The sequence below is a fragment of the Streptomyces sp. NBC_01017 genome (genome assembly GCF_045162795.1).
GTDB lineage: Bacteria > Actinomycetota > Actinomycetes > Streptomycetales > Streptomycetaceae > Streptomyces > Streptomyces machairae.
The window spans coordinates 10,472,249-10,528,730 of record NZ_CP108683.1 but is presented as its reverse complement, the minus strand read 5'-3'; the positions used below and the strand labels follow the sequence as shown (position 1 = coordinate 10,528,730).

52 protein-coding genes and 12 pseudogenes (1 of these 64 only partly in view) are annotated in these 56,482 nt (G+C 67.1%); 29 read left to right on the top strand and 35 right to left on the bottom strand.

Annotated features, from left to right (window positions below):
- Nucleotides 1-1,041: 1,041 nt before the first annotated feature.
- The 5 genes and pseudogenes from OG331_RS48205 to OG331_RS48185 form a co-directional block, all read right to left on the bottom strand.
- Complete coding sequence (locus tag OG331_RS48205) at nucleotides 1,042-1,161, bottom strand: hypothetical protein (RefSeq protein ID WP_406210831.1); 120 nt, start codon at nucleotides 1,159-1,161, stop codon at nucleotides 1,042-1,044.
- A gap of 94 nt (nucleotides 1,162-1,255) precedes the next feature.
- A pseudogene (locus OG331_RS48200) lies at nucleotides 1,256-1,720 on the bottom strand (IS3 family transposase); the annotation flags it as partial.
- Nucleotides 1,666-1,887 (bottom strand): hypothetical protein, encoded by a 222-nt coding sequence (locus OG331_RS48195; protein WP_406210907.1) that lies wholly within the window; start codon nucleotides 1,885-1,887, stop codon nucleotides 1,666-1,668. The pseudogene OG331_RS48200 and the gene OG331_RS48195, both read right to left, overlap by 55 nt.
- Nucleotides 1,875-2,075 (bottom strand): hypothetical protein, encoded by a 201-nt coding sequence (locus OG331_RS48190; RefSeq protein WP_406210909.1) that lies wholly within the window; start codon nucleotides 2,073-2,075, stop codon nucleotides 1,875-1,877. Before OG331_RS48190 ends, OG331_RS48195 begins: the two co-directional genes overlap by 13 nt.
- A gap of 37 nt (nucleotides 2,076-2,112) precedes the next feature.
- Nucleotides 2,113-2,363 (bottom strand): annotated as a pseudogene (locus tag OG331_RS48185) (reverse transcriptase N-terminal domain-containing protein); the annotation flags it as partial.
- Here OG331_RS48185 and OG331_RS48180 point away from each other — a divergent pair.
- From OG331_RS48180 to OG331_RS48155, 6 genes and pseudogenes are all read left to right on the top strand, one after another.
- On the top strand, nucleotides 2,311-3,108 hold the full coding sequence (locus tag OG331_RS48180; RefSeq protein WP_406191666.1) for a transposase family protein: 798 nt from the start codon (nucleotides 2,311-2,313) through the stop codon (nucleotides 3,106-3,108). The pseudogene OG331_RS48185 and the gene OG331_RS48180 sit on opposite strands and share 53 nt — an antisense overlap.
- Nucleotides 3,109-3,294: 186 nt before the next feature.
- Complete coding sequence (locus OG331_RS48175; RefSeq protein ID WP_406191668.1) at nucleotides 3,295-3,591, top strand: hypothetical protein; 297 nt, start codon at nucleotides 3,295-3,297, stop codon at nucleotides 3,589-3,591.
- 196 nt (nucleotides 3,592-3,787) lie between these two features.
- A complete protein-coding gene (locus OG331_RS48170; protein ID WP_406191670.1) occupies nucleotides 3,788-4,357 on the top strand; it encodes a transposase in 570 nt (189 codons plus the stop codon).
- 64 nt (nucleotides 4,358-4,421) lie between these two features.
- Nucleotides 4,422-4,895, top strand: a complete 474-nt coding sequence (locus OG331_RS48165) for a transposase (protein WP_406191672.1) — start codon at nucleotides 4,422-4,424, stop codon at nucleotides 4,893-4,895.
- Nucleotides 4,882-5,169, top strand: coding sequence for a transposase (locus tag OG331_RS48160; RefSeq protein ID WP_406191674.1), 288 nt, complete (start codon nucleotides 4,882-4,884; stop codon nucleotides 5,167-5,169). Before OG331_RS48165 ends, OG331_RS48160 begins: the two co-directional genes overlap by 14 nt.
- 20 nt (nucleotides 5,170-5,189) lie before the next feature.
- Nucleotides 5,190-5,363 (top strand): annotated as a pseudogene (locus OG331_RS48155) (transposase family protein); the annotation flags it as partial.
- 63 nt (nucleotides 5,364-5,426) lie between these two features.
- Here the strand turns inward: OG331_RS48155 and OG331_RS48150 are convergent.
- From OG331_RS48150 to OG331_RS48140, 3 genes and pseudogenes are all read right to left on the bottom strand, one after another.
- Nucleotides 5,427-5,895, bottom strand: a pseudogene (locus OG331_RS48150) (hypothetical protein).
- A 63-nt stretch (nucleotides 5,896-5,958) separates the two neighbouring features.
- Complete coding sequence (locus tag OG331_RS48145) at nucleotides 5,959-6,408, bottom strand: PIN domain-containing protein (RefSeq protein WP_406191676.1); 450 nt, start codon at nucleotides 6,406-6,408, stop codon at nucleotides 5,959-5,961.
- Nucleotides 6,405-6,650 (bottom strand): type II toxin-antitoxin system Phd/YefM family antitoxin, encoded by a 246-nt coding sequence (locus OG331_RS48140; protein WP_406191678.1) that lies wholly within the window; start codon nucleotides 6,648-6,650, stop codon nucleotides 6,405-6,407. Before OG331_RS48140 ends, OG331_RS48145 begins: the two co-directional genes overlap by 4 nt.
- Before the next feature lie 140 nt (nucleotides 6,651-6,790).
- Here OG331_RS48140 and OG331_RS48135 point away from each other — a divergent pair.
- Nucleotides 6,791-7,236: pseudogene (locus OG331_RS48135) on the top strand (transposase); the annotation flags it as partial.
- An 11-nt stretch (nucleotides 7,237-7,247) separates the two neighbouring features.
- Here the strand turns inward: OG331_RS48135 and OG331_RS48130 are convergent.
- The 5 genes and pseudogenes from OG331_RS48130 to OG331_RS48110 form a co-directional block, all read right to left on the bottom strand.
- Nucleotides 7,248-7,706: a hypothetical protein gene (locus tag OG331_RS48130; protein WP_406191680.1), complete on the bottom strand. Its 459-nt coding sequence runs from the start codon at nucleotides 7,704-7,706 to the stop codon at nucleotides 7,248-7,250.
- 86 nt (nucleotides 7,707-7,792) lie between these two features.
- Nucleotides 7,793-8,941, bottom strand: coding sequence for an IS1634 family transposase (locus OG331_RS48125; protein ID WP_406191682.1), 1,149 nt, complete (start codon nucleotides 8,939-8,941; stop codon nucleotides 7,793-7,795).
- A 786-nt stretch (nucleotides 8,942-9,727) separates the two neighbouring features.
- Nucleotides 9,728-9,799: pseudogene (locus tag OG331_RS48120) on the bottom strand (SEC-C metal-binding domain-containing protein); the annotation flags it as partial.
- A gap of 112 nt (nucleotides 9,800-9,911) precedes the next feature.
- Nucleotides 9,912-10,289, bottom strand: a complete 378-nt coding sequence (locus tag OG331_RS48115) for a PIN domain-containing protein (RefSeq protein ID WP_406191684.1) — start codon at nucleotides 10,287-10,289, stop codon at nucleotides 9,912-9,914.
- Nucleotides 10,286-10,549 carry a hypothetical protein gene (locus tag OG331_RS48110; RefSeq protein WP_406191686.1) on the bottom strand — a complete coding sequence of 88 codons (264 nt, stop codon included), beginning with the start codon at nucleotides 10,547-10,549 and terminating at the stop codon, nucleotides 10,286-10,288. The genes OG331_RS48115 and OG331_RS48110 overlap by 4 nt, the downstream gene beginning before the upstream one ends.
- 205 nt (nucleotides 10,550-10,754) lie before the next feature.
- Here OG331_RS48110 and OG331_RS48105 point away from each other — a divergent pair, with 205 nt between their 5' ends.
- Nucleotides 10,755-11,360, top strand: a complete 606-nt coding sequence (locus OG331_RS48105; protein ID WP_406191688.1) for a dihydrofolate reductase family protein — start codon at nucleotides 10,755-10,757, stop codon at nucleotides 11,358-11,360.
- A 387-nt stretch (nucleotides 11,361-11,747) separates the two neighbouring features.
- Nucleotides 11,748-12,284 carry a dihydrofolate reductase family protein gene (locus tag OG331_RS48100; protein ID WP_406191690.1) on the top strand — a complete coding sequence of 179 codons (537 nt, stop codon included), beginning with the start codon at nucleotides 11,748-11,750 and terminating at the stop codon, nucleotides 12,282-12,284.
- 1,190 nt (nucleotides 12,285-13,474) lie between these two features.
- Here OG331_RS48100 and OG331_RS48095 read toward each other — a convergent pair.
- From OG331_RS48095 to OG331_RS48075, 5 genes are all read right to left on the bottom strand, one after another.
- Nucleotides 13,475-14,464, bottom strand: coding sequence for a tyrosine-type recombinase/integrase (locus tag OG331_RS48095; RefSeq protein ID WP_406191204.1), 990 nt, complete (start codon nucleotides 14,462-14,464; stop codon nucleotides 13,475-13,477).
- Nucleotides 14,461-15,390 carry a tyrosine-type recombinase/integrase gene (locus tag OG331_RS48090; RefSeq protein WP_406190751.1) on the bottom strand — a complete coding sequence of 310 codons (930 nt, stop codon included), beginning with the start codon at nucleotides 15,388-15,390 and terminating at the stop codon, nucleotides 14,461-14,463. The genes OG331_RS48095 and OG331_RS48090 overlap by 4 nt, the downstream gene beginning before the upstream one ends.
- The gene (locus tag OG331_RS48085; protein WP_406191692.1) at nucleotides 15,387-16,538 is read right to left on the bottom strand and encodes a site-specific integrase; all 1,152 of its coding nucleotides are present in this window, start codon (nucleotides 16,536-16,538) and stop codon (nucleotides 15,387-15,389) included. The genes OG331_RS48090 and OG331_RS48085 overlap by 4 nt, the downstream gene beginning before the upstream one ends.
- A 798-nt stretch (nucleotides 16,539-17,336) precedes the next feature.
- Nucleotides 17,337-18,617, bottom strand: coding sequence for a hypothetical protein (locus tag OG331_RS48080; RefSeq protein ID WP_406191694.1), 1,281 nt, complete (start codon nucleotides 18,615-18,617; stop codon nucleotides 17,337-17,339).
- Between the two features lie 259 nt (nucleotides 18,618-18,876).
- Nucleotides 18,877-19,185 carry a hypothetical protein gene (locus OG331_RS48075; protein ID WP_406191696.1) on the bottom strand — a complete coding sequence of 103 codons (309 nt, stop codon included), beginning with the start codon at nucleotides 19,183-19,185 and terminating at the stop codon, nucleotides 18,877-18,879.
- Nucleotides 19,186-19,290: 105 nt separating this feature from the next.
- Here OG331_RS48075 and OG331_RS48070 point away from each other — a divergent pair, with 105 nt between their 5' ends.
- From OG331_RS48070 to OG331_RS48055, 4 genes are all read left to right on the top strand, one after another.
- Complete coding sequence (locus OG331_RS48070; protein WP_406191698.1) at nucleotides 19,291-19,938, top strand: transposase; 648 nt, start codon at nucleotides 19,291-19,293, stop codon at nucleotides 19,936-19,938.
- A gap of 132 nt (nucleotides 19,939-20,070) precedes the next feature.
- The gene (locus tag OG331_RS48065) at nucleotides 20,071-20,586 is read left to right on the top strand and encodes a transposase (RefSeq protein ID WP_406191700.1); all 516 of its coding nucleotides are present in this window, start codon (nucleotides 20,071-20,073) and stop codon (nucleotides 20,584-20,586) included.
- Between the two features lie 64 nt (nucleotides 20,587-20,650).
- Nucleotides 20,651-21,088, top strand: coding sequence for a hypothetical protein (locus OG331_RS48060; protein ID WP_406191702.1), 438 nt, complete (start codon nucleotides 20,651-20,653; stop codon nucleotides 21,086-21,088).
- An 18-nt stretch (nucleotides 21,089-21,106) separates the two neighbouring features.
- Nucleotides 21,107-21,346 (top strand): hypothetical protein, encoded by a 240-nt coding sequence (locus OG331_RS48055; protein WP_406191704.1) that lies wholly within the window; start codon nucleotides 21,107-21,109, stop codon nucleotides 21,344-21,346.
- Between the two features lie 179 nt (nucleotides 21,347-21,525).
- On the opposite strand, the gene OG331_RS48050 is transcribed toward OG331_RS48055, so the two are convergent.
- From OG331_RS48050 to OG331_RS48040, 3 genes and pseudogenes are all read right to left on the bottom strand, one after another.
- The gene (locus OG331_RS48050; protein ID WP_406191706.1) at nucleotides 21,526-24,288 is read right to left on the bottom strand and encodes a hypothetical protein; all 2,763 of its coding nucleotides are present in this window, start codon (nucleotides 24,286-24,288) and stop codon (nucleotides 21,526-21,528) included.
- A gap of 306 nt (nucleotides 24,289-24,594) precedes the next feature.
- Entirely contained in the window at nucleotides 24,595-25,026 is a 432-nt protein-coding gene (locus OG331_RS48045; RefSeq protein ID WP_406191708.1) for a hypothetical protein, read from the bottom strand.
- Between the two features lie 24 nt (nucleotides 25,027-25,050).
- A pseudogene (locus OG331_RS48040) lies at nucleotides 25,051-25,149 on the bottom strand (RCC1-like domain-containing protein); the annotation flags it as partial.
- Nucleotides 25,150-25,265: 116 nt separating this feature from the next.
- Between OG331_RS48040 and OG331_RS48035 the strand changes: the two are divergent.
- Nucleotides 25,266-25,604, top strand: coding sequence for a VOC family protein (locus tag OG331_RS48035; RefSeq protein ID WP_406191710.1), 339 nt, complete (start codon nucleotides 25,266-25,268; stop codon nucleotides 25,602-25,604).
- A 561-nt stretch (nucleotides 25,605-26,165) separates the two neighbouring features.
- Here the strand turns inward: OG331_RS48035 and OG331_RS48030 are convergent.
- Nucleotides 26,166-26,494 (bottom strand): annotated as a pseudogene (locus OG331_RS48030) (transposase family protein); the annotation flags it as partial.
- Between the two features lie 955 nt (nucleotides 26,495-27,449).
- Entirely contained in the window at nucleotides 27,450-27,770 is a 321-nt protein-coding gene (locus tag OG331_RS48025) for a hypothetical protein (RefSeq protein ID WP_406209484.1), read from the bottom strand.
- Nucleotides 27,771-28,947: 1,177 nt separating this feature from the next.
- Between OG331_RS48025 and OG331_RS48020 the strand changes: the two genes are divergently transcribed.
- The 5 genes from OG331_RS48020 to OG331_RS48000 all read left to right on the top strand — a co-directional run bounded on the left by OG331_RS48020 (nucleotide 28,948) and on the right by OG331_RS48000 (nucleotide 32,138).
- Entirely contained in the window at nucleotides 28,948-29,112 is a 165-nt protein-coding gene (locus tag OG331_RS48020; protein ID WP_406191714.1) for a hypothetical protein, read from the top strand.
- 188 nt (nucleotides 29,113-29,300) lie between these two features.
- The gene (locus OG331_RS48015) at nucleotides 29,301-29,612 is read left to right on the top strand and encodes a hypothetical protein (RefSeq protein ID WP_406191716.1); all 312 of its coding nucleotides are present in this window, start codon (nucleotides 29,301-29,303) and stop codon (nucleotides 29,610-29,612) included.
- A gap of 648 nt (nucleotides 29,613-30,260) precedes the next feature.
- Entirely contained in the window at nucleotides 30,261-31,112 is an 852-nt protein-coding gene (locus OG331_RS48010) for a transposase (RefSeq protein ID WP_406191718.1), read from the top strand.
- A 306-nt stretch (nucleotides 31,113-31,418) separates the two neighbouring features.
- A complete protein-coding gene (locus OG331_RS48005) occupies nucleotides 31,419-31,595 on the top strand; it encodes a hypothetical protein (RefSeq protein WP_406191720.1) in 177 nt (58 codons plus the stop codon).
- Nucleotides 31,596-31,709: 114 nt separating this feature from the next.
- On the top strand, nucleotides 31,710-32,138 hold the full coding sequence (locus OG331_RS48000) for a hypothetical protein (protein ID WP_406191722.1): 429 nt from the start codon (nucleotides 31,710-31,712) through the stop codon (nucleotides 32,136-32,138).
- Between the two features lie 465 nt (nucleotides 32,139-32,603).
- Here the strand turns inward: OG331_RS48000 and OG331_RS47995 are convergent, their stop codons facing one another.
- From OG331_RS47995 to OG331_RS47980, 4 genes are all read right to left on the bottom strand, one after another.
- Nucleotides 32,604-33,008: an ATP-binding protein gene (locus OG331_RS47995; protein WP_406209703.1), complete on the bottom strand. Its 405-nt coding sequence runs from the start codon at nucleotides 33,006-33,008 to the stop codon at nucleotides 32,604-32,606.
- Nucleotides 33,009-33,757: 749 nt separating this feature from the next.
- On the bottom strand, nucleotides 33,758-34,810 hold the full coding sequence (locus OG331_RS47990) for a fibronectin type III domain-containing protein (RefSeq protein ID WP_406191724.1): 1,053 nt from the start codon (nucleotides 34,808-34,810) through the stop codon (nucleotides 33,758-33,760).
- 614 nt (nucleotides 34,811-35,424) lie between these two features.
- A complete protein-coding gene (locus OG331_RS47985; RefSeq protein WP_406191726.1) occupies nucleotides 35,425-35,640 on the bottom strand; it encodes a hypothetical protein in 216 nt (71 codons plus the stop codon).
- A 123-nt stretch (nucleotides 35,641-35,763) separates the two neighbouring features.
- Entirely contained in the window at nucleotides 35,764-35,964 is a 201-nt protein-coding gene (locus OG331_RS47980) for a hypothetical protein (RefSeq protein ID WP_406191728.1), read from the bottom strand.
- Between the two features lie 408 nt (nucleotides 35,965-36,372).
- Between OG331_RS47980 and OG331_RS47975 the strand changes: the two genes are divergently transcribed.
- The 4 genes and pseudogenes from OG331_RS47975 (at nucleotide 36,373) to OG331_RS47960 (ending at nucleotide 45,880) form a co-directional block, all read left to right on the top strand.
- The gene (locus OG331_RS47975; protein ID WP_406191730.1) at nucleotides 36,373-38,763 is read left to right on the top strand and encodes an Ig-like domain repeat protein; all 2,391 of its coding nucleotides are present in this window, start codon (nucleotides 36,373-36,375) and stop codon (nucleotides 38,761-38,763) included.
- A gap of 1,223 nt (nucleotides 38,764-39,986) precedes the next feature.
- Nucleotides 39,987-42,389 (top strand): glycine-rich protein, encoded by a 2,403-nt coding sequence (locus OG331_RS47970; protein ID WP_406191732.1) that lies wholly within the window; start codon nucleotides 39,987-39,989, stop codon nucleotides 42,387-42,389.
- 628 nt (nucleotides 42,390-43,017) lie between these two features.
- Nucleotides 43,018-43,218: pseudogene (locus OG331_RS47965) on the top strand (transposase); the annotation flags it as partial.
- 253 nt (nucleotides 43,219-43,471) lie between these two features.
- Nucleotides 43,472-45,880: a putative Ig domain-containing protein gene (locus OG331_RS47960; RefSeq protein WP_406191734.1), complete on the top strand. Its 2,409-nt coding sequence runs from the start codon at nucleotides 43,472-43,474 to the stop codon at nucleotides 45,878-45,880.
- 201 nt (nucleotides 45,881-46,081) lie between these two features.
- Here OG331_RS47960 and OG331_RS47955 read toward each other — a convergent pair whose 3' ends face one another.
- Nucleotides 46,082-46,321 (bottom strand): hypothetical protein, encoded by a 240-nt coding sequence (locus OG331_RS47955; RefSeq protein ID WP_406191736.1) that lies wholly within the window; start codon nucleotides 46,319-46,321, stop codon nucleotides 46,082-46,084.
- 376 nt (nucleotides 46,322-46,697) lie between these two features.
- Between OG331_RS47955 and OG331_RS47950 the strand changes: the two genes are divergently transcribed.
- Nucleotides 46,698-47,561, top strand: coding sequence for a transposase (locus tag OG331_RS47950; RefSeq protein WP_406191738.1), 864 nt, complete (start codon nucleotides 46,698-46,700; stop codon nucleotides 47,559-47,561).
- Nucleotides 47,533-47,670, top strand: a complete 138-nt coding sequence (locus tag OG331_RS47945; RefSeq protein WP_406191740.1) for a hypothetical protein — start codon at nucleotides 47,533-47,535, stop codon at nucleotides 47,668-47,670. The genes OG331_RS47950 and OG331_RS47945 overlap by 29 nt, the downstream gene beginning before the upstream one ends.
- 24 nt (nucleotides 47,671-47,694) lie before the next feature.
- On the opposite strand, the gene OG331_RS47940 is transcribed toward OG331_RS47945, so the two are convergent.
- A complete protein-coding gene (locus tag OG331_RS47940; protein WP_406191742.1) occupies nucleotides 47,695-48,351 on the bottom strand; it encodes a hypothetical protein in 657 nt (218 codons plus the stop codon).
- On the opposite strand from OG331_RS47940, the gene OG331_RS47935 reads away from it, so the two are divergent.
- On the top strand, nucleotides 48,350-48,499 hold the full coding sequence (locus OG331_RS47935) for a hypothetical protein (protein WP_406191744.1): 150 nt from the start codon (nucleotides 48,350-48,352) through the stop codon (nucleotides 48,497-48,499). The genes OG331_RS47940 and OG331_RS47935 overlap by 2 nt on opposite strands.
- A 432-nt stretch (nucleotides 48,500-48,931) precedes the next feature.
- Entirely contained in the window at nucleotides 48,932-51,481 is a 2,550-nt protein-coding gene (locus OG331_RS47930) for a hypothetical protein (protein WP_406191746.1), read from the top strand.
- A 103-nt stretch (nucleotides 51,482-51,584) separates the two neighbouring features.
- Here the strand turns inward: OG331_RS47930 and OG331_RS47925 are convergent, their stop codons facing one another.
- The 5 genes and pseudogenes from OG331_RS47925 to OG331_RS47905 form a co-directional block, all read right to left on the bottom strand.
- On the bottom strand, nucleotides 51,585-51,722 hold the full coding sequence (locus OG331_RS47925) for a hypothetical protein (RefSeq protein WP_406191748.1): 138 nt from the start codon (nucleotides 51,720-51,722) through the stop codon (nucleotides 51,585-51,587).
- 425 nt (nucleotides 51,723-52,147) lie between these two features.
- Nucleotides 52,148-52,303: pseudogene (locus tag OG331_RS47920) on the bottom strand (hypothetical protein); the annotation flags it as partial.
- A gap of 136 nt (nucleotides 52,304-52,439) precedes the next feature.
- Nucleotides 52,440-52,910: a hypothetical protein gene (locus OG331_RS47915; protein ID WP_406191750.1), complete on the bottom strand. Its 471-nt coding sequence runs from the start codon at nucleotides 52,908-52,910 to the stop codon at nucleotides 52,440-52,442.
- A gap of 268 nt (nucleotides 52,911-53,178) precedes the next feature.
- Nucleotides 53,179-53,325 (bottom strand): hypothetical protein, encoded by a 147-nt coding sequence (locus OG331_RS47910; protein ID WP_406191752.1) that lies wholly within the window; start codon nucleotides 53,323-53,325, stop codon nucleotides 53,179-53,181.
- Between the two features lie 49 nt (nucleotides 53,326-53,374).
- Nucleotides 53,375-53,999: pseudogene (locus tag OG331_RS47905) on the bottom strand (Mu transposase domain-containing protein); the annotation flags it as partial.
- A gap of 132 nt (nucleotides 54,000-54,131) precedes the next feature.
- Here OG331_RS47905 and OG331_RS47900 point away from each other — a divergent pair.
- Nucleotides 54,132-54,218, top strand: a pseudogene (locus tag OG331_RS47900) (IS6 family transposase); the annotation flags it as partial.
- A gap of 20 nt (nucleotides 54,219-54,238) precedes the next feature.
- On the opposite strand, the gene OG331_RS47895 reads toward OG331_RS47900, so the two are convergent.
- Nucleotides 54,239-55,483, bottom strand: a complete 1,245-nt coding sequence (locus tag OG331_RS47895; protein WP_406191754.1) for an IS256 family transposase — start codon at nucleotides 55,481-55,483, stop codon at nucleotides 54,239-54,241.
- A gap of 566 nt (nucleotides 55,484-56,049) precedes the next feature.
- On the opposite strand from OG331_RS47895, the gene OG331_RS47890 reads away from it, so the two are divergent.
- A protein-coding gene (locus OG331_RS47890; protein WP_406191756.1) for a helix-turn-helix domain-containing protein crosses the window boundary here: on the top strand, nucleotides 56,050-56,482 show its 5' portion. It continues 1,049 nt past the right edge of the window; the window shows 433 of its 1,482 coding nt (coding positions 1-433); it begins with the start codon at nucleotides 56,050-56,052; its stop codon lies beyond the right edge, outside the window.

Genomic DNA, 56,482 nt, shown 5'->3' with positions numbered 1-56,482 from the left:
CGCGGTGATCGCTGCTACACCACTCGGCGGGACACCATTCTCCCCGCAGTCGGATCCTCGCCCGAGACACAGACCGCCTCCTTCTCCGGCATCGCTGAGTCGTCCACAACGACACAGCCCGGCTCCGGGGGAAGCTCAAACAGGCGGAAGCGGAAGCGTTTGGTTGCTGCTCGACTCACCGCTCGCTCTCCGGCCGCCGGGTCCCATCGTGGGTGCGTCCGCTGTACTCGCCGGTCTGCGGGTAGTCACGCGCACACGCCCGGACACGCGCCAAGACCGTCCGGTTCCTCACCGACCGAGTGGCGGCCGCCTCGCCAGCGCTCCGGAAGTGTCACGTAACGAACCAACGCGCACTTCTGGTTCGTTACGTGACAAATTCTCAGCCAGGGCGGCGGCGTAGTCTGTTCCCCATAGTCGTCATGTAACGAGCCGGGGGCCAGGTATGGCTCAGTGCGAGATCTGCGGAACCGAGCTGGTCCAAGGGCGCGGCCGGGCACGGCGGACGTGCTCAGGTGCGTGCAGGCAGGCGGCGCACCGGCGGCGACAGGCTGAAGAGCTCGCCCAACTGCGACGAACGGCGGCCGCGCAATCCGCACCGACGGATGCCCCGGCGCCTTCGCCGGACGATGGCCCGGCCGGATTGATCCGTGACACCGGCGCCGAACTTTTCGCCGCCGTCGACGCCGCTGCCCGGCGCGCGGCACGGCAATGGGAGGACGCCGGCAGTTCCCCCCGGACGAACGCCGAGGCCGTACGGTTCCTTGCCGACCGAGTCGCGGCCGCCATCCTCGCAAGCACGGCCTCCCCGGCCCGCGAGGAAAGACACGCGAAGAGGCAGCCGTAGACCTGGCAATGTGTTGGATGCGGGTCGTCACCAGCACACCGGAGCGCCATATCACCGGCAGCTCCTGATAACTGCAATCACAGTTATGGGGTGTGCCCGCGTTGTTGTAGTGGCTGTGCGGGCCCGTGTCTGGCTGAGTCTTCACCAGTGTGACCAGTGCAGATGGTTGTCAAGCCCCGGGTTTTATGGAGAGTGAGTCAGCTGGTTTTCTGGAGTGACGCAGGGGGTTTGACCGCGAGGTAGTGGGCGGCCTCGTGTTCGGCGGGGGTGACGTGGCCGAGCTCGCCGTGGAGGCGGCGCTGGTTGAACCAGTCGATGTATTCGGCGACCGCAATCTCGATGTCGTTGATGCCGGTCCACGGCCCCTTTGTTGCGGATCAGCTCGGCCTTGAACAGGCTGTTGAACGCCTCGGCCAGGGCGTTGCTGTACGAGTCACCCTTGGAGCCGGCCGAGGCCACGGCGGCCTCGTGTTCGAGACGTTCGGTGTAGCGCAGGGCTCGGTATTGGACTCCGCGGTCCGAGTGGTGCGTGAGGCCGGTGAGGTCGGCGCCGGTGTGCCGGCGCCGCCAGATCGCCATCTCCAGTGCGTCGAGGGCCAGGTCCGTATAGAGGGAAGTGGCGACCTGCCAACCGACGACCATGCGGGAGAAGACATCGATGGCGAAGGCCGCGTAGACCCAGCCGGAGAAGGTTGTGATGTAGGTGATGTCCGCGACCCACAGCTGGTTCGGGGCGGTCGCGGTGAACTGCCACTCGACCAGGTCCGCGGGCCGGTCGGTCTCGGGTGCGGGGCGGGTGGTGCGCGGGCTCTTGGCCCGGATCACCCCGCGCAGACCGGCCGCGTGCATGAGGCGCTCGACTGTGCAGCGGGCCACCTCGTGCCCCTCGTGCAGGAGGGCGGCGTGGAGTACTTCCAGCCGGTCTTCTTCTCGAAGGCCGTGAGGTCTTTCACCTGCCGGCCGGACGGCTTGACCCTGCGGACGATCAGCCGCATCCCCTTGATCCAGCCATCCCGGCGGTTCAGCCCGCTCAACTCGGCCACGAAGAGCCCTCCTGGAGGCTTCCGTTCTGCTTGAGCGAGGTCTCCCAGGCCCTCTCGGGCAGGCGGGCGATGGCCTTCTCGTCCTCGTCGGTGATGGTCCAGCCTGTGGTGAAGCAGACCGTGCGCCGCATGTTGTTCAGATCCCGCAGGTGTTCGTGCAGGCCATGGGTGGCGCCCGCGCCGTCCACCCGCACCAGGATCGTCGCCTTCGACCGGGGACCTGGGCGAGCGCCTCGCCACACTGGCCAGTTCGGCCTTTCCTGGGGCCGTCAGCACGACCCGGCCGTCGATGCCCGCCGTCCGGCGGCCAGCGTTGATCTCCGTGACCCGTCGCACGCTGACCAGCGGTTGCTGCGGCTGCGGAGCATCAGCTTCTGCAAGTTGCGAACCTTCTTCAGGTCCCCTGCCTGCGTCGCCGCGAGGATGCGCTGGCGCAGACGCCGTACGTTCTCCTCAGCAGTCCCGTATTCTGCCACGCTCGATTTTCCGCACGAACTCGTCGAGCATGTCGCCTGGCTGCTTTATGAACACCGCCAGGAGATCAACTCGCCCTGGCGCAAACTGGGTTGCTTCAAACAGGCCCTACTTGCACTCGCCCATCTACGCAAGAACGAGACGTATGCTCAGGTCGGAGCCGGGTTCGGGGTCTCGGAGGCGACGGCCTGGCGGTACGTGGAGGAGGCCGTGGAGGTCCTGGCCGCGTGGGCTCCCGGCCTGCACGAGGTCCTCGTCGGCTTGGGCGAGGGCGACTTCGTCATCGTCGATGGCACCCTGATCCCGACCGACCGCGTCCGTGCGGATGAGCCGTACTACTCGCAAAAACACCGCAAGAACGGCATTAACGTGCAGGTCGTCGCCGCATCGAACGGCACCCCGCTGTGGTTCTCACGAGCAACACCCGGCCGCACTCACGACCTGACCTCCGCCCGTGCCCACGGCATCGTCCAAGCCTGCTTGACCCGGAAGATCCTCGTCCTGGCCGACCACGCCCACCAAGGCGCCGGCGCCACGGTACGCACCCCCTACTACCACCACCGCGAACAGCCCGAGCACTACCAGCAGTTCAACCGCGACCACGCCCGCCTGCGAGCACCCGGCGAACGCGCCTTCGCCCAGCTCAAATCCTGGCAGGTCCTCCGGCGAGCACGATGTTCCACCAACCGCATCAGCCGGATCGTAAGGGCCATCCACACCCTCCTGACCTGCGGACACTCAGGATGAAAGAGGTTCACTCAACCGAACACGCAGAAGCCCTGCCCTCCAGGCCTGCCTTCAGGGAAACAGGACTTGTGTCGTGAACCGGCCTTCCGGTCAGCCCAGAGGCAGCCGAAGCTCACGATACTCGTGACGTACCGAGCATCTCGGCACCCATCGCCGGGAGAGTCCCTCCGGAACAGAAGGAAAGCCATGGAAAACACAAACACAAACCAAGAAGCAATAGTCGTTTACGAAGACGTGAACCCCCTTGAAGGTACCAATAAAGGCTGGTCCGGATCCCTCTACGCACATTACGACTACTCCACTGCCGTGTATTTCCAGAATGGAACTCCTGCGGAGGTCAAGGATCAGGGGCAAAGATTTGATATTTGGGTTCCTGAGGTTTCGCGAGATATATGGCAACGTAATGGGGTCAATTATGTGGGCCAAGCGCCCCTGGATAACGGTCAACCTGACCCCTACATTGCCGTGTTCACCCTGCTCTAATCGTCTGTGAACCTATTTCATCGTGCCTCTATTGATCTTAAGGCTGCTCTTGGCGATCTGTCAGGGCGGGCATAAGGGAGGTATGGGGACTTCGAATGGAGCGCGTTGGGGGCAGGCTGAGCGGGAGGCGGGCGGATGCAGGCTGCCGACCTGTTTGAACAGGGTGTGAGGCAGGTGCAGGTGGCCCGGCTGCTGGGTGTCCCGGCAGGCGGTCGGCCGCCGCGTGACCGTCACCAGCAGGCCCGAGCCGACACTGCCCGCGCAGCGAGTCCCGGCCGAGGAAGTGGTCCTGGGGGTGGACACCCACAAGGACATCCACGTCGCCGCTGTCATCACCACCCTGGGCGCTTCGCTTGCCCACCAGGAGTTCCCGGCCACCGCCGTCGGCTATCGCCAACTGCTGGCCTGGGCAAGGTCGTTCGGTGTCCTGCACCGGGCGGGCGTCGAATGCACCGGATCCTACGGAACCGCGCTGACCCGGTCCCTGTGCAGGGAAGGCATCGATGTCGTCGAAGTCAACCAGCCCGACCGTGCCACCCGACGCAAGCACGGCAAGACAGATGCCGTCGACGCGGACGCAGCCGCCCGCGCGGTGCTGTCCGGACGCGCCACCACCGTGCCGAAGACCGCGGACGGCCCCGCAGCGGACATGCGGGTCCTGCGACTGGCCAAGGAATCAGCCATCAAGGCCACGTACCCCGGCGCTCAAGGCCGTTGTCCTGACCATCGGCCCGGACCTGCGCGAACTATTCACAGATCTGAGTAACCGTGCGCTGGTCGCCACCTGCGCGGACCTCGATGCCGATGACCGAGGCGAGGCCGTCTTTGCAATGCGCCTGCTCGCCCGCAGAATCCAGCACCTGTCCGACGAGGTCAAAGAGCTCAACCGGCGCACCACCAGGGCCGTCCGCTCCTGCCGGCCCCAGATGCTGGACCTGGTCGGTGTCGGGCCCGACAGTGCCGCGGCCCTCCTCATCGCCACAGGTGACGACCCTGACCGGATCACTGACGAGGCATCCTTCGCCGCCCTGTGCGGCGTCAGCCCGGTCGAGCAATCCTCGGGCAAGACACACCGACGGCGCCTGAACCGCGGAGGCAACCGCCAAGCGAACGCCGCGCTCTACCGCATCGTGATGACCCGCATACGCTGGGACGAACGCACACAGGCCTACCTGCAGCGACGCACCGCAGAGGGCATGTCCAAGCGCGAGATCATCCGGTGCCTCAAGCGATACGTCGCCCGCGAGCTCTACCGCCACATCCAGCCCCCAGCCAACTCTGTCCTCCCGCTTGACGAAACATAGGGGCTTCTACTCCAGCCACACGAGCGCCGAGGTGCGGGAGTGGGCCGGGGGGCAGGAGCGCCGGCTGCGGATCGTCCAGCTGCCGCCGTACCCCCCCGAACTGAACCCGGTGGAGCTCCTGTGGAAGCTCGTCAAAGATCTCCTCGCGAACCGTGCATTCCGTTCGATTCGTGAGCTGGCGGAGGCCGCCGAAGCAGCGCTCAGCAAGATCAAGAAGGCGCCGCATCTCCTGCGTGGATTCCTTGCCGGAACTGGGCTGGCATTGCTGGAGTGACCGTCAAGCGCTGAAATAAAGATCAGTACCAGCAGTTCAACCGCGACCACGCCCGCCTCCGAGCACCGGGAGAACGCGCCTTCGCTCAATTGAAGTCCTGGCGGATCCTCCGCAAAGCACGCTGTTCAACCCGCCGCATCAGCCGCACCGTCCAAGCCATCCACACACTCCTGACCTGCGACTACTCAGGATGAAAGAGGCTCAGTCACGTTGTCGGTGAGGTCTTCCGAGGGCGTGACGGGGCCGGGGGCTGTTGTTCAGGCCGTGGCAGGCAAACCGGCGCTGCCGGTGATCTGGTTTCCGGATCGTGAATCCGATGGTCATCTCGAAGTAGTGGTGTCCGGCGGTCATGAGGTGCCGGTGGGGTCGGAAATGGGTGAGATCCCCGTGAACGCCGACAGGGACCGCTGCACCGGTCCGACAGCCGGGAAGCCTTTCATCGCGCGTTCATGCTGCCTCGTGCGCTGGTGTGGGTTCTCCGCCCGGTTGATCCATCCCTTGTGGGAGCGGTGCTCGACCGAGGGCATCACCTCACGGTGCGCAGCCCCGCAGGTGACCGAACTTCGGGCACCGGCGCCGGACCGTCTCGTAGGAGACGATCACACCGCGCTCCAGCATCGGCTCCGCGACCTCACGGAGGTCGAAGCGGAAGTACAGCCACACGCAGGGCGAGTTGACCTCGACCGGGTAGCGGTGATTGCGGTACGACGGCGCGACCGACGACACGACGCCCCCTCCCCACACGGACAGCCCGAAGATCATCCCCCACCCGGCAACGCGGCGGAGCCCTCACAGGTCTTCGGGCAACAGCCGGAACGTCGCGTGCCCGGTGAGCGGCTGGATGATGCGAAAGTCCTTGTCCGTCGTGAACAGGGCATCAGTGCGGTAGGCCTTGGCCAGGGCGACGTTCATCGCGTCGGCGAGGCCGATGCTCTTGCCGCGGCGTGCGTCGGTGTAGCCGTCGGCGACCGCGATCGCAGTCGACAGGTGCGGGGCGATGTCCGCGACGGTGAACCGGTTCAAGGCGCGCTGCGTCTCGATGAACCGCGCGATCCCCAGCGCCGCCTCGGGGCTCGACCGGCTCGTGACCAGATAGTCCAGTTCTGCAAGCACGAGCGGCGAGATGACCAGGTGGGCCATCTGCTCGAAGGCGGCCTTGTGCTCGGTGTGCCCTGTCTCGCGCGGCGCGAGAAGCCGGATCAGGGCATTGGTGTCAGCGATAGTGACAGGGATGGTCACTGGCCCATGCCCCGCAGGATCTCGTCCATGTCCTGGTTGCTCATTGGGTCGCCCAGGTCGAACTCGGGTAGGTCGATGGGGCCGATGGGGGTCGTCGGGTGCGGGGGCACGTCCTCGTGATCGATCGGTACGAGGCGGGCGACGGGGCGGCCGTTCTTGGTCACGGTGATCAGCTTGCCGTTCTCGGCCTGGGCAAGCAGTGCTGAGGACTGCTGGTTGAATTCGCGCGCCGTGGCCTCCATGTAATACATGGTACTACGTTGGTCGCGTGCTTGTGGGGCTGGGGCGCGACGACCCCTACCACATGCGTGCCGCGGATCATGTCGTGGAGTCATGTCGCCAAACGGCTCGGTCGCGTTGTCGGGTGGGGCGTGGGATGAAAGCCGCGAACACGCTGACCGCGCTGGAATCGATCCGCGCCGCCCGCCCGGACGGCGCCCCGATCAACGTGATCCTGGACAACCTGTCCGCCCACCAGGGCGCCGACATCCGCCGCTGGGCAAAGAAGAACAAGACCGAACTGTGCTTCACCCCGACTACGCGTCCTGGGCGAACCCCATCGAAGCTCACTTCGGACCGCTGCGGCAGTTCACCATCGCCAACTTGCACTATCCCGACCACACCGTGCAGACCCGGGCCCCGCACGCCTACCTGCGCCGGCGCAACGCTGACACCCGCCACCCGGGCGTCCTGGCCGCCGCGCGCAAAGAACGTGCCCCCTGGGACCTGACTTCCGCAGTTGGTAGGCATGCGGATGCGGCCGATATGGGGTCTGAGCTGCGGGAACATGCGGAACGTGGCCGGGTGTGCGTGTGCCCACGCGGCTAGGTTGTGGCTGGTCAGGCGGGGTCTGCGGCGGTGATCCGGGGCGGTGGTTTGATGCCGCAGCCGCGGTAGATCGTGGCCTGCTCGCTGGTGAGCGGGGTGGTCTGGGTCAGCTGTCCGGCGTCGCCGGTGAGGGTGATCTCGTGGACGCGGCCCAATTCGGTGCTGATCCGGTTCCAGGTCTGGCCGGTGCGGCGTTCGGCGACGCGGATCAGCAGCAGGGCGAGCCAGCACAGCAGTACGTGCGCGCGGATGCGATGTTCCAGGCGGTGGAAGACCGGCCGCAGTTCCAGCACCGTCTTCAGGTCGCGAAATCCGCGCTCCGCTTCCAGGAGCGCCTTGTAGCCGACCGCGATCTCCTCGGCGGTCAGGTGCGGGTCGGAACTGGTCAGCAAGTACTTGCCGTCCAGCCGCTCCTCGGCCTTGACCTTGGCGCGGTCGATCGCCAGGCGTCCGCTCTTCGATGTCCTCAACCACCGCTTCAAGGTGGGGTGTTCGATCAGAGCGCATTCGGCGCGCACGTGCGTGGCCTCCGCGCGCTCGCGGGCCTTCGCAGTGGTCAGGCGCTTGGCGTCGCGTTCGCGCTGGGTGCGGATGCGCTCCAGTTCGGCCTCGATACGGGTGATCGCCTCCTCGCGGTGGTGGCGGTCGCGTTCCTCCTGAGCGGGGTTGTGGCAGATGACGAAGCGTCGGCCAGGGGCCTGGTCAGCTTGACCTCCTTGACCCGCAGGTTGTCGCGGACGCTCTGGTAGCGGCCCTGGCGGGCGAGGGCGGCCTCGGCGAGGTCATTGCCGTCGCGCATGCGCATCCCGGCGATGAAGTGGCCGCCGGCGCGGGTGAGGTAGGCCAGGTTGTCCGCGCTGGAGAAGCCGCGGTCCACCACGGTGATCACCCGTCCCAGCTTCCAGTCGCGCATGTCGTCCTTGACCTGCGGAAGGATCGCCTGATCACTGGTGCCACCGGGCCAGCACCAGCAGCGAACCGGCACGCCCTCCTTGGTGACGGCCAGTCCGATGGTGATCTGCGGCAGGTCGTCGCGGTGGTCCTTGCTCTTGCCGTAAGTGCGAAACGGGTTCTCGCCCGCGTCGGGCTCGTCGCGTTCGAAGTAGGTGTTGGTGGTGTCGAAGAACAGCAGGTCGACTTCGAGGTTGAGGAGGTTGGCGACCGCGAAGAACACCGCTTCTTGGACCTCGGCCTGGGCGTCGGCTTCCACCAGCAGGTCCATCGCCCGGTATGCCTGGTCCTCGTCCATCGCCTGCAGGCCCGGTATCGCCGTGTCGCGGCCGGCCCACTCGGCGGCCGAGAGCTTCGAGGCCGGGGCGATGGCGCGGTTGGCGACCAGGGCGAACAGCACGCGCTCGACGTCGGTGCGGAATCGGCGCGCGCCCAGGATCTTCGTGAGCGCGGCGTCGATGTCCAACTGCCGCCACAGGCCCTGCAGTAGCCAGACCGCTCCCAGAGGACGCGAGCCGGTCACCTGCAGGCCGCCGCCGGCCACCGGTGCCGCCGCGTCACCGCCCTCGCCGAGGTAACGGTTGATCGAAGTGACCAGGCGGCGCAGACCGTCGGTGTCGAGCTGGTCCTCGCGGCCGAAGTTGTGCAGCACCTCGGCCTGAGTACTGCCGCCCACGCGGTGGTTGTGCGCGAGCTGCACGTAGCGGACCGCCGTCCCGTCCTTCTTCTTCCGCTGGGTGGTCCGCAAGTACATGCCCACAGCATGAACGATCACCCCAGGAGGATTCAACCCTCACTTCAGAAAACGTGTGCCCACGCGTTTTCCTGACTCAACGCCACGGGCAACACCGTGACCTGCACCGACACCGCCCGGCAGACCTTACGTGCCCACGAACTGCGGAACTCAGGTGGGAGTGGCGGGTGACTACGTCCTCGTCACTGCGGCAGGTCGGGGAGAACTCAGTCGGTGCCTGCTCCGGGCGGTGACCGGCGAGGCGTAGGCCCTGCGCTCCGGTTCGCCGCGATGATCGAGGGTCCGTCTCGGCCGTGGTCACGAGCGCGTATCCAGCTCGATCTGCTCCGTCCCCGAAAGCACACCATGATCAACAAGTCCTGAAATAGCCTTCCGGGCGCCGCCGCCTCGCCAACTACGTGGCCAGAACGCGAGGCGGCGGCGCAGTGGCGGGGTGCCAGAGCGGCCAGTGGCCCGGATCCCCGCCGGAGCGTTCCGCCGTCGCTTTCGGCAAGGCAACGGCAGATTCACCGCCATCAGCCTAATCACCGGGCGGTGTCACTTTCCGGCAGACCCGCCAGAGAATTCCATCGTCTGGCCGCCGCCTCGCGCACCGGAAGAAAGGGCATTGTCACGTTGTCGGTAGCGCACTTGGTTGATGCTGCGTCAGGGCATGCTCAGGGCGGCGGGAGGGCGCCGTTGTCCAGGCCGTGGCGGGCATGCTGATGTTGCCGGTGATCCGGTTCCAGATGGTGAAACGGACGCTCAGTTCGAAGCGGCAGCGGCCGGCGGTGCCTTCTGATTTGGTCAGGTCCGGGCAAGGTTGCCGCAGCATTTTTTGTGCTTGCGGGAAGAGCCGCACCGGCAGGGGCTGTTGCGGGGCCGGGGGGGCCATGGGTGGGCCTGGCCCCCGGGCGGCGAGGCCGGCGGCGTGTCGGGCCCGGGTGTCCCCGTCCCGCGGGGAGGGGTCCTCGTCGTGGGTGGATTTCGGTTACGGGCTCATGGGGTTCAGTGGGCTGACCCCGGTGCCCGCATACAGGTCGGTGTCCAAGGACAGCAGGGTGGCGTCCTCCCCTGCCTGCCGGGCGACGATCACTGAGGATGCCGGATGCATCACCCGCCAGTCCGCCTGCCGCCATGCGCCGGCCACCAGAGCGTGGGCACTGGTGAAGTCGGCGGCCGTGGTGAAGCGGCGCCCCAGGATGTGCTGTCCGGTGCCTGGTCGTTCACGCTCGGCGACGGCTGCGGACAGGGTGGGGATCACGATCTCGGCGTAGCCGTAGCCGGCTTCGACGTACAGACCGTTGAGGAATTCGTCCCCTTCGGCGAGCGCCAGGACGCAGGTGTGGTCGAACAGGACGCGGATCACGCGGCGTGGTGCTCCCGTCCGAGATCCTGCAGGAAGGATCGGGCCCGGGCCCGCACGTCGTCAGAGACTGACACGCCGGTCATCTGCCGGACCTCTTCCAGTGCCTGCCGCACGCGCTGTTCCTTCTCCTCCTCGGTCAGCTCACGTGTCACCAGCTCCGCCAAGAGCTCGTTCATGGTGGTGCCGCGCTCGCTGGCCAGGATCCGCAGGCGGTCACGGACGTCCCTGGTGGTCTTGATACTGGTGTCCTGCTCACCCATAAAGCCACTCTACCGCGAGTAGAACACCAGCAGGGAGTCCCTGGCGATGTTGTGGCTGAGCGTTTCAGTCGGCCCCTGAGCGTGGTACTTGGCGGCTGAGCGTGATGGTTGGCCCAGGCCGTTTTCTCGTTACTCCGCAGCGCGGCCGATGAGTTTGTTGCTCCCGCCCGGTCCAAGCTCGTGACACCTAGGAAAGGACACCGCCATGTCGGAGCTTCTCGTCGACTTCATCACCTCCCTCGACGGCCACGCATCGGGAGAGGGATGGCCCGGGTTCTGGGGCCTCGAGGGCCCGGAGTACCTCGCATGGCTCGGCGAGCAGCCCAAGGCCACCTACCTGATGGGAGCGAACACCTACCGCCTGATGTCGGGCTTCGCCGCAGGCGAGGTCCCCAATGGCCAGGACGAGTTCAGGCCCGAAGAAGAGGCGTCCGTCGACGAGCTCACGCAGGCGTCCAAGGTGGTGTTCTCCTCCTCACTCGAGGAGCCACTGACGTGGGCCAACTCCACGCTCGTCCGCGACGACGCCGTCGAGGCGGTCCGCGCCATGAAGTCGAACGGCTCGGGGCTCCTCAGCACGATCGGCAGCCTCAGCCTGTGCCGGTCCCTGCTACGAGCCGGACTCGTCGACCGCTTCCGGGTCGTGATGTTCCCGGTGATCACCGGGGCCACCGGCGAAGAACGCATCTACGACGGCTATCCGGACGTTGCCCTCGAGATGATCGAGCACCGCACCTTCGACGGCCGCATCCAGCTGGTCGAGTACAAGCCCCGCGTGCTCGAGCACCCACCGCTCGGCGTCCCTGCCTGACGCCGCCCCGTCCGCCGGTCTGGACGGCCGCCAGGCCGGCACCGACGAGCGCGGAGCAGCGGTGTCCGCTCGCCGCGAGTGCTGTGGCACGCAGCACGAAGTCCTTCGCGCGGGCGCGTTCCCGCTCCGTCGCACCCCAGTCGAACTCCGCCAGGTCGAACCCGACGGCACCGCGCCCCATCACGTTCTGGTCCTGCAGGGTCAACAGCGCCGCGAAGCGGACGTCCCAGTCCTCGGAGGCGAGATCGGACACGGCCGGCATCAGCACGTCGATGAACACCGCGGCGGTAGCCATTGGACAGGTCCAGGTCGTGGCTACCGCCGGAGAAGATGTCGCTCACCGACCTATGATGCGATCCCGGCCCTCCACCTGCTTGGAGAAGACGCATGACGGATGCGAGCACCGGCAAAGTGGTCGTGAACAGGGTGATGTCCCTCGATGGGTTCATCGCCGGTCCCGGCCACACGATGGACTGGATCTTCGAGCACATGACGTCGGCGACGTTCCCGGAGGTCATGGCGGCCACGGGCGCCATGCTCATCGGCCGGGGCACGTACGAGGTCGGCAAGCGCATGTCCGACGAGAACACCGGCTACGACGGCGGGCCGCAGTTCGTCCTCACTCACCGCCCGCCCGACGAGCCGGACCCCAACGTCACCTTCCTCACCTGCGACATCGAGGAAGCCGTGGCCACGGCACGCCGCGCCGCCGGCGACAAGAACCTGGAGATCCTCGGCGCCGACGTGGCCGCCCAGTGCCTGCAGCACGGCCTCGTCGACGAGATCCTGGTGTACGTGCTGCCGGTGCTGCTCGGCGACGGCGTCCGCTTCGCCCCGCCGGGCCTCGACCGGATCGACCTGGAACCGTTCAGCAACGTCCAGTCGGGCGGGGTCACCATGCTGCGCTTCCACGTGCGCAAGTAGGCACGGCCGCAACTACTGGCCTGCTGTCATGGCCCCCATCCCGTGGGGCAAGTTCCCCAGTCTCCTGAACATCAACTGGCCAGACGGTGGCTGCAGTTCATGGCGAACACCGGTCGGGCTTCCCACACGATCGACGCGTACGGGCGGGCGGGCGGTCAAGGACCACCTGCGGTTCTGTGCAGTTGAAGGCACAGATCCCGTACTGGCCGGTGCGGACACGGTTGCCGCCTGGATCGAGGACATGCTCGACCGTCCCCGCCAGCGACCAGCGAAGACGCCGCTGCATCCGGAGACGGGACCCCGGAGTCGCCCGCCGAGCGGTCGCCTCAGGTGAGGGGCGTGCTGAAGGTCCGGCGTCTCGGCCATTCGCACCGCGCGCCATAGGTCCGGCAACCGGCACCGGCAGAGCGGGGCCGCGGGGCCCATCCGGTCGCTCGACTCGACCAGGTACTCGGCGTTGGAAATCTTCGTGACGAGCTGCGGCACCGTGCAGGTGCACGGGGCGGCCGTCGACGAAGTCAGCCCGGAAAGCCATCCGTCGGCTTGTGCTTGGTTTTCTTTACGGTGTCCTCGAAGAGCGTCTGGCGGCCCTGGTGGGAAGAGCAGGAGAAGCCCGTCCAGCAGCAGGACGGCGTTGCCGCGGACTTTGCACGGCATGGGGTCGAAGAGGACGGCGCGGAGGGCTTGGCGGTCTGTACACCGTCAGCATTGAAGGTCAACTTTGCAGGCCGCTACCGGACTGCGCGTCCGGCCAGCCGTCAGCAGCGAGTCGGCTCGGCCGAGCCATGACGGTCTGCGCTGCCGGGGTCGGCCAGCGGCTGCGGTGCCGCAGCATTTGGACGGGGATATCAGGGAAGCTCTGTGCGGCGCAGAGCTTCGCCGGATGCCAGGCCGGCTTTCACACTGACCACCGGCAGCAGGGCAAGTCCGAGGCCTGCTTCCACGCAGGCAACCGTCATGTCTTCACTCGGCGGGAGGCCGCGCGGAACAGGACCTGCCTCGGCGGGCACCTCACCGCGCGGCCGACCAACCGGCTGGCTCATGCTCCACCGCAGACTGGCCCGCGACTACGAGTTACTCCGAGCTCGGAGTAATTCGTACTATTCCGCGCTTCGAGTTATCCCGAGCTGACACCGACCGTGCAGGTCAGCGGAGTTGCGAGGTGCTGGTGCTCGGCATAACGGGCGCGGTCAGAGGCTGTCGAGGAAGGCGAGGACGGGGTCGGGGGCGGTGTAGCGGCCCGGCTTGCTGTCGGGTGGTGTGGTGCGGGCGAGGGCTCGTTCCTTGAGCGTCATGTCGGCGTGGAGGTAGATCATCGAGGTTTCCTGCGACTCGTGGCCGAGCCAGAGGGCGATCACGGAGGTGTCGGCCCCTGCGTGCAGCAGGGACATCGCCGCGGTGTGCCGAAGGGTGTGGGGCGTGACGTTCTTGGTGCGGAGAGACGCGCAGGCCACGGACGCGGCGGCGGTGTGCTTGGCGACGAGGCGGGCGACGGCATCCGGGCTGAGCCGGCCACCGCGGTGGGTGCAGAACAGCGGGTCGGTGGGGTCTCCGCCGCGTTCGGCGAGCCAGCCGCGCAGGACGGTGACCGTGTGGCGAGTGAGCGGGGTGGCGCGGTCCTTGCGGCCCTTGCCGTGGCAAAGGACGCGCGGGCCGCGTCCCAGGTAGATGTCCTGGAGTTGGACGCCGGTGAGTTCGCAAACGCGCAGACCGGTCTGGACGGCCAGGTGCAAAAGGGTGTGGTCGCGGCGCCCCCACCAGGTGCTGAGGTCGGGTGCGGCCGGCAGGGCCTCGATCTCGTCCCGGGTGAGGTAGCAGACGTCGCGTCGCTCGGTGCGTTTGGAGGGGATGGCCAGCACCTGCTGGATCAGGGCGGAGTACTCAGGGGACCGGAAGGCCGCGTATCGGAACAGCGAGTGGATCGCGGCCGGTCGCGCGTTGCGGGTGGTGGTGCCGTTGCCCCGCGTGTTCTCCAGGTGTGTGAGGAACGCGCCGATCAGGGCGGCGTCGAGGTCGGCGAGGTCGAGGTCGGTGGGCTGTTTGCCGGTCTGCTGGCTCGCATAGCGAAACAGCAGACGGATGGTGTCGCGGTAGGCGACGACGGTGTGGCCGCTTGCCTGGCGCTGGTGGGCGAGCCGGTCGGTGAAGAAGCCCTGGACGAGGGGTGCCGGTGAGCTCATGGGAGATCTCCGAGGAAGGCGTCGAGCCGGCCTGCGGCCAGGGCGAGCAGTTCGGGGGCCGCCTGGAGATACCAGTAGGTCGAGACCGGATCGACATGGCCCAAGTAGGTGGACAGCAGTGGAAGTTGTGCCTGGACGTCCGTGCCGGTGCGGTACCAGTTGAGCATTGTGGCGATGCAGAAGGTGTGCCGCAGGTCGTGGATGCGGGGCTTCCGGCCGCCCGCCGCTGGACGGATGCCGGCAGCGTCGCGGAGCCGGGCGAAGGTCTCGGGGACGTGATGGGCGTCCAGGCGATCCCCGCGGGTGTTGACGAAGAACGCCGGGGTCGACACCACGGGCTGGAGCAGGTCGCGCCGCTGGTCGTGGACGTGCAGCGCCTGCATCGTGCTGGGGTGCACGGGGACCTCGCGGGCCTTGCCGAGTTTCCCCGCCCGGATAGTGAGCACCCCGGCGTCCCAGTCGACGTCGGAGCGGTCGAGTCCGCAGGCTTCACCGACGCGCATGCCAGTGGCGGCCAGCAGACCGATCAGGGTGGCGTAGTTGAGCGCCCGCAGCGGATGGCGGAGCCCGGTGGCGGCCGCCATCAGTGCGACGATCTCGTCCGGGGCGAACAGGTGCGGGGCGATGCGGCGATAGCGCAGGGGCATCAGATCCGGGTGCGGAATCTCGGTGGCCGGGTCGAGGGCCTGCAGATGCCGGGCGAAGATCCGTGCCACGGTGAGTCGCTTGTTCCAGGAAGCCGGGTTCACGCCGGGCGCGGTCCGCGTAGCCCAGGCCACCGCCAGGTCGGTGGTGATGGTGATGGCGCCGACGCCTTCGAGGTAGCTGATGAAGTCCATCAGCATCCTGCCGTGGCCCTCCAGCGTGAACCCCAGGTTCCGCCGCATGGTCAGGTAGTCCCCCGCGTGCTCGCGCAGACTGGTCATGACGCCTCCCCGGGCCAGGGCCGGGCCAATTCCCGCAGCCGTACTCGGTCGACCTTGGCGTAGATCGCCGTGGACAACTGGGACCGGTGCCGCAGGACTTGGCCGACTTCGGGCAGGGGTGCTCCGGCGGCCAGCAAGTCACTGGCCACCGTGTGCCGCAGCCGATGGGCGCCCAGCCGCGGCAGGCCGGTCCGCTTGCAGCCACGGGCGACGAGGGCACGGATGCCGCTGGCGGTGACGGACTGGCGAGGGGCACGCCCGGAGAGAAACAGGCGGCTGGTGGAAGAGTCGGAGGGACGGCCGTGCATCAGGTAGTCAGCCAGGGCCTCGCCGACGTCGGCCGGCAGCGGGAGGCGGTCGGTGAGCCCGCCCTTGCCGCGGATGGTCAGTTCACCGGACCGCCAGTCGACATCGTTGATCTCGATCGCGGCGGCCTCGCAGGCACGCAGCCCGAGCCGCGACAGGACGGTCAGGACCGCGAAGTCGCGCCGCCCGGCAGGGGTGCTCCGGTCGCATCCGGACAAAAGCGTGTTCACCTCGTCGGCTGTCAGGCGGCCCGGCAACGTGGCGAGTCTCCGGTTCGCCACCGTGGGCACCGCCCCCGCCAGCGGCCTGGCATCGGCGGTGCTGCGGCACGCAGCCCCCTCCAGGACGAACCGGGTGACGTGCTCGGCGGTCAGACCGGCCAGGCCCTGCGCCAGCGGCAACGGCACCGTGGACAAGAACGCCCGTACCGGCGGCAGATAGCGGCGGACCGAAACCTCAACCACCCCACGCTCGTCCCGCAGGTACTGCCGGTACTCGCTCAGCAACACCCCCACCTCGCTGTCGTCGACGGGCACCAGGGCCTCCGGCACTGCCCCGACCGAGCGCAGATGGGCGAGGAGAGGAACGAGAGCACGCGAGCTCGTTCGCTTCCGGTAGTCCCGCCGACGAACGGCGAGGAACTCCGCGATCACCGGCCCTGCCAAGGCTTCCGGCTCCACGCCCCGGGCACCCATCCACCGGCTCAAGTGGGCCGTGAGTTGCATCAGCTCACAGGAAGACTTGGGGGTGTAGCCCTGGTGCAGCACCGCGGCACACAAGCCGACCGCGTACGGAGCCAGCGGCCCCGTCACCACTACTCGCGACGGATCACGCTCATACATGACCGCCCTCCAGACTGGGCTCCCAACCAGTCAGGCAGTCCAAGCCGCAGAACGCGACCCCTGCATTATTCCGACCGCCCCGTACCCGTTCACCGCCTCAGCCTGCGCGGTTCGTGTCAGGTCGGGATAACGCGAAGCGCGGAATAGTACGAAACCCTGTCCGTCCGCTCCGAAGCCATGATCCACATCGCCATGACCGACCTCATGGCCCGCCGTCCCACCAGCGGGAACGTCATCTCCCGGCGCGACCCGACACCGCAGAGCAAACAGCAGATTCCGGGATGGAACAACGGGAGAAAACGGCCTCTCAGCTTCTCGGCCACCCGGCGCACGGTGTCCACCGATGCGGCCGGCCGAACTCCCAGCACACCCCGCGGCAAAAGGCCCAGCCGTTCCAGCGTGTTGGCCGATCGCCGCGCAGAAACGGGCCCCGGCCACCACCGCGCAGGCCGCCGCCCGGACCAGCGCGAGCAGCGGATACCGGCGCCCACGCCGATCCCTCGGATCCCACTCCTGCGGCCCGTCACCCACACCGGTGACGACGCACGACAGCACCGCGGCAGGCATGGAAGAGTCACAACGCATCGAAGCTCCGTTGATAGCAAGCGACTTGAGAAATCGCTCACCTCAACGGAGCTTCGGTCGCCCTGGTAACGCCTGGCCTGACCAGCGCCTTCACAAGATCACATCGACCTTGCACGAGCCCTGAGCCGCAGGCTGTCGAGGAAGGTGCCGTTGGGCAGCGTCTGGCGAAGGTCGACGCCGTCCGACGATCCATATCAGCCAGACCCATGGAAATCACTGGACGGATGGGCTGAATTGGAATGTGAATCCTTCAAGTCCGCACTTCACGGCTGTCTCCAGGAAGTACTCCCACTCCAGATCATCCATTTCGCATCCACTGATGAGCACAGGATCGCCGTTCACCAACTGCCCCTCCCGGTAGCCGGTGAGATAACTCATGTATCGGCCCATTGCCGGGTAGGCAACGGAGGGGTCGAGCAAGATCATCCCGTCGGCAGAGATGAACGAAGTCTCTTGGCCCGAGCCGAGACTGGCGAGGGTCTCACGGTTGGCGGAGCTGATGAGGTCGCGGAACTCCTGCATCTGCCAACTGGACCTGAAGTAGAGGACCTCCTGCTGCCATGACTCCCCGCCTTCCGGGATCACCACCTTGCCGGACACCTCGGGCGGAGGTGAGACGGTAGGGCTGGTCTCGATGGGGGTGGCCGCATACGAGGAAAAAGCGCTTTCCGAATCGCTGAGGGAGGGCACGGAAGGCAGCTTCCTGTCCGGTCTGCGGCCGAAGACCTCTTGCAAAGGCCCGTCCATGCTCCGCAATGTTTCCCTCTCGCTCTGGTCCAGAAGGTACCAGCCGTCCTCAAACGCCACAAAGGAAGCAGGGTCCGACTGGAACGCCCCAAGTTTGCCTTTGCCCATCAGCTTCACCAGGTGCCGGAATGCCTTGCTCTCGATGTAGTGGCGCAGAAGTGCTGTGATCCCAGCATCGCCACCACCAGCGGTCTCATACTTTTCCTGAGCCCTGTGTGAGACGCCAGCCCAGCGGACATAATTTGGCTTGCGGCTCTCAAGAATGCTCTTACTCCTCGACGGCAGGCGGTCGTAGGATCGAAGGAATTCCGTCTTATCGGACCGAAATGACAGATCAAGAATCTGATCGGCTTTCGCCATTGCTCCGGCGTAAATGGCCGCGTCTTTTTCCTCTTCCTTTGTATATGGCTGAAGGGAATGATCTGCCTTTGCATCCGGGGCGCTTCCGCGACAGCAAATCAGGTAGACCTCACTGCCGTACTCCATGAGGCGCGAGAGCAGGCCACCACAGCGGTGGACCCCATCACTGCACAAGCCGTCCTTGCCCTCACAGAGGCTGATGCGATCCCCTGGAACCCACTCTCCCCCCAAGGTCTGGATTAGCGTCCCTGACGACGCCGCCCCCTTGATCCTTGCGAATTCCTTCTTGGTAAGCGGCGTTAGTGCCCTATTTTCAATTTCCTTGGGGCCGACAAGCGATGTTTTCACGCTGTTCATCCCCACTACTGTCATCAGCGTCACCGACATGAGAGATGCCGCCACTCCTGACGTAAGTCCGAAGTCTGCAAAACAGGTGAGCTTCATTCCTGCAGGGACAAAGGTCTGTGGATATTCCTGGGACCTGGAGTGCGCTACGAAATATAGTGCCATGCCCAAGCCAACCTCTCGTATCGAATAATGTATATTCAGCAGGATCGTCTGTGAACGCCGGTGAGACGGGGGCCTTCTGCGCCATGCATCAGGCAGTAAGGCCGACCCCAGGGGGCAGCATTGCCGCTGGCCCCAGTCATCCGCTCAGTCGTACGCCCACCACACCACGTCGGCTGGGAACCTCCTTCCGGCGCGGGCGGCCGACAACAACCTCCAGGGCACACCTGCGAGACCGGGGTCCGGGCGGACCGCTGCGGCCACAATGCAGGGTGGACTCGATCGCGCCCATCTGCGCCATGACCGTGCGGATGTAGGGGTCGTCGGGCTTCTTCTTCTGGTGCGGCAGAAGAATCCCGTCGCTCCCCGACGGGTTCGTGCCCCCGTAGGAGCGCATCGGCTTGATCTCCAGGCCTGCGTCCCCGGGCTGCCACTGGACGCTACTCATCGTCTCGACCCCAGCCCCGCCCCAGCTTGACCAGCTCGTCGTAGCGCTGCCGGGTCACACTGCCGGCCATCCCGGTCATCCGGACACCACCCCCACGAGCCCCGGGTGCGACACCCGTATGCGTCCGCCGGGTCAAGCCCTCCGCCCGGCACACTCAGCGCCCTCGAGGTCCGCACCGGCTTCAAGTACGCGATCGTCGCCACCAACATCCGCCACATGTGGGGCATCGCCGGCTCCCGCCAGCCCCAGTTCCTCGACGCACTCGCGCGTTCCCACGCCACGGTCGAAGACCGCGTCAGAGCCGGCAAGGCGATGGGCCTGCGGAACCTTCCCAGCAAGAAGTGGCAGGTCAACGCCGCATGGATGCCGGCAGCGAACCTCGGCCACGACCTGAACTGCTGGGTCCGCCTCCCGGCCCTGCACGGCGTCGAGGACCTGGCGCTCGCCGAGCCCGACACCATGCGCCACCGCCTCTACAGCATCCCGGCCCGTCTCGTCCGACACGTCCGACGCCGCCAGCTCCGCTTGGACGCACCTGGCCCCTGGGCCGACGCGTTCGCCCTGGAGCCTGGCATCGCCTCACCCGGCTTCCGGCCCTCAGCCGACGGTCACCACCCCGACAAGCCAAGGAAGGAGAGCCGGTCCGGCCCGTGGAACCCGGCGCAGCCGCAGCGTCACGCGACGGCCCGCCTCACCGGCACCGAGGACAAACCGGGCACCCGGCCAAGACACTCACCACCGACCGGACACTGAAGGATCGAGGTTAACCCTGGCTATTCAGCGGAATTGGGTGATCTGACGCCCCGGTAGCAGGAAAGGTGCCTTGACCTGCGAGGATGCGAGTGTCTAGTCCGTATCCGATGCAAGAGTCAGGGCACCTTTCTGGTGAGCGAGCGTACAGGGTGGGACCGTCGGCTGCGCGTGCGGGCCGACGGCAAAGGGCTGGTCGGGCACGCCGGGGTGGTGCTGCTGCGCAGGTGCGCGGACCAGGTGGGGCTGACCGGGGCGCTCGCGGCCGTGCTGCCAGTGGGTGTCGGGCACGGCTGGCGGGAGCGTGCGGCGGTCGTCGTCCAGCTTGCGGTGGCCATCGCGCTCGGCGCGGTGAACCTGAGCGAGGCCGAGCAACTTGCCCTGCACCACCGCAACTTGTTCGGTCCGGCCGCATCGGACTCCACCACCCGCCGCACCCTGGCCGCCCTGGACGAGTCGGCACTGACGCGGATGGCGAAGGCCCGGCGGACGGTGCGCCGGCACGTGTGGTCTTTGCTGCACCTGCGGCCTGGAGGATTCCCCTGGCTGAGCGTGGCCGGGCGGCGGCTGAAGGGCTGGATCGTGGTAGACATGGACGCCACAGTCATCACCGCGGCCTCGAAGAAGGAACGAGCGGCAGCCACCTTCTAGCCAGGCCAAACTCCTCATCCGGGCCGATGGCGCCGGCGCCACCCACGGGCTACTGGAGCATCTCGTGGCGCTCAACACCGCGCGGCGCACGGTGCGCTTCTCAGTCGGCTGGAAGATCACCGATGAAGACGAGGCCGCGATCGCGAAGCTGCCCGAGACAGCCTGGGAGACCTCCCTGAAACAGGACGGCTCCCTCCAGGCCGCCTACTTCGTGGCCGAGCTGACCGGCCTGAACACCCGGGAGGGCTGGCCCGACGGCACCCGGCTGATCGTCCGGCGGGTCAAGCCGTCGGGCCGGCAGATCAAGAAACTTACCGACTTCGAGCGCAAGACCGGCTGGCGCTACAGCATCACCGCGACGAACATCGGCCGGATGTGGGGCATCGCCGGCTCCCACCAGCCTCAATTCCTCGACGTCCTCCACCGTGATCACGCTGAAGTGGAGGACCGGGTGCGGACGAACAAGGCGATGGGCCTGCACAATCTCCCATCCAAGTCCTGAGATGTGAACCGCGGCTGGATGCTCGCCGCGAACCTGGCCGCCGACCTCGACGCCTGGCTGAGGCTCCTGGGCCTGCACGACGTCGACGACCTGGCCGACGCCGAGATCGACACCATGCGCTTTCGCCTCTACCACCTGCCCGCCCGCCTCACGAAACACGCCCGCTGCCGCTGGCTCCGCATCGACTCCACCTGGCCCTGGGCCAAGGCGTTCACCGCCTGCCGGCAGCGACTCACTGGACATCCGGCCCTCACCTGACGGACCGGCTCCGTCCCGACGAAGACCAGAACGGAGGAGACCCCCACCACCCCGGGCCCGTGGAACCCGGCGCAGCCGCAGCGTCACGCGACGGCCCACCCCCGACCGGCAGGGGACACTTCAGGCGAACCGCCGAGCCACTCAGCGACCAAACCCCGCTGACGGATCGAGGTTAAAGATCAGTACTCCCTCACGAAATTGACCGGGACGTCATTGTGACCGAAGAGGATCATGTACTCGCGGAACGCCTCTTCATACTCTTCCGCAAGACCGCAGACCTGCAGCCTGTACCCGGACACACACTCGTCCTTGATCTTAAAGATGAGAATCTGCGTCCATCCCCTGTCCCAGGCGAGATCCTCCTGCTGCTGCTGACTGTAGAATTGCGCGCTCGACGTTCCCCAGAGGATGAGCGTCTGGCCGGTGAAGTAGGCATAAACGAAATCAGCGCCCGCTGCTGCGCCGGTACCGTCCACCGCGCTCAAAGGCGCCTTGGCCAGCATGGTCTCGTTGTGCAGGGTCAAACCGTCCCCGTCATGCAACAGCCGGGGGACTTCCGCACCGCCTGCTTCCAGTTCCTCCAGGTAGTCTTCTTGCCCGGGGTACAGCCATGCCAGGCGGTCGGCAACCTCTGCGTACGCCTCCTGTCCGATCAGGCGCTCCAGGTTCTTTGCGTTTACGTCATAGTCGTCAAGGCCCTTCGCGAGAACAGGAACCATCTCCTCCTCGTCGTCCAACCAAAGCAAGATGCAGCCGGCTGTGCCGACCTGTGGCTCCTTGTAATCAGTCTCGAAAAATCGGAAGACCCGCGTCTGAGGGCCGTAGCCGAAGACGAAAACCGGGTCCCCATCCACGTCGGTCAGAAACTCGGCAGCCGGCATTCCAGCCACCCACGCATCCCATTCATCGGCAGGAACCAGCTGAGGCCAGCCCGAATCGAACGGACCCATGTGCCCGTTCTTTATGTCACCGTCTAGAGCCAGCATAAAAAATGTTCCCTCGGGTTCGCTTGTAACTCCAATCTTTCGGTTCAGCGCAATAGAGTTCCAGGTGTAAACGGTCATCCTGTACCTCTGCTCTCCTGAGCCAAAGTCAGCTATTGCCTCATGGGTGTCCTGGTTGTACGAGCCCCACGGAAGACTCCACATCCAATCTTCATGCTCCTTCGTACGGCGAGGCTCCCAGGAGCCGAATGAATCTCCCTGCGAGGTAACCGATACGAGAAGGATCTCTCCGTCCGCCGTCTTCAGCTTGTAAGACTCCGTCTGACGGGACGAACAATTCTTCTCCGGCATTTTTATGACGCTCATCGTGCAGTAGACGCCATTGTCGAGGAAGGAGATAACGCCTGCAACTTCGTCGAACTTTGCCTCGGCGACACCTGCGGTGATGTCCTTCCATTTCTGCTCCGTCATCAGTTCGGAGTGCGCTGCGGGATCGATGATCATCTTTTTTCGGCCAGGACCCAATTTCGAACCGGGCGCGTAGGTGAAGCATCCTGGGGTATTTATCTTGATTTCCCCCATTCGCGCTGCCGCCGCCGCAAGAAATTCCTCATGCTCGTTGCGCTTGACGATGTACACCAGACCGCCGGCGCGCAGGACCAGGGTGCCGTATTTATGAAGCTTTCCCTTCATTTCGGGCAGGCTTGACTTCCACATTGTGAATGGGTCAACGCCCGGCTTCATCGGCAGGAAGTACCTCCGGTCCGTGAGGGATACAACAAAGACTCCATCGGATGCAAGAATCTTGTGGTATTTCCCCTCGGCTCCAAACTCCGGCTCGGCCGGCCATGTACCCTGCCACAGGTACCGCTGTTCTTTACCGCCTTCAGTGGTGACAGTGACGACCGAGTCTTTGAACACGCCCTCGGGGAGATCATTCAGCCATGTCTTCCATTTCTCCACGCTGAAGAGGCCGAGCTCCGGGTCTTCCGGCCGCACCGGCACGCTCCGGCCATCGGTGTCGACCCGGTACCACCCCCCTGGTCGTTTCGCGTCGAAACGAGCGGGGGCCAGCTTGAGAATTTTCTGGATCTTTTCCGGACTGACCCGGTAGCTTCCGTTGCCGGCGCGGAGCAGACCATTAGAGATTTGGGCCTCGGGCAGCTTCATCAGGGCCCTGAAGTCCTGGTCGACCTTATACCGGTCGGCCAGACGGCGCGTCGCGCATATGTACAGCCGGCCGTCTTCCCGTGCCGCCAGGAAGAATCCTCCGGGAGAAGCCATGCCAAGGGCCTGCTCGGTCCACAGGCCTTTGAAAGTCTTCGCGGGGTGGAAAAAAGCGGTAGGGAGCGCGTAAAGGTCCGCGCTCTCGCCGCCGGGCTGGACCAGCCAGACCCCCTGCAGCTCCGGGTCGATCTCTATGCGGACTGGAATGGCACGTTCCAGCCGGTGTGCCAGCTTCCTCCTTTTCCTGGCTTCCATTCTGGCTATCGCATCTGCCTCTTCCCTCGAAAGCCCCGGCCTGTTCGCCTCCGCCTTCGACTTCGATATCAGGTACTGCTGCTTTGCCGTTGCGTAGGCGGTTTCCATATTTTCCATGGCATCCGGCCACTGTTTCTTGAACTCCGCGCAGATTTGGCGCATTGAATCTTCGCGTCCTCCACCCAGCCAGTAGGCAACCTCACCCTGCAGGCCCGCCGCCACCCAATTGTCCACCGGACCCGAGGCGTAGACATGAAGAGCCGTCCCGAAGAGGGCACCAGCACTTTCCTCGGGAGAAGCATGTGCTTTTCCGGACTTGTTCTCCACGGTGATATGAAAGGTCTTTCCCGGTGCCTTGTAGACGCTCAAGGCCTTGCTCATGGAGTGATTCGTCCACACCACACCATCGATGACCATCTCCGGTGGGCTGTAGGGGCGTTCCGGCTTGGTCAGAGGCTGTGAAGCTTCCATCTCTGCAACTTCCTCGTCGGTGACAGGCGTATGGCCGAGTTTCACGTTCACTCCCCCGAGCGGCCAAGAAAAGAGACGAAAGGGAGACAGTCCGTGCCAACCACGTGTTCCTGCTGCCCACATGGTCCGTCGCCAGGGTTTGGCGGGGAAGCCGGGACATGACACATCCCGTGCACCGGGGGACGCCGCGGACGGCAGTGGTGTGTCGACAGCGGCTACGCCGGCTCTTCGTTCCACGAGATCATTCACGCCGTGATCACTGGAGAGCCGGTGATCACGAAAGCATCAAGTCCGCAGCCAACGGCTGATCTTGGTTGTTGAGGCTCAGTGGCCGGCGGCGGGGGCGGGTGGTTAGGGAGCGGGTGCTTCGCATTGGGTGGTGGTGTAGCCGAGGGGGGTGCATTGGTCGGTGCCGGGTCCGCCGTTGACGGCGTTGATGCCGGTGCCGGCGCGGATGGTGTCGTTGCCGTTGCCGCCTTGGATGCTGTCGGTTCCGGTGCCGGTGGTGATGGTGTCGTTCCCGGCGCCGGACTGGACGCTGTTGGTGCCGTTCCCGGCGTTTCCTCCGCCGCCGTTGCCGGTGTCGTTGGCACCGGTGCCGAGGAACACGTCGTCGGCGGAGGTGCCGGTGAAGGTGTTCTGCGGGCCGGCGCTCTGACAGGTGTAACCGGCTCCGGTCCGGGGCGGGAGATTCTCGCAAGTGTAGGGATAGACGATGATCATCAGGCTGTGATCCTCGCCGCCTGTGGCAATCGCGGTGATCGTCCCGCCGTTCGAAACCACCGGCACGAGTGTCTGGCCGTTGCTGCTGGCGCCCCAGGCGCGGACGGTGCCGTCGTCCAGCGGCGCCAGACTGTGGTCGCGGCCGGCAGCGACGGCGGTCGCCCTTCTGAAAGCCCAAGGGATGAATGAAATGAAGGAGAACGGGGTTTAAGGCTAGGTGCTGTGACCGCGTAGGTTCACCGGGTTGCCAGGCAGTAGCTGAAGGCGTCGGTCGTCCCTTCTGCCCTACGGTGAAGTCCATGGAGCTGACGGCGAAGATGATCACGATTGACTGCGCAGAACCCCGGGAGCTCGCCGACTGGTGGGCGGTGGTCCTGGGGGTGGAAGTTGCCCAGGACTTCGGCGGGTTCGTCATCCTCGCGGCCCGGCCCCTCGTCCTGGGGTTCCAGCGTGTGCCCGAGGAGAAGCTGGGCAAGAACCGTGTCCATGTTGACTTCTCCTCTGCGGACCGTGGGGGCGAGGTGAACCGGCTTGTGGGGATGGGGGCGAGGGTCGTCGGCGAGCACACTGCGCCGGAGGGTCTTGCGTGGACCACGTTGCAGGACCCTGCGGGCAACGAGTTCTGCGTCTCGGGCTGACCCTTCCCGGACAGGTCGGCGCCTTGCGCGACCGCAGGCCGCGGTGGCTGTTCCTTGCCGGAGTCGAGAAGGCCCCGCCCGGTCTTTGACTCACGCTGTCCTGGCGAGGGGGCGCCCGCTGCGGACCTGGTCGAGCGGGACTTCACCGCACCCGCCCCGAACCGGCTGTGAGTCACCGACCTCACGATGACTGCGACCGGTGAGGGGGCCCCTGTGGCTGTCCGCGATCCGGGACGCGTTCATCACGTCGGGGGGCGGCCGGGGAGACCTCCGCACGGACGCCGACCCGGGCCGGGGCCTGGCGGAGTCCAGGTCATTCCCTCACGAAATTGACCGGGACGTCATCGTGACCGGAGACGACCATGTACGTGCTGAACGCCTCTTCATACTCTTGCGCAAGACCGTGGACCGAATGATTCGTTCTGCGAGATATACGATACGAGAAGGACCTCTCCCTCCGCCGCCGCCAGCTTGAGAGACCCCGTATGGCGGGATGAACAATTCTTCGCCTCCACCACCGGCGTGACCTGGCCGACCGTCCACCGCGAACTCGACCGACTCCACCTCGGCACCTTCACCGGCCCCACCGGCCTGTTCCAGCAGGTCACCACCCTCACCAAGCCCCAGACCGGCCTCCTGGCCAAGCTCGTATCGCCACGCCGTCGCCTCCGACACCCCGAACCCGGCCCCACCCGAGCGAAGGTCTCGTTCTTCCGCACGTGGGCCAGGACCAGCAAGGCCTGCTTGAAGCAACCCAGCTTCCGCCAGGGAGAGTTCCGTTCATGCCCAGGCGACATGCTCGACCAGCTCGTACGGGACGTCGAGCATGGAAGGATGCGGAACCAACCAACAGAGCCCCTCGTAGCCGGTGTGATGAGGGAAATCACCACGCCGGCTACGAGGGGCTCTGCCACGTCACCACCGCCGCTGACCAGCCCATTTCACCCTGCAGCACAGGATGAAGGAGGTTCAGTGAAGTAAGTGCGGGCCGCCTACCCGATCCTTTGCGAGGGCATTTGCAGCCGGAATACATTCCATTCCGGACTACATGGATGGCCCAGGCGCCGGGTCAGAGAGCGACGGCTGGTGTGGCCGATTCCTGGGCCGCTATTACAGGCCGAAGATGAAAAGCAGGCCTCGGACGATGACATCGACTGTGTCAATGATCCACTGACCCATGACAGTTCCTTCTTTCTTTGAACGGTGCGCCAGGGCACCGGTGCATTGGCTACCGGACAGCTAATCCGGGTGGCCTGGTGGCCTCCGGATCTGACCGGCTGTCAGTATTTTCGGAAGACTGCCGGTGATCACGTAATGGGCAACCCGTCCATGAATGAGACGTGGTGTAGGCACAGCGTCGAGATCGGGGAGGGGCTGTTGTTGCGTCAACTATGGTTGGGTAGTGCCGGGTTGGACTTTTTGAGGCCTTCCTCCGGGACCTTCGTCCCAGAAAACTGCGATGGCTGGTCGTGCCGCCGCTCGTCATGGCCGGGCAGTTGGACCGGCTCATCTCCCTGCCGCGCCACCCCAACGAAGCTCAGCGCAGCCAGGGAACGCCACGACAGCGCCCAGGCTGCCCGGACAGCTGACGGCGATCCGGGACCACGCGAGGGCCACTGATGGCGCCCACGGACATGGAGACGTACCGGGAGGGCCGTCGGCAGGCCACGGACGCGGCGGATGCGATCCCGGGCGGCCCTGGCCTGTCTCGGTCTCCCCGAGCGCGTGCGGGGCGGCGTGCGCCCGATGGTGACCCACAGCGGCAGCGCCGTACGTGCATCTGGGCATGGTCCGGGCGGACGTGGCCGAGCGGATGGCGCAGTCAATGCGCCGCCCCGAGCCGGCCTAACTCCGCGGGAGCCGCTGAGGGGTTTGTGGGGAGCGGGTTTTGTGTGCGGTGAGCAGGGCGAGGAGGCTTGTGGCGGCTGCGGCGGCGGGGGGTGTTGCCATGAGGTAGGCGTGGGTGGCGGGGAGGCTGCCGCTGAGGGTGAGCAGGCACAGGGTGGTCAGTTGGATGAGGGCGCAGGAACTGATGATGAAGGCCCGCACGGCGCACGGGTGGGCGTCGTCGTCGGCCGCTCGGTCCCAGATACCCGAGCGGGTGCGCTGGTTGTGTCCGGTGCCGGCGCAGCGGGGGTGGGGGGGGTGTCCTGAGTCAGTTTCCACGGGGGCCTTTGTGGATGTCGGGGGAACGTGCCGTGCAGGGAGGGTCGCGTGAAGGAGTGTGGTGGCGGCAGGGCAGGACAACGGGCCGGTTCGGTGGCCCGCCCGCCTGCCTGCCTGGGGGGTGCCGGACTTGGGGACTGCGTTTTCGGTGCTCGGGCATAGCACCGCGGACGTTTCGGTGGGAGTGGTGGCGTGTCGTCGCTGGCGGTGGAGGTCGTGGATGCCGTCGGTCGTGGGGCTGCGGAACAGCGCCCGCTGCTCGAGCCGCGCGCCGTCGCGAGGACGGGCTGAGGGAGGAAGCCGACCGTATTCAGGCCGAGTTGGCCGTGGCCGAGCGGGAACAGCCGGTGTGGGCCATCGCCCGCCCGCAGGTCGGCAAGGCACCGGCCCCCGTGGACGAGCCCGGACCCACGCCCGGGCCGAGGGGACAACGCCGGCCACGGGGCAGGCCGGGGAGACACCGTCAGCGCCGACCACGGCGAAGTCGCAGGTGTCGGTGTGGCGTGAGGGGCTCGCCCGGTCGGCGCTGTCGGTGGACCACCAGCGCATTCCGCGGACCGGGCCCGGCTTCGTCAGGGGCCGCTGACCTGCCAGGAGAATGGCTGTCTTGTTCGGCCTGGACATGGTGCCGACGCGGGCGGAGGTACTGCGGTCGACAGCGAAACGCCTGGTCGCGCGCGGCCGGCCGGGCCCGCGCCGGTTTCACGCTCGCTGAGGGGCGGCTGGTCCGGGCGGTCGATGTCAGCAACTGACTGCGGCGGATGCGAATACCAGCGGCGACCGGCTGTTCTGCCCCACATACGGCCGGGGCAGAGGTTCGGCTCAGATGATCCCCGGGCGGCCCTATTCCCTTCGTCACTGCTCCGCAGCCGGGCCGGACGTCGTGGACGGCCGAGCTGGACGTGGCCCCGGCTGCGGCCCCGGGACGACGAGATCACGGTCACCGCAGTCCAGGTCCGGGAGGTGTTCCAGCGGCTGTATGTGGCCGGCAAGTGGCAGGGCGGCGCCCCGCCCGTCCTGATCGTCGTCGATGCCGGCTATGACGTGACCAACTGGCATGAAGAACAAGCATCGCGCACGTGAGCACTCCGTCGGAAAACAGGACAGACTGAATCCCGTCACGACCGTCACAAGCAGCAGAGCTCATAAACGCCAAGCCAAGGCGGTGGAACACTCCATGATCGTCGCGATCTACCACATGCTCGACCGCAGCCGGCCCGATCGCGATCTGGGCGCCGACTACTTCACCCGCCCCGATTTGCCCGACCGCCGAGCCGCCTACCACCTCGCGGGGCTCCGCGACCTCGGCTATCAGAGCACCGCCGAACCTCCCGCAGCCTGACGATCAACTGCGGAAGGTTCACCTCAGAGGCTGCGAGCCCCTAAACCGCTCCTGTGGCCTCCTGAACACCGCGGCCGGGGCAGATGTCGCTCCACGGCCAAACGCGGTGTGCACGAAAGGGAAGGAGACTGTATACAGCAGACCTGTCCTTTTGGCCCAACTCAAGACGACGGCCGGCCGGAATACTCATGGAACTCGGGGAGCCGAGGCGTCGAAGGAATCACTACGAAGAGGACGACAGCATGCCGCTGGTAAATGTGACGATTGTTCGCGAGGGAGAACCGGTGACGGCGGTGGCTTCCTGGACGGGAGTAATGCCCGACGATAGTGCCGATACCTTGGTGCTTTTGGACGGACCGATGCCTGATGTGATGAGTGACCCGAACGCAACTTTCGATATTTGGGTGCTGGGGACGGGACTTGAGGGTTCCCCGCAGCGAATCGGCCATCGCTGCACGGGCTGGTGGGAGGGCGGCGGCGGATATCTTCGGTTTGAGTGATGGATCCAATCGTAAAACAGGGCTTTTGCGGGCTCATGAAGCGGGACGGCCTCGGTCGCATTGTGTGAAACTGAGGTTCTCAGCGAATTGATCTCGCCGTCGCCGGTGCATGAGGGCGGCTGCAGATAGGCGTGAAGCCCCTGGTGGGACAGGTCTCTCTTACAAGACCGTCTGTACCGGGGGCTTCACGCTGGTCACCCATGTTGCCCTGCTCGACGTTCCGCGCCATGCCATAGAGATGCCGGCGAAACTGTCGGCCAATCATCGGTGTCGGATCGGCACTGCCAAGGGCTCGCGGACCCTGGGACCCTTCCGGCAAGCGCCGTCATCTGGGCGGGTGGGGTCGAGCTGCGCCGCGAGAAAAGCCGACGCCGTGCGCAGCACGTCATTCGCCTGCCTGAGCCGGGCATTCTCCGTGCGGAGGTCGGCCGACTCCGCACGCTCGGCGGTAGTCAGCCGGTCATTCGCAGGCCACCGGTTACTGTTACCTGCACGGCCGCACCGTCCAGGCCATCCACACGCTCCTCACCTGGCCCTGGTCGGAGGCGAAACGCCTGGTCGCGCGCGGCCGGCCGGGCCCGCGCCGGTTTCACGCTCGCTGAGGTGCGGCTGGTCCGGGCGGTCGATGTCGGCAACTGACTGCGGCGGATGCGAATACCAGCGGCGACCGGCTGTTCTGCCCCACATACGGCCGGGCAGGGTTCGGCTCAGATGATCCCCGGGCGGCCCTATTCCTTCGTCGCTGCTCCGCAGCCGGGCCGGACGTCGTGGACGGCCGAGCTGGACGTGGCCCGGCCCCGGCTGCGGCCCCGGGACGACGAGATCACGGTCACCGCGGTCCAGGTCCGGGGGGTGTTCCAGCGGCTGTATGTGGCCGGCAAGTGGCAGGGCGGCGCCCCGCCCGTCCTGATCGTCGTCGATGCCGGCTGTGACCTGAGCCGCCTGGCTTTCCTGCTCGCTGACCTGCCCGTTGAGCTGCCCGTTGAGCTGCTGGGCCGGATGCGCTCGGAGCGCGTCGTGTACTTCCCGCCCCTGCCGCAGCCGGCGGGCAAACGCGGGTGCACGCCCAAGCGCGGGGCGGAGTTCACGTTCGAGGATCCGGCCACCCAGCCAGTTCCGTCCGTCACCACGCTGACTGACACCACGCACTACGGCAAGGCCGACGCCACCGCGGTGTTGACCGCCTGCACCCACTGCTGGTCCGGCGCTCGGCCTGGGCCAACTACCCTGAAGGACAGCTGCCGGTCATCGAAAACACCGTCGTCCGTCTTCAGGTCGACCATCTACGGGGCGAGCGCAATCCCCGGCCGGTTTGGCTGTGGTGGTCAGTCACCGGCGCCACCGCCTGGGATGTGGACCGGCTCTGGCAGGCGTTTCCTGCGCAGGTTCGGCCTTGAACACACCTTCAGGGTGTCCAAGCAGACGCTGGGCTGGACGACTCCCGAACTCCGCGAGCCGGCCGCCGCCGATCACTGGACCTGGCTGGTCAGTACCTCGTGATCGCCGCCCACACCCAACTCCGCCTTGCCCGGCCCCTCGCAGAAGACCTCCGCAGAACCTGGGAACGGCCCGCGCGCCAAGGACGCCTCACACCCCCACGCGTCCGTCGAGGATTTCGCCGCCTCCACGGAAAAGACCCCTCAGCCGGCCGGCGCACCGAGAACGAGCACCGCAGGACCTGGTCGGCCAACGGGCGTGAAGAACAAGCATCGCGCACATGAACACCCCCCGCCGGAAAACAGGACAAACTGAATCCCATCACGACCGTCGCAAGCAGCAGAGCCGCATAAACGCCAAGGCAGAGCGGTGGAACACTCCATCATCGTCGCGATCAACCGCATGCTCGACCGCAGCCGGCCCGATCCCGATCTGGGCGCCGACTACTTCACCCGACCCGATTCCCCCGACCGCCGAGTGGCCCGCCACCTCGCCGGGCTCCGCGACCTCGGCTATCAGAGCACCGCCGAACCTCCCGCAGCCTGACGATCAACTGCGGAAGGTTTTTCACCTCAGAGACTGCGAGCCCCTAAACCGCTCCAGTGACCTCCTGAACACCGCGGCCGGGGCAGATGTCGCTCCACGGACTGCAAACACGGTGTGCACGAAAGGGAAAAAGACTGTACACAGCAGACCTGTCCTTTTGGCCCAACTCAAGACGACGGCCGGCCGGAATACTCATGGAACTCGGGGAGCCGGGGAGCCGGGGCGCCGAAGGAATCGCTGGAAGAGGACGGCAGTATGCCTGTTATAAATGTGAGGGTTGTTCGCGAGAATAAAAATCCGAACGAGGAGAACGTGGTTTCCTGGCCTGGGCAGATGCCCGACGATAATTTGCCGCCCACTGACACCCTCGTGTGGTTCATGGACGACGGGAACGGGCGGTATCCTGTCGTGCTTTATGACCCGACCCAGCTATTCGATATTTGGTTTGAGGGATTTAACGACGTCGCGCAGCGACCCGGCCTGCGCTGCATGGGCCTGCAGGACGGATATGTTCTGTTTCAAATGATGGATCCAAATTCGTAAAACCGGGGCTTCTGCGGGCTCACGGTCGCCCTTGTGTGAAAACTGAGGTTTTCTCAATGAAATGATCTCGCCGTCGCCGGTGCATGAGGGCGGCTGCAGATAGGCGTGAAGCCCTGGCGGGACAGGTCCCTCTTACAAGACCGTCTGTACCGGGGGCTTCACGCTGGTCACCCATGTTGCCCTGCTCGACGTTCCGCGCCATGCCATAGAGATGCCGGCGAAACTGACGGCCAATCATCGGTGTCGGATCGGCACTGCCAAGGGCTCGCGGACCCTGGGACCCTTCCGGCAAGCGGTCCTGGTGCTGTGCTGGTTCCGCGACCGGTCCCTGCGTGCACTGCCCGGCCCGCGGCGCGGGTGTCTCACAGGCCACCGGCTACCGCTGCCTACACGGCCGCACCGTCCAGGCCACCACACGCTCCTCACCTGCGACTATTCAGGATGAAAGAGGTTCAGTGAGCCGGTTCAGGGAGTCTGCTCGGCTGTGGGAGGCATGTCGGCCCAGTGGGTGACTCCGTGACCAAGCGGGCGGGTGCCATGGTCGGAAGCGAGCACGTCGATAATGCCACTTCCGCGTCCGTGCTCGTCCTCGGAACAACTGGAGGTCCACTCGCCGTCCTGGGCCGCGGGGCCGCCGTCCGTTACCTCGATATGCACGCTGCAGGTGCCGCCTTCGGCGGAGCTGTCGGCTTCGACATACAGGACAACAGGGGGGCGGGCATGCTCGATTGCGTTGGTGACCAGTTCCGACACGACGAGCTCGGCGCCGCTGAGGGTGTCTTCATCCACGTCACAGCACTCGTGCAGCACCAGCCGCACGATCCGGCGTGCTGTCCCCGCCGACTCTGCCCGATGGGGCAGCCGCCACATGCACGGGCGGGGAGCGACGCCTCCCGCTGCCCGTGCCGCGGTCACGATCAGTCCCGCGCTCCTGCGGCCGACTCCCCGCTTGACCGGGATGGCTGTAACAGTGGGGTCCACAACGATCACTTCCCACTTCCTCTTTCAGCCCGTTGCGCATCAGGCAGACCAGCCGCCGGAGCGGACCCGGTCCCACGCCCTTCCTGTTCCAGTCAACACCACACCGAGGTTCTTCGAGGTTCCCGGACAGGCGTCCAAGAGGATGGCACTGACGGCATTGCCAGGCCGGGCGGCGGCCGTCTCCCGACGGCGTGATCATCCGACCGTCGGGGGCCGCTGGAGGGCTGCTCGCGGACACGCCGTCGAACCGGGATTCCGCTCCCGCCGGAGATCATCGGCCAATTGCGTCGCGACTGCACGACGGTTTCACCTGCGCGACGTCCGGGAGCCATGCGCAGCATTCGGGGCAACACCGCTCGTTCCTGCGGGCCAAGGCCATCCGCTGCCGGTTCAGCGGCGGCCTGTCAGGTGTCTCGAGCTGTATGAAGTCAGGGAAGCGGAAGTGCCGACACACACAGTGCGGCATGATCTCCGCCGGGTAGCGGTGGATTCCTGCACGACGGCCTCGCACCCGAGACGGCCGATTACCCGCCACACAACCAACCCGAAGAGCATTCCACCCGGTCACCAACAACGTGACTCAACGCCCCCTGGGCGGGGGTTGCGCGCGGGTCGGTGTCCACGACTGCCACGCGCAGTTACCAGAGGATGCGCCACCAAGGGCTGGTGTGTGCAGAGATCCAGACCGGTTTGCTGGCTGCAGATGGTGTGCTGGTTCCCTCTGCCCTGTTGGTTGCGGTCACAGTGAAGGTATAACGGTCGCCGGGGCTGAGGCCGGCCACGGTGATCGGTGATCGGGTCCCCTGGGCGATCTGGCCACCTTTATTGGGGTGTGTAAGGTTGCGGGCGGTGACGGTGTAGCTGACGACAGAAGGGGAAGTACTTGGCTTGAACGACACGGCAGCCCGGCCTTGTGTCAGACCCTTCCATGGTGCGGGCACTCTCACCTTCGTTGGTGCGGACGGCAGAGGCGCCAGCGCCACACCGGCGGTATTGGCAAGGCCGGATCCGACGGGGATATGGCAGTCGTTGCTGGTACAGCGCGGCGGCACCTTCACCACATCACCGCCGCTCTGCTGAGCAACATAGACGTTGCCGGCGGAGTCGACTGCGACACCCCAGGGAAAGAGCATGGTCCCGCCGATTTGAGTCTGCTTTCCGCCAGGGCTCACCTTGACCACTTTATTACTCAGTGACACTGCGATATAGACGTTTCCGGCGGCATCCACCGCGATACCGTCGGGATGTGTATTCGGCCCGAAGTCGGCGATAATCTTCTGCGTACCGTCGGGCTTCACTTTCACAACCTGACCAAGCCAGTACTTGCTGCCGTAGACGTTTCCTGCGGAATCCACGGCTACCCCGGTCGGGCCGTCCCAGCCGTCAGCAAGAGTGGTCAAGGTGCCGTCAGGGGTCAGCTTGGCCAGCCGCTGGTGTTTGTAGTCAGCGATGAAAACATTTCCAGTGCTATCCACGGCCACCCCAAAGGCGTCATCGATACCTGTGAGGTCTGATGGGCCGCCGTCTGCTGGACCATGGGCGATCGTGGTCTTGCTTCCATCAGGGAGTACCTTCACTACCTTGTCACCGTAAAGGTCCGCGATGTACCGGTTACCTGCGGCGTCCACCGCTATCGCGTATGGAGTATTCAAACCGTCGATAATCGAAGACTGAGTTCCGTCCGAGGCCACCTTCACAACTGTCCCGCGAGTGTATTCGGCCACATAAAGGGGTGGGCCGGCACCCGGTGCAGTCGAAGCGGCATGGGCATCCGGCACGGCCAATGCCCATACGGGCACTGCGAGCATGCCTAGCGTGGCGACTAGTCGGGTACGCCTGCGCCTTCTCACCGGTTCAGACTCGGGCTGGCTAAGGCGGTGTGGATCGCATCGAAACAGTAGCGGCATGGAAACCCAATCGTTCGGACGGCAGGTGGTATCGAGTATCCGCCCGGGTCGCGGCCGAACGCTTTCACTCCTGCGGCGATCTGAGGGCAGAGTTTCAGGGCCGGACGCGCACTTCCCAGCGCTCCTGATTCCAGTGGATGGACCCGTGGGTTCGCGGTCAACCCGCGGGGTCGGTCTCGGCGGCCTGCTCCAGCAGGGCCCGTGCGGAGTCCGCGTAGCGCATCGGGTCTTCGCGTCGAGCCCGAACACCTCGGCGAGGTGGAGCGGATCGGGCCCGTGCGTCAGGGCCTCTTCGAGTTGCCGGTCGACGCGGAGCCGTTCCAACGTGGCGCCCTGCCCGCGCATCGCGGCACTGATCCAGTGGTTGCTGGCGCGGCTGGTCTTGGTGGCGGCATTGATCAGCAGATGGAGGTTCGCGGTGTCCGGCCACCCGCGGCGCCGGCGCTCCAGCCAGTCCAGCAGCAGGTTCCGCGTGAGATCGTCGAGCGGGCGGACGCGCCGGCGATGGTCAGCCGAAGATTGCCGAGGTCGACGTCGTCGAGCATGAGGTTGGCGATCTGGGCGACCCGGGCGGCATGGACTGCCGCGAGGGCGAGGATGAGCCGTGTCGCCATTGCCGGCCGGCTCCAGGGCAGGGTTGGCCCGGTGGCCGTGCTCGTGATCGATCGGGCTGCGCTGCCCGCACACGCTGTGCGGTCGGCGGGTGTCGCAAAAGCCGGTGATCCACGTGGCGGTCTTCAGCCCGGCGCCTCGGTGCGGGCGGCGAAGGTATACCGGTGGACGTATGCGGCCTTGAGGACCCTGTTGAACGCCTCGCTGACGGCGTCATCGAAACACGAGCCGACGCCTCCCATCGACCGGGTCACGCCGAGGCGGCTACAGGACCGCTTGAACCGGCGGGAGACGTACTCGCTGCCGCGGACGCTGTGAAAGAGCACGCCCTTTGACGTCGCGTAGCCGATCCCGGGCAGACGCGGCCCAGGGGCGTCCAGGTCGTACGTCCGGCAGGACGCTCCGCCTGGACACCCTGGTCCATGCCCGCTCCAGCGTGGTGTGGGTCGACGGCGTATGGGACGCAAGCCGTCGACCCGTGATGCGTGAGGGGTGAAAGCGTCGCCGCTACCGGCTGCCCGGGTTGCGCGGGGGCGGGCGTGCGGGCAGAGCCGGGGGTACCGGGACCGGCCCTGTGGGGCGGGGTGGCCCCGAGGTGGGCGTGGTGTGATGTGGGTCTCTCATCTGGCTGACAGGGGGGTGTCCCCCGGATCCCGCGGTGCCGCACTACGTCGTGCTGCCGTGGGCCAGAAGGTCGTCGCGGCCCTGTCTCTCGTCACCCCCAAGGAGTCGCGATGTCACTCGCCTCGATGACCACCCTGTTCCGAAGGTCCGGCCACGATCCCGTCGGAGGGGACAGCAGCCGGCGCGGCCCCCGGCGGCCGGCCACGATGGCCACTGCCCTGAGCTCGGCCGGAGTCCTGTGCATCGCCGGAGTCATGCCGTTGACACTGTCCGGCACCGCACACGCCCTGGACAACAACTGCGAGCCCACCGGCACCACCATCACCTGCACGTACGGCTTCACAGGGGGGGAGCAGACCTTCACGGTGCCCGACGGGGTGACCTCCGTGGAGGTGATGGCGATCGGCGGCCACGGCGGCCAAAATTACGGGGGGACGGACGGAGGCCGGGGCGCCCGAGTCTCGGGCAACCTCAAAGGCCTGATCAGCGGGCAGGATCTCTACGTCGAAGTCGGCGGAAACCCAACAGGCAGCAGGGCCTGTGCTAACGGGTACTTTGAGTGTATCGGCGGGTTCAACGGCGGCGGGAACAGTAACTACACCTCCGGAGGAGGAGGAGGGGCCTCCGACCTGCGCACCGAGCCCCGCACCACCCCCCTCACCACCAAGGACTCCCGCCTCATCGTCGCCGCAGGCGGCGGCGGAACCGGCTCCGGATATAGCGCTCAGTGTACGGGCGGCAAGGGCGGAAACGCTGGCCAAGCGGGCATGAACGGCCCGTGCGACGGCGGAACCGGCGGCGGCACGGGCACCGCTACCGGCGGCGGTGCCGGCGGCACACCAGATGGGACGGCGGGCGCGCTTGGTTCCGGCGGTGACGCTTTGACCCCCGGTTTCTACGGCCCCGGCGGCGGGGGCGGGGGCGGCCTCTACGGAGGCGGAGGCGGAGGCGGACGAGGGGGTGCCTATATTGACGTCGGTGCGGGCGGCGGCGGCGGCGGGTCCTCCCTCGTGCCCTTCGGCGGCCGGGTGGACGACGCCGATGCTGACCCGAGCATCACCATCACCTACACGCTGGCGGGCAACACGGCACCTCACACGTCCCTCGCCCTGAACCCCAGCACTCCCGACGGCTCCAACGACTGGTACAAGAGCCCCGTCACTCCGCTCGTCACCGCCACGGACGACGGCACGGGAGTAGCGCAAACCCGCTGTGTCCTCGACCCGGCCCAAGCCCCGCAGAACTTCGCTGCACTCCCCGACGAGCCCTGCCCCTACACCGGCGACGATCCGGTGTCCGGCGGTGAGCACACCCTGTACGCCGCGAGCATCGACAATGCCGGCAATGCGGAGGCAGTACAGAGCGTCACGTTCTCGGTCGATGCCATCAGCCCGGTCATCGCCTGCCCCGACCCGGCCCCCGCCTACACCCTGCAGCAGTCCGGTGCCACCTTCACCGCAACGGCCACCGACGCCGGCTCGGGTCTGGCAGACACCCATCTCACCGGCAGCCCTGACACCAGCACCGGGGGACCCCATACCTTCACCGCCACGGCCACCGACGAGGCCGGCAACACCACGAGTCGAGACTGCACCTACACGGTGGCGTATGCCGACACCACCACCACCCTGGCCTCCACACCGAATCCCTCCATCGCCGGCCAGAGCGTGACGTTCACCGCGACCGTCACCGACCCCACCCCGGCCGGCACCGTGGACTTCACAGACGGCACCACCGTCATCGGTGACGACATCGCCCTGAGCGGCTCCAGCACCGCAACATTCACCACCAGCACCCTGACCATCGGCTCACACCAGATCACCGCCCACTACAGCGGCGACGCCACGCACAACGGCTCGACCAGCCCCGAGCTCACCCAGACTGTCAACGCCCTCACCTGCGCGAACGCGACAGCAACGATCACCGGCACCACGGGCAACGACACCCTCACCGGCACCCCGGGCGATGATGTGATCTTCGGGCTCGCGGGCAACGACACCATCAACGGCGCCGGCGGCAACGACCTCATCTGCGCAGGAACCGGCAACGACAAAATCACCACCGGCGCAGGCAACGACACCATCGACGCCGGCGACGGCACCAACACCGTGGACGCCGGCAACGGCACCAACACCGTCACCACCGGCAACGCCACCGACAGCATCAAAACCGGCACCGGCAACGACACCATCAACGCCGGCAACGGCACCAACAGCGTCCAGTCCGGCGCCGGCAACGACACCATCACCACCGGCACCGGAACCGACAGCATCGTGGCAGGAGCCGGCGACGACACCGTCAACGCCGGCAACGGCACCAACAGCGTCCAGGGCGACGACGGCAACGACCAACTCACCACCGGCACCGGAACCGACAGCATCCAAGGCGGCAACGGCAACGACACCATCCGCGCCGGCACCGGCACCAACGCCATCAACGGCGGACCCGGCACCGACCAATGCACCCCCCTCGGCACCCAATGCGAAACACTCGCCCCCTAACCCCCCAACAACGCAGACAACGCAGACAAGGCAGACAAGGCAGACAAGGCAGACAACATAGGAGCAGCTGAACACGACAAGCACACACCGCGGGCGTCCAGTGGGTACCCCACCCCCACCGGACGCCCGCCCCCACGCCCGGCGATCCAGCACAAGCCCGTCCAAGCAGCACCGGGCCGGTGCAGGCCGGTCGAAACGGCGCCGGGCCCGATCAGTGGCGCGGTAGCCGGATCGGTCACGGTGGTGCGATATCTGCGACCGCCGCCTAACCTGCCTGGCGGACCTCAGCGACACCGTGCCGAACCTTCGCATCCGGCAGCCCGGGAGTACGGCAACAACCCGGTGCCCGTCACGTGCCCGCTGTCGGCGGCAAGCCGCGGGGAGTCACGGCGAACGACGGCTGAGGCCGAGCTTCTACAAGGTCACCGGCGCCCGGCCCGGGATGGTGTCCCGCCAAGTGGTGTAGCAGCGATCACCGCGTAAGTGCAGGCCGTGGGACAGATGCAGGCGCCCGCCGGCCGGATGGGTCTGACGCTGCGCCAGTTGGTGACGCCTACGGCGCGACACTGCCGACGTTGCCGCGACCTTCTTTGAAGCCAGGGCCGGGGCTCCTCGCCGGCCGCCCCGGCCAAGGCCTCCTACCTGATGACCAGTCAGGTCAGCAGGGGTGTCGTGCAGGCTGATTGGCCGTGCGACCTGCATCTCGCCGTGATCGCTGCTACACCACATGCGGGACACGACCCCGCCCGGACGCATGCATGCCGCGTACCGCCCGGACGGTCGACGATCCCTGGAAAGGACAACCGAGGCGTCAATCGTTCGGCGGGTCAGACCACCCCAGGCGATACAGCCGACATCCTCACAGACGTTCGTACAGTGGCTCGCTCCACCTGGACGCCCAGACCCACGCCCGCTCCACCACGGTGTACGTGGTGTGGGTCGACGGCGTGCGGGACGCAAACCGTCGACCGTGACGGGGTGAAAGCGTCGCCGCTACCGGCTGCCCGGGTTGCGCGGGGGCGGGCGTGCGGGCAGAACCGGGGGTACCGGGACCGGCCCTGTGGGGCGGGGTGACCCCGAGGTGGGCGTGGTGTGATGTGGGTCTCTCATCTGGCTGACAGGGGGGTGTCCCCCGGATCCCCGCGGTGCCGCACTACGTCGCGTGCTGCCGTGGGCCAGAAGGTCGTCGCGGCCCTGTCTCTCGTCACCCCCAAGGAGTCGCGATGTCACTCGCCTCGATGACCACCCTGTTCCGAAGGTCCGGCCACGATCCCGTCGGAGGGAACAGCAGCAGGCGCGGCCCCCGGCGGCCGGCCACGATGGCCACTGCCCTGAGCTCGGCCGGAGTCCTGTGCATCGCCGGAGTCATGCCGTTGACACTGTCCGGCACCGCACACGCCCTGGACAACAACTGCGAGCCCCCCAACGCCGGCACCATCACCTGCACATACAACACCACAGGTGAACACCAGTTCACCGTCCCCGACGGGGTGACCTCCGTGGAGGTGATGGCGATCGGCGGCCACGGCGGCAGGTCAGGCGGCGGGGTGAGTGGAGGACAGGGCGCCCAGGTCTCAGCAACACTCGCTGTGGACGATGTACCGACCCTCTACGTTCAGGTCGGCGGAAACGCAACCGGCGGGACTTGTCAAGCAGTTCCGGGTGTGGAGTGTATCGGAGGCTTCAACGGCGGCGCCAACAGCTGGGCCGGCGGCGGAGGGGGCGGAGCCTCCGACATCCGCACCGAGCCCCGCAACATCCCTCTGACCGATGATGATTCCCGCCTCGTCGTGGCGGCAGGCGGCGGAGGAGGCGCACAGTCTGGGCAATGTGCCGGAGGCGTGGGCGGGGCCGCTGGGGAGGCGGGCCGACCTGGCGATTGCAACGGCGGGGCCGGCGGCGGGCCGGGCACCGCTACCGGAGGCGGCGCTGCCGGTGACGGAGGCGCGGCAGGGGGCGCGCTTGGTTCCGGCGGCACCGCGGAGTGGAACGCCGCCGGCGGCGGAGGCGGCGGCGGGCTCTACGGCGGCGGAGGCGGCGGAGGCATACTCATCCATCAGCCTGACTTCATTATTAGTGGTGCGGGTGGTGGCGGTGGCGGTTCCTCCTACGGCGGAACCGATTCCCCGACGGATGCGGCGCCGAGCGTCACCATCACGTACCACAGCGGGCCGGTCTTCGCCGATACGGATCCGGCTGTTTTCACGCTGGGCAGCGAAGGCGAGTTCACAGTGTCCGCCAGCGGCGTACCCACTCCCGCCCTGACTGCGCAAGGCCTGCCGTCCTGGGCAGACTTCACCGACAACGGTGACGGCACCGGCACCGTGACCGGCACACCGGCGGGCACCGACGACCTCGGCACGCCTACCTTCACGGTCACGGCCGAGAACAGTTCCGGGACCGTGTCCAAGGAGTTCACGCTCACCGTCGCGAAGGCACCGACCAACGTCACCATCACCGGGACGGATCCGTCCGCGCCCTCCGCCACCGACAAGATCACGGTGACTGCCGACGTCCGAGCCGGATCCGGTGTCAGCGGACTGCCCGCTCCCACCGGCACCGCCACACTGACCGAGGGTCCCGGCAGCGTCCTGGCGCAGGCAGACGTCTCCGACGGCAAGGCCGTGTTCCACGACGTGCAGCTGCCCGCCGGCCACTACGCCCTGGGTATCAACTACAGCGGGGACGCCATATACAAGAATTCCGTGAAAAAGGCGGGCTTCCGCCTTGATGTCGGCCCGAGTATCACGCCGCTCACGCTCCAGGACGCCACCCAGTACGTCCCCTACACCGCCCAGCTGACAACCGGCGACGACACCGACAACACCGACTTCGCCGTCACCGACGGCACTCTGCCCGCCGGCCTGGAGCTGACTGCCGCAGGCCTGATCAGCGGCACCCCCACCACTGCCGGCACCGCCGACTTCACCATCACCGCCACCAACGACGAATCCGACCTGCCGCCCGCTACCCGCACCTACCACCTCACCGTCTCTCCCGTCTCCTGCACCACCACCGGCCTCGACCCCCACGCCGTCCACATCGTGAACGGCACCGCCGGCAACGACGTCCTCACCGGCACCCCCGGCAACGACATCATCCTCGGCAAGAACGGCAACGACACCATCAACGGCGCCGGCGGCAACGACCTCATCTGCGCAGGAACCGGCAACGACAAAATCACCACCGGCGCAGGCAACGACACCATCAACGCCGGCGACGGCACCAACACCGTGGACGCCGGCAACGGCACCAACACCGTCACCACCGGCAACGCCACCGACAGCATCAAAACCGGCACCGGCAACGACACCATCAACGCCGGCAACGGCACCAACAGCGTCCAGTCCGGCGCCGGCAACGACACCATCACCACCGGCACCGGAACCGACAGCATCGTCGCAGGAGCCGGCGACGACACCGTCAACGCCGGCAACGGCACCAACAGCGTCCAGGGCGACGACGGCAACGACCAACTCACCACCGGCACCGGAACCGACAGCATCCAAGGCGGCAACGGCAACGACACCATCCGCGCCGGCACCGGCACCAACACCGTCAACGGCGGACCCGGCACCGACCAATGCACCCCCCTCGGCACCCAATGCGAAACACTCGCCCCCTAACCCCCCAACCCCTACCCCCCCCAACAACGCAGACAAGGCAAACAACATAGGAGCAGCTGAACACGACAAGCACACACCGCGGGCGTCCAGTGGGTACCCCACCCCCACCGGACGCCCGCCCCCACGCCAGGCGTGCCTGGCGGACCTCAGCGACACCGTGCCGAACCTTCGCATCCGGCAGCCCGGGAGTACGGCAACAACCCGGTGCCCTTCGTGTGCCCGCCCCGGCGGCAAGCCGCGGGGAGTCACGGCGGACGACAGCTGAGGCCGAGCTTCTACAAGGTCACCGGCGCCCGGCCCGGACGCATGCACGCCGCGTACCGCCCGGACGGTCGACGATTCCCGGAAAGGACAACCGAAGCGTCGAGGGTTCGGCGGGTCAGACCACCCCGGGCGGTACAGCCGACATCCTCCTTACCTTCTTGCTTGGGTTCGTCCTGGTCCTTCGTCCAATCGGGAGGCCCAGGGTTCCGGGTGTGGCTGCCATCCTCATGCCGTTGGTGTGGCTCACTGTGACTGGCCGCCCGGAGCCCCGCGACGACTCGGCCGCTCATGGGGATGTGCGAACTGGATCGCTGTGTAAGGACACGTCGGCGAGGTCGTCTGCTGGGACATACGACGGACGACGATGGAGGTGGCCGTGCCCGAACTGTGGGCTGGTACGGACGCGGGCAAGGCGGAACATCACTGCACGGTGATCGACGGCGACGCCCAGGTGGTGCTCTCGCGGCAAGTGGCGAACAACGAGCCGGAACTGCTGGAGCTCATCGGTGATGTGCTCGACCTGGGCCGGGACGTGACATGGGCGGTCGATCTGAACTCCCGCGGGCCGGGCTGCTGATTGCGCTGTCGCCGCTACCGGCTGCCCGGTGCGCGGGGGCGGGCGCGCGGGCAGAGCCCGGGGTACCGGGACCGGCCCTGTGGGGCGGGGTGGCCCCGAGGTGGGCGTGGTGTGATGTGGGTCTCTCATTTGGCTGGCAGGGGGGTGTCCCCCGGATACCCGCGGTGCCCGCACCACGTCGTGCTGCCGTGGGCCAGAAGGTCGTCGCGGCCCTGTCTCTCGTCACCCCCAAGGAGTCGCGATGTCACTCGCCTCGATGACCACCCTGTTCCGAAGGCCCGGCCACGATCCCGTCGGAGGGGACAGCAGACGGCGCGGCCCCCGGCGGCCGGCCACGATGGCCACTGCCCTGAGCTCGGCCGGAGTCCTGTGCATCGCCGGAGTCATGCCGTTGACACTGTCCGGCACCGCACACGCCCTGGACAACAACTGCGAGCCCACCGGCACCACCATCACCTGCACGTTCCTCTCCACATCCACAGGGGAGGAACAGACCTTCACGGTCCCCGACGGGGTGACCTCCGTGGAGGTGACCGCGATCGGCGGCCACGGCGGCTTCTCGGCCGGGGCGGCTGGAGGACAGGGCGCCCAGGTCTCGGCAACCCTCGCTGTGGACGATGTACCGACCCTCTACGTTCGGGTCGGCGGAAACGCAACCGCCGGGTCTTGTACTGGTGGTGTGCAGTGTGTCGGAGGCTTCAACGGCGGCGGCAGCGGCACCTCGGACGGCGGAGGAGGAGGGGGCGGAGCCTCCGACATCCGCGCCGAGGAGGACATCCGCCTCGTCGTGGCGGCAGGCGGCGGAGGAGGCGGACGGTTTAACATCGGCCAGTTTGGCGGCGGCGGCTTCGGACAATGTGTCGGAGGCCTGGGCGGGGGCGCTGGGCAGCCGGGCGGAAATGGCCAATGCGCCGGCGGAACCGGCGGCGCCGCGGGCACCGCTACCGAAGGCGGAGGCGGCGGCACACCCGATGGGGCGGACGGCACGCTTGGTTCCGGCGGCGCCGGGGGGACCGGCGGCGGCGGAGGCGGCGGGCTCTACGGCGGCGGAAGCGGCGGCGACCAGGTCCCCGCCGGCTCCGGTCGCAGTGGTGCGGGCGGTGGCGGTGGAGGTTCCTCCCTCGTTCCCGACGGCGGTTCCGTTGCCCTGACGAGTGCGGCGCCGAGCGTCACCATCACGTACGAGGCCAGTGCGCCGGTGTTCGCCGATACGGATCCGGCTGTTTTCACGCTGGGCAGCGAAGGCGAGTTCACGGTGTCCGCCAGCGGCGTACCCACTCCCGCCCTGACTGCGCAAGGCCTGCCGTCCTGGGCAGATTTCACCGACAACGGTGACGGCACCGGCACCGTGACCGGCACACCGGCGGGCACCGACGACCTCGGCACGCCTACCTTCACGGTCACGGCCGAGAACAGTTCCGGGACCGCGTCCAAGGAGTTCACGCTCACCGTCGCGAAGGCACCGACCACCGTCAGAATCACCGGGACGGATCCGTCCGCGCCCTCCGCCACCGACAAGATCACGGTGACTGCCGACGTCCGAGCCGGATCCGGTGTCAGCGGACTGCCCGCTCCCACCGGCACCGCCACGCTGACCGAGGGGCCCGGCCCCGTCCTGGCGCAGGCAGACGTCTCCGACGGCAAGGCCGTGTTCCGGGATCTGCAGCTGCCCGCCGGCACCTACCTCCTGGGCGTCCACTACAGCGGGGACGCCGTATACAGCGTCCCCACGCGCGGGGTGAGCTTCCGCCTTGATGTCGGCCCGAGTATCACGCCGCTCACGCTCCAGGACGCCACCCAGTACGTCCCCTACACCGCCCAGCTGACAACCGGCGACGACACCGACAACACCGACTTCGCCGTCACCGACGGCACTCTGCCCGCCGGCCTGGAGCTGACTGCCGCAGGCCTGATCAGCGGCACCCCCACCACTGCCGGCACCGCCGACTTCACCGTCACCGCCACCAACGACGAATCCGACCTGCCGCCCGCTACCCGCACCTACCACCTCACCGTCTCTCCCGTCTCCTGCACCACCACCGGCCTCGACCCCCACGCCGTCCACATCGTGAACGGCACCGCCGGCAACGACGTCCTCACCGGCACCCCCGGCAACGACATCATCCTCGGCAAGAACGGCAACGACACCATCAACGGCGCCGGCGGCAACGACCTCATCTGCGCAGGAACCGGCAACGACAAGATCACCACCGGCGCAGGCAACGACACCATCAACGCCGGCGACGGCACCAACACCGTGGACGCCGGCAACGGCACCAACACCGTCACCACCGGCAACGCCACCGACAGCATCAAAACCGGCACCGGCAACGACACCATCAACGCCGGCAACGGCACCAACAGCGTCCAGTCCGGCGCCGGCAACGACACCATCACCACCGGCACCGGAACCGACAGCATCGTGGCAGGAGCCGGCGACGACACCGTCAACGCCGGCAACGGCACCAACAGCGTCCAGGGCGACGACGGCAACGACCAACTCACCACCGGCACCGGAACCGACAGCATCCAAGGCGGCAACGGCAACGACACCATCCGCGCCGGCACCGGCACCAACGCCATCAACGGCGGACCCGGCACCGACCAATGCACCCCCCTCGGCACCCAATGCGAAACACTCGCCCCCTAACCCCCCAACCCCTACCCCCCCCAACAACGCAGACAAGGCAGACAACATAGGAGCAGCTGAACACGACAAGCACACACCGCGGGCGTCCAGTGGGTACCCCACCCCCACCGGACGCCCGCCCCCACGCCAGGCGATCCAGCTGCAGGCCCGTCCAAGCAGCACCGGGCCGGTGCAGGCCGGTCGAAACGGCGCCGGGCCCGATCAGTGGCGCATGGCGGGGACGGCCGATCGGCCACCCGTCCTCCTGGCGCCCCCGGCTCCGCGAGCGCAGCCGACGCCGGTGGACATGCCCAGCCGCTCACCCGAGTCGAGCCAGGTACCATCGTTGACGTCATCCGGGTCGGCCACGTACTCCCCCGGCTCGGTGACCCGCCCTCCCCGGTCCCCCGGCCCCCGCCCCTGGCCCTGGCCCCGCCCCTGGCCCTGGCCCTGGCCCGTCACGATCCTGCTCCTGGACGACGACGGCCGCACCACATGCACACCGCCACGAACTGCGGCTCCCGCCGGCTCTTTTCCGGCCGTCGGGCCGCGCAAATTGATGCACTCCTCGGCACAGGACGCCGCGACCTTTTTCCCAGGAAGCGGCCTTCTGCTGCAGTTCACTCAGCTCGCGTTCCTGCTCGGGCCTAGCCGCGCCCGTTCATCCCCCGAGAGACCCGGCTCCTCGCCCGGTACTACAGCCGGTTGTTCACGTGACGTGATGATGATCGGACTCGTTGCTGGTGTATGGGGCTGTTGCTGCCGTCGGGTCTGGTCCGGCGTGATGAGCTGACCGCGGAGGTGCTGGGAGGCGGACCTGGAGGCGTTGTGCGTGTCGGTGGACGATGTATTCCGTCGGCCGGCGTCGCGGGAGAATCTGCGGGCGATGGTGCGCGGGCTGCTGTCGGATGTGCCGCGCAAGAACATGGGGCAGGTCGCGGAGGCGGCCGGGCATGCCTTGTTGGACCGGTTGCCCGACTTCCTGGCCCGGGCCGCCTGGGACGCCGACGAACTGCGCGACCGGGTGCGGGAGTTCGTGGTGGACTCGCTGCAGGCGGAGGACGCGGTGCTGATCGCGGACGAGACCGGTGACATCAAGAAGGGCACCAAGAGTGCGGGGGTGGACCGCCAGTACACAGGTGTCACCAGGCAGGTCGAGAACGCCCAGGTCAGCGTGCACCTGTCCTACGGATCCTCGCGCGGGCGGGCGATCATCGACCGGGAGCTGTATGCCGGGCAGCACTGGGCCGGCCGCGGTGAGGAACACCGTCGGCGCTGCGAGGAGGCCTCGATACCCCAGGAGCGGGCCCGCGCCGTTGTCACCAAACCGGAGCCGGCCCGGCGCATGGTCGAGCGTGCGCTCGAGGCCGGGGTGCCCTTCAGCTACTTCCTGGCCGACGAGCTTTACGGCGGCTCGCGCGCCCTGCGCGCCTGGCTCAAAAGAACACCAGGTCCGCTGCGTGATGGCGATCCCGAAGAACGAGGTGCTGCCGCTGGCAGACGGCCCTGCCCATCAGGCGCGGCAGCTGTGAGCGAGGCTTCCCGGGACACTGATGGAGCGCCGCAGTTGCGCGGACGGGGCCAAGGGACCGCGCGCCTACGACTTCGCCGTCGTCGCCCTGGCCGATACCCCTCACGGCCTGGCACGGACCCTGTTGATCCGCCGCTCCACCGTGCCGAACAAGAAGAACAACAACGGTGAACTCGTCCGCGAGGTGGCCTACTTCCTGTGCCACCACACCCCCGGCACTCTGGCCGAGCTGGTGATCACCGCGGGTCAGCGGTGGATGGTCGAGGTGTGCCACCCGTAGTGCTCCCCATATCGGGATGGTCTTTCATGGCTCTTGCCTCTCGGTGTCGTTGTGGGGTTCGGGTGGGACCGGGGCCTGCCAGCGGGTTTTTGTGTGATGGCCGCGGGGCAGGTCGCGCAGTGCGCGGAGCCGCTGGATCTCTGCGGCATCTGCTCGGATGATCCGGAATCGCAGGCCGGGGCGCCTTTCCGAGGTGATCCAGCCGCGGTAGATCCAGGAGTAGACGGTGTTGATGGGCAGGTCGAGCTCCGCCGCGAGCGTCTTGACGGTCCACTGGTCCGTAGGCAGGTCCGGGGCGGGGGTGCGGCGGTGCCCGGGGACGCGGATGTCGTGGCGGATCAACAGATTGCCGACCTGCTCGGTGGTGAAGCGGGTGGTGCGTTTGGGCGGCCGCAGCCCTTCGGCGTTGAGCCGTGCGGTGATCTGGCCGACGTTCAGCCCCTGACCGGCCAGATCGGTCAGCCGCTGCAGCAGGTGCGGGAAGTACGACAGCTGGTCGTAGCGCAGGACCGGTCGCACCGCCCGGCTGTGGGTCTCGAATCCTCCGGCCCAGGTGATCGTGACGTCGACCAGCAGCGGGCTGCTGTTTGGGATGGCCGGACCATGGTGCCGGGACCGCTCCACGTGGAGGAGGGCCGGCCTTTTCCGTCCGACGGCAGTCCGGTCTCTCACCCTTGCCATGCCCTCATCCGCCCCCGGGCCGGACCGCCCCGACATCCCGGACCACCCCGCCTACCAGCAGATCCTCACCGCCCTGGCCGACGCGGGCCGGCCGATGCGCGCCCGCGACCTCTGCCGGGCCCTCGACCTGCCAATCCTCCCGAACTGAAACGCCTGGTCAGCCGGGGCATCCTCAACGAACCCGAACCTGGCTTGTTCGCCCGCCCCAACACCTGAGGACTCCCACTCGCGACCAGCAATCCCTCCCCAGCCTCAACCACGAAACGGACAAGACCTCACGTTCCGCACTCTGACAACCCTGGCCGAGGCCCTCGACCACGTGACGGTGCCCTCTGCAGGGCAGTGTGCGAGGCAGCTGGTGGTGCATGTCCTGCTGCCTGGAGGTGCGAAGGGCCCGCAGGGGGGCGGCCCTACGGTGAGAAATGTGCCGGAGGGTGGGGCAAGGCTTGGAGACGCGATGACAGAGTGGCCGTGGGACCCCGCGGATGATTCCGGTTTCTGGAATGACACGGATAACTCTGCTTCGGGCCGCCAGGACCAGCAGGCAGGTGTACGCACACCGGTGCCTGGGGCGCAGTCCTTGTTCGGACAGAGCGCGACGTCCGAGGAGCAGCTGTGGAATGCCCTGAACGAGCTGGGTGCGGTGGAAGAATGGACCGGCCAGGGTGTGACGGAGCAGCTGGGAAATGACGCGCTCCGTGTACTGAGGGACGTCGCGGACAGTTACGGGATCACCGCCGCGGGCAATGAGGACCTGGCCTCTGTGGTAGTGGCACATCTAGCGGCTCAGGCGGCCGCGGCGGCCGGGCCGCCGACCAACAACCCCTACACCCCGCCGCCGACCACTGCCCCGCCCCCGTACACCAGTGCCGGTATCGGCGACGACCGCCAGTTGCTGCAGTGGTGCATCGACTACGGCTACGCCCGCTCTCCGTACCAGCAGGTTCGTGCCGGCGTCATGGCGCAATGGCAGTACGAGACGCAAGAAATCGACGGCTGGCTGCTCGGGCTGGCCGCTCGGTTCGGCCTTTCCACCGTCGGCGTCGACGCCGACGGCCTGTGGCAGGCCATCGTCGCCAGCAGCACACCCGCCGCCGATGACATGCCCGCCGGCGGCCGGGGCGACGGTGCGGACGACCAGGTCATGGCCGACGCACCCGCGCGGGAGGCCGCTGCGCCGTGGCAGTGGTCGACACGGGACAAGGAAATCCTGCTCAGCTTCCTGAACGGCGCCGACCTCGACCTCGGCCTGGCCGAGCCCACCCTGGACGGGCTGCAGGAGCATCTCGACGCACACTACGCAGCCGCCGGCGACGGCCCGCGGCCCGCAGACACCCGCACGTGGCTGGCCGGAGCCTTCCGCAACTCCACCTTCGTCACCGAACAACTGGTACCCGCCGCCACCTCCGCCGGCCTGCCCGCCCCCACCAGCACCGAAGACCTCCCCGCCTACCTGTACCAGGCCTGGACCCTGCTGCGCGCCAGCCGGTGGACCGACGCGGACGAGCAGACCCTGCAGGACTTCCTCCAGCCCTACAGCCACCCCCAGCCCGGCGGCCCCCGCCCGGCACCCACCCTGAAAACCCTCCACACCTACCTCACCGCCCGCCTCCAGCCTCCCCCCGCCAAAGCCGGCCCCTGGATCCACAACGCCCGCCGCTACTCCTCCACCGCCCACACCATCATCAACACCCACCCCGACAACGCCCCCACCCCAGCCGACAACGCCACCGCCTGGCTCACCTACCTCACCAACCCCACACAACCCCCCACACCCGCGCCCCCGCCGGCCCTGCCACAGATCCCGGCACGGAACATCCCACAGCACCCGGCGCCGGCGACCGGGCCGGACACCGGCCCGCCCGCACCCAAACGCCGGCGCACCGGCAGCGGCTCCGCCCCCGCCGTCGACCTCGCCACCGTCGACGCCCAGGCCGTCCAGGACCGCCTGGACCGCCTGAGCGACTACCAGCGGTGGATCGTCAGCGGCCTCCTCCACGGCCACGATCCCGCCCAGATCGGCACCTACCGCATCTACTACACCGGTCCGGAAGCGACCGACACCGCCGCCCCCGCACACACGGTGGCTACGACGATCCAGACAGTGGGGGAGGCGCTCGGCCTCAGCACCGCACCCGAGACGCTGCTCAACGACCTGCGCGTGCTAGGCATCCAGGACCCTGGCACCTACCACGGCGCCCATTACGAAGCCCTCCACGCCGTGCACGAGAACGACGCCACCTACATCGCCCGGGCCAACGCCATCGCCGCCGACCCCGCCAGCCCGCACCGGTGGTACCTCTCCGCCGTCCTCCACGGCGACAGCGCCCCGCAGATCACCCGGACCCTGCGGGCGAACGGCACCCCCAAAAACGCGGCCTCTGTCGACAGAGGCCTGGACCGGCTGAGCCGCGCGCTCGGCATGCCCGCTCACTACACACCCGACACCATGCGCGCCAAGCTCCTCGAGCTGCAGCGCTCAAAGCCGGGCGCCATCAACGACCCCGGCCTCTACACCACCGCCGACCGCGACCTCGACACCGCTCTCCTCGACGACGCAACGATCGCCGAACGCGCCAACCGACTCGCGGTGGGGACTGACGACCGCCTGCGCCTCATCCTCAGCGCCGCCCTCAGCGGCGAGAACATCGACACCATCACCCGCACCCTCCAGCGCACCCGGACACGCGGCACGGCCACGTACACCCGAACGGGCATCGAAAAAATGCTGCGGGACCTGGGGCGGGACCTGGGGCGGGAACTGGGGCTGAAGCTGACCCCCAACCAGGTCCGCCTGAAGATCCATTCACTCAAAGACCGGATCACCGACCCCGGCACCTACGACACCACCGAACGCAACCTCGCCGACACCCTCCACACCGACGACACCACCGTGAACAACACCCTCACCCTCACCAACCCCCTCCACCGACGCACCCTCCAAGCAGCCCTCGACAACGCCACCATCCCCGGAGTACAGACCGCCCTCGGATACACAACCGTCCACCCCGTATACAATGCGCTGAAAAAACTGGGGAATGCGCTCGGACTCAACGACACCGGCGCCGGGGTTCTGGCCACCATCCAACGCCTCCGCGACCGCATCAACACCGCCCGCAACCAGAACTGACAACCCTGCCGGGGCGTGAACCCAGGCCTGGGGTCTGTACGGTCCTGGACAGACCCACTCGGCAGTGCCCGAGCCCGGCCCACTGCGCCGCGCAGCCACGTGGTCACGGCGGAGTGGCGCAGCATGTGGAGGCGCAAAAGGGGTGGTCGGCGGCGCGAGCCAGGCGGTCGAGCACGCCCTTGATGTTGAGGGAGGACATCGGCCGGCCCACCGGCGGGCGGAAGAGATGGACGAAGTCCATGTCGCCGCCGTCCGCGCCGGCGGTGTGGCACTCGTAGGTAGTCGGTGTACGGGGCGACCAGGTCGGCGGTGACCGGCACGGTCCGTGGCCGGCGGGACTTGGCCGGCGCGCCCTTGGGGTTGCCGTTCTTCCTCCGCTGGGGGTTGGATCGGTATCGACACGGCGAGGCGTGGATTGCCTGATGCGCAGGTTCTGGATTCCCGCTCTCCTCGGCAAGTTCCCGGCTCCACTCGCGGAATCTGCCAGTGAGTGCGAGAACTTCGGGCGCTCGCTGATTCGCCGGTGCAGGGTGCCCACCTGCGTACGTGCGTTGATGTGACCGCGGTACGTCTCCAGGAACCCGCGTGAACTCCAGTTACCCGGGCGGACAGGGCGCTGGTGCAGCCGATCGCGGCGAACACGGTCCGGAACAGGGCGCGTTCGAGCAGGCGGTTACCGCGATGGGGTGCGTCCCCGCCGCGGATGGAGGTCCCCGAGGACTTCGTCGCGGGGGCGAGTCCGGTGTAGGGGCGAGGTGTCCAGCGGTGGGGAAACCTCTGGCGTCGCCGATGGCGGCGATCACGGCGGCCGTGGTCCCGCATGGGGTCCCTGTCCGCGAAGAGGCGCCTCACCGGCCGGACGGCCTCCACCCCCATCAGCCGAGCGCCGAACTATTGCGGACCCGCCGATCTCCAACTGAAAAGGGGTTGATCACGACGCGGTCCGCGCCCCGGGCCGTCAGGCGTACAGAGAGACCCACACCTCCGCGTTTTCGTCCTTGGATTCCAGCCAAATGCTGTACAGACACCGGGGCGCACGGGTATCACGCCGTCGGGATACCTGATCGAAGTTTCGGATGACCAGGCATTTCCTTCCGCTCTCCCCCGCTTCGAATCGGACAGTGAACTCGTCGGACCCATCGGAGGTGACCGAGGAGGAGTTGAGCACGTCCCAGAGCCGCATCTTGCAGGTGACTGATTCGTCTTCCGCGGTCCCCTCGGTCGTCGCGTCTCTCGCCGTACGCAGCAGAAATTCGACGACGACCACGTCCTGCAAAACGTCGATCCAATCGCCGTCCACTCCGAACATTTGACTGGCACCCAGCGGGATACGCTCCGGGCCGCGCAGGCTCAGCTCGCGAAAGTACTCCCGGGCCCCGGGCGGAGCAGCGATCTCTCCCGCATAGTTCTCTTTCGTCCACCACGTCATGTACCGATGCTGTCACCTGGACACCAGTTCCGGGTTCCCCGGCAGGTTTCCCGTTCAGGCACAAAGGGACAACATGCCTCTCCGAGCGGGTCTGGTCCAAAAAGTGAAGGATGACCCAGGTCCGTGGGGTGATCGGTGGGGTGTGTTCCGGCGGCCTCGATGGGATCGAAGTGGACGGTGAAGCCGGGGGCGCTGGCCTGACGGGGTGATGCGGCGCATGGCTCGCTCGGGGGCGTGCTCGGCGTAGTGGCCGCCGCCCGAGGTCGTGCTAGGCGACGCCGTCAGCGAGCATGTTGTCCGCGGCCGGGACCGGGTATTCGAGAGCGACGAGGGCCTTCTTCCTGCCCGGGCGGGGTACGAGCCGGTGATAGCGGGCTCCGAGGCAGGTCTTCTCCTTGGTGCGGGAGGCGGCCATGGCCGCGGCACCCGAGCCGGCGGTTGCCGTGGCGTCTTCGGCCGGACACTCAACGGACGTCCTTGCTGCGGGAGTTGGCGGTGAAGGGACGGGTGCCGGTCAGCTCGTCATAGACGGACAGCGGACGCCGGCCGACCCCGACACGTGCGGCTGCGGTTCGGTTCAGCAGAACTTGCAGCGGTCCGGTTCCCGATCCGACCGGCTGGCCGCGGCCGGGCGAAGGCAGAGAGTCGCCGGTGGTGACCCGGCGGCCGGCGCCGGTGGGCAGGCCATCCCAGTGCGATTCGTCCATGATGTGGGCTCCACGGCCGAGCGCCCGCGAGTGGACGGCCAGCAACGTCAGCGACGGTGGAGCGCAGTATGACCTGAGACTTCGTGGCCCTGATCCCGACCAGCCGGCGGGGGCGGACCTTGCGGGCGGGCACCGAGTAGAGGTTCGCGTCGAAGGCGACCAAGCAGTCCCCTCCGACGTGACGCAGGTGCCGCTGGGCAGCCACATAGGGGGACTTCGGCAACCCACGCAGAGCCGTCTGGTCGCGCGCGGCCCGGTGTCCGATGACCTCACCGTAGGTGCGGTGGACCTTCGCCCGCCGCAGCGGCACCCAGGCCGCGAAGGCGGCATTCACCTCCTTGACGGAGGAGAAGGCCCGGCCTGCCGGCACATGATCACGGACGAAACCCGACAGGAAGAACCCGGACAAGACCAGGCCTTGACCGGCCCCGCCGTTTCAGTGGTGACACTTCCCTTCACCCCTCCTCGCCGCCTAGATCAAATGCCCTCTCAGACGCCCGCGTTCCCCATGTGACAGCACCCCCGGCAGCGTGAACGCGCGATGAAAGGCTTCCGGTCCGTCGGATCAGCACAACGGTCCCTGTCCGCGTTCGGTCGTGTCCCTTCTTGTGGTGTAGCCGATCATCCGGTGGTCGTGTTGGTGGTGTTGGGTAGTGCGGGGGCGCTTTCGGGGCGCTCGGCGGGGTAGATCGTGTCCATGCTTCCCTCGGGCAGGTAGCGGCGGGGGAAGGCGATCCATTCGTCGTGGAGTTCGAAGAGCACGGCGGTGACCAGTCGCAGGAGTGCGTCGTCGTTCGGGAAGACCTGGACGACGTCGGTGCGGCGTTTGATTTCGCGGTTGATCCGCTCCAGCGGGTTGGTGGACTGGATCTTCTTCCAATGTCGTTCGGGGAATACGGCGAAGGCGGTCAGGTCGCTCTTCGCCTCCAGCAGCATCTCCTTGACCTTGGGGAACTGTGTGCCGAGCATGTCGGCGACGGTGTCCAGCTGGGTGCGGACCGCATCGGCGGTGGGCTGGGCGAAGATGGTGCGAATGGTCGCAGCAACCATCTCCGCTGAGTCCTTGCTGATCACGCTGAACACGTTGCGCAGGAAATGGACCCGGCAGCGCTGGTAGGCCGCGCCGAGCATGACCTTGCGGATCGCCTTGACCAGGCCCGCGTGGTGGTCACCGAGCACGAGCCGGACACCGCCCAGGCCGCGTTCACGCAAGGAACGCAGGAACTGGGTCCAGAACACTTCGGTCTCGCTGTCGCCGACCATCACGCCCAGTACCTCGCGGCCGCCGTCCTCGGTGATGCCGGTGGCGATCACCACGGCACGCGAGACGATCTGGTGGGCGACCCGCGCCTTGCAGTAGGTGGCGTCCAGGTAGATGTAGGGGAAGCGGACGTGGTCCAGGGGCCGGCCACGGAACGCCGTCAGCTGAATGTCCAGGTCGGAGCAGATCCGGGAGACCTCGCTCTTGGAGATCCCGCTGTCCGCACCAAGCGCCTTGACCAGCTCGTCGACCGATCGTGTGGACACGCCGTGAACGTACGCCTCCATGATGACCGCGAAGAGGGCCTGGTCGATGCGGCGGCGTCGTTCCAGCAGGCTCGGGAAGAAGCTGCCCGCGCGTAGCTTAGGTATCGCCAGGTCCAGGTCACCGGCCTGCGTGGTCAGCGTCTTGTCGCGGTGCCCATTGCGCAGCGCGGTGCGTGTCTCGGTCTGCTCGTTCCACTGCGCACCGATCCTCGACGTCGCCTCGGCCTCGATCAGCTCCTGCAGCATCCGCTCGGCCACGGAACGGACGAGTTCGAGCCCGTCCGCCGAACGCAGTGACTCCAGCAGCCGAAGTAAGTCATGCTGGGACAGGGCCACCATGCACCTCCTGGTCGAATTGGCCTTCTACCAGGGAGAATTGCATGGTGGCCGTCTGCCAGGCAGGGAGCGCAATCCAGGCGGCCGTACGCCCCCAGGCGCACACCCTCACATTGATCGGCTACACCACAACAAGGGACGCCATCCCGCGTTCACCGGGATCTCACCCCACTTCCACCCCCACCGCCACCTGGCGGCCGCCGGCCGCCACCGCCTCGACATGATGATCCGCTTCACCGTCTGGAACCACATCACCGGCCGGCACGAGCCTGCCCGCCACGACCTGAACCACAGGCCGCCCCGCCCCCGGTCACACCCCCAGCCGATCACGCCCCCGACAACAGCAGCACCCTCCTGGGAGGGTCCGCCGTCCCTGCCCCCTGCCCCCCAGGGCAGGGCCGGATACGGTCACGGACCGCACAATGCGGTGCAGGACAACCGGCCCCCTGCTCCGCAAAGGGCCGAACAGCGCCTCCGCTTCCCGTCCTTCCCCCAGCCCGCAGCCCGCAGCCCGCAGCCCGGGACACAGAAAAAAAGGGGGGCGGGGCCAGGAGAACGGAACAGACACAATGGAGAACTACCCCCCTCCTGCCGCCAGCAGCGCCGGGCAGGCCGGCAACGAGGAGGAAAACATCCTCCAGGCGATCCTCTTCCAGTCCACCACCCTTCAAAACCCTGATCTCCAATGGCTTGGCCACCAGCTCCAGACCCACTACAACGACGGCTACCTCGATCATGAGCTGTGGCTGTGCCAGATGTACGGGAGTTCTCCCACCGTGGCGAATCTGTGCGGCAACCGCCCCATTACTGCCGATGGGGCCGAGGATGCCTGGGACGATCTCGTCGGCGCCTACTACACGTGGTACAACGCCGTCTACCAGCCGGCCGCCCGCCCCGCAGCCGGACCCGTATCCGCCCCGCAACAGCAACAGCAGATCCAGGGAGCCGGCTACGTCTGGACACCCGATCCGCCCCCACAACCCGCACCAGCCGCGGCCCCGC

Coding starts and splice junctions, on each gene's coding strand:
- OG331_RS48180 (WP_406191666.1), top strand. CDS start 2,311: ATGCGCTGGCGCAGACGCCGTACGTTCTCCTCAGCAGTCCCGTATTCT.
- OG331_RS48175 (WP_406191668.1), top strand. CDS start 3,295: ATGGAAAACACAAACACAAACCAAGAAGCAATAGTCGTTTACGAAGAC.
- OG331_RS48165 (WP_406191672.1), top strand. CDS start 4,422: ATGCGCCTGCTCGCCCGCAGAATCCAGCACCTGTCCGACGAGGTCAAA.
- OG331_RS48140 (WP_406191678.1), bottom strand. CDS start 6,650: ATGGAGGCCACGGCGCGCGAATTCAACCAGCAGTCCTCAGCACTGCTT.
- OG331_RS48125 (WP_406191682.1), bottom strand. CDS start 8,941: ATGTACTTGCGGACCACCCAGCGGAAGAAGAAGGACGGGACGGCGGTC.
- OG331_RS48110 (WP_406191686.1), bottom strand. CDS start 10,549: ATGGGTGAGCAGGACACCAGTATCAAGACCACCAGGGACGTCCGTGAC.
- OG331_RS48105 (WP_406191688.1), top strand. CDS start 10,755: ATGTCGGAGCTTCTCGTCGACTTCATCACCTCCCTCGACGGCCACGCA.
- OG331_RS48100 (WP_406191690.1), top strand. CDS start 11,748: ATGACGGATGCGAGCACCGGCAAAGTGGTCGTGAACAGGGTGATGTCC.
- OG331_RS48095 (WP_406191204.1), bottom strand. CDS start 14,464: ATGAGCTCACCGGCACCCCTCGTCCAGGGCTTCTTCACCGACCGGCTC.
- OG331_RS48090 (WP_406190751.1), bottom strand. CDS start 15,390: ATGACCAGTCTGCGCGAGCACGCGGGGGACTACCTGACCATGCGGCGG.
- OG331_RS48085 (WP_406191692.1), bottom strand. CDS start 16,538: ATGTATGAGCGTGATCCGTCGCGAGTAGTGGTGACGGGGCCGCTGGCT.
- OG331_RS48080 (WP_406191694.1), bottom strand. CDS start 18,617: ATGTCGGTGACGCTGATGACAGTAGTGGGGATGAACAGCGTGAAAACA.
- OG331_RS48075 (WP_406191696.1), bottom strand. CDS start 19,185: ATGAGTAGCGTCCAGTGGCAGCCCGGGGACGCAGGCCTGGAGATCAAG.
- OG331_RS48055 (WP_406191704.1), top strand. CDS start 21,107: ATGCTCGCCGCGAACCTGGCCGCCGACCTCGACGCCTGGCTGAGGCTC.
- OG331_RS48035 (WP_406191710.1), top strand. CDS start 25,266: ATGGAGCTGACGGCGAAGATGATCACGATTGACTGCGCAGAACCCCGG.
- OG331_RS48020 (WP_406191714.1), top strand. CDS start 28,948: ATGATCGTCGCGATCTACCACATGCTCGACCGCAGCCGGCCCGATCGC.
- OG331_RS48015 (WP_406191716.1), top strand. CDS start 29,301: ATGGAACTCGGGGAGCCGAGGCGTCGAAGGAATCACTACGAAGAGGAC.
- OG331_RS48010 (WP_406191718.1), top strand. CDS start 30,261: ATGCGAATACCAGCGGCGACCGGCTGTTCTGCCCCACATACGGCCGGG.
- OG331_RS47995 (WP_406209703.1), bottom strand. CDS start 33,008: ATGTGGCGGCTGCCCCATCGGGCAGAGTCGGCGGGGACAGCACGCCGG.
- OG331_RS47985 (WP_406191726.1), bottom strand. CDS start 35,640: ATGGCGACACGGCTCATCCTCGCCCTCGCGGCAGTCCATGCCGCCCGG.
- OG331_RS47975 (WP_406191730.1), top strand. CDS start 36,373: ATGTCACTCGCCTCGATGACCACCCTGTTCCGAAGGTCCGGCCACGAT.
- OG331_RS47970 (WP_406191732.1), top strand. CDS start 39,987: ATGTCACTCGCCTCGATGACCACCCTGTTCCGAAGGTCCGGCCACGAT.
- OG331_RS47960 (WP_406191734.1), top strand. CDS start 43,472: ATGTCACTCGCCTCGATGACCACCCTGTTCCGAAGGCCCGGCCACGAT.
- OG331_RS47935 (WP_406191744.1), top strand. CDS start 48,350: ATGCCCTCATCCGCCCCCGGGCCGGACCGCCCCGACATCCCGGACCAC.
- OG331_RS47940 (WP_406191742.1), bottom strand. CDS start 48,351: ATGGCAAGGGTGAGAGACCGGACTGCCGTCGGACGGAAAAGGCCGGCC.
- OG331_RS47925 (WP_406191748.1), bottom strand. CDS start 51,722: ATGGACTTCGTCCATCTCTTCCGCCCGCCGGTGGGCCGGCCGATGTCC.
- OG331_RS47915 (WP_406191750.1), bottom strand. CDS start 52,910: ATGACGTGGTGGACGAAAGAGAACTATGCGGGAGAGATCGCTGCTCCG.
- OG331_RS47910 (WP_406191752.1), bottom strand. CDS start 53,325: ATGGCCGCCTCCCGCACCAAGGAGAAGACCTGCCTCGGAGCCCGCTAT.
- OG331_RS47895 (WP_406191754.1), bottom strand. CDS start 55,483: ATGGTGGCCCTGTCCCAGCATGACTTACTTCGGCTGCTGGAGTCACTG.